The sequence below is a fragment of the Zhongshania aliphaticivorans genome, from assembly GCF_001586255.1.
GTDB lineage: Bacteria > Pseudomonadota > Gammaproteobacteria > Pseudomonadales > Spongiibacteraceae > Spongiibacter > Spongiibacter aliphaticivorans.
The window spans coordinates 1,298,874-1,356,544 of record NZ_CP014544.1 but is presented as its reverse complement, the minus strand read 5'-3'; the positions used below and the strand labels follow the sequence as shown (position 1 = coordinate 1,356,544).

General features: G+C 51.2%; 57 protein-coding genes (2 of these 57 cut by a window edge). 17 read left to right on the top strand and 40 right to left on the bottom strand.

All coding sequences use genetic code 11. The annotated features are described in order from the left end of the window. Positions 1-260, bottom strand: the 5' portion of a protein-coding gene (locus AZF00_RS05970) for a Rieske (2Fe-2S) protein (RefSeq protein WP_008246949.1). It extends 106 nt beyond the left edge of the window; the window shows 260 of its 366 coding nt (coding positions 1-260); the start codon lies at positions 258-260; its stop codon lies beyond the left edge, outside the window. A 105-nt stretch (positions 261-365) separates the two neighbouring features. Continuing rightward, positions 366-830, bottom strand: a complete 465-nt coding sequence (locus AZF00_RS05965; protein ID WP_008246939.1) for an Lrp/AsnC family transcriptional regulator — start codon at positions 828-830, stop codon at positions 366-368. Between the two features lie 317 nt (positions 831-1,147). Between AZF00_RS05965 and leuA the strand changes: the two genes are divergently transcribed. Next, entirely contained in the window at positions 1,148-2,824 is a 1,677-nt protein-coding gene (gene leuA, locus AZF00_RS05960) for a 2-isopropylmalate synthase (RefSeq protein ID WP_008246937.1), read from the top strand. Between the two features lie 117 nt (positions 2,825-2,941). Here leuA and AZF00_RS05955 read toward each other — a convergent pair whose 3' ends face one another. The 16 genes from AZF00_RS05955 to flgB form a co-directional block, all read right to left on the bottom strand. Continuing rightward, positions 2,942-3,382: a DUF2802 domain-containing protein gene (locus AZF00_RS05955; protein ID WP_008246934.1), complete on the bottom strand. Its 441-nt coding sequence runs from the start codon at positions 3,380-3,382 to the stop codon at positions 2,942-2,944. A gap of 18 nt (positions 3,383-3,400) precedes the next feature. After that, positions 3,401-4,132 (bottom strand): RNA polymerase sigma factor FliA, encoded by a 732-nt coding sequence (locus AZF00_RS05950; RefSeq protein WP_008246931.1) that lies wholly within the window; start codon positions 4,130-4,132, stop codon positions 3,401-3,403. Continuing rightward, a complete protein-coding gene (locus AZF00_RS05945) occupies positions 4,129-4,968 on the bottom strand; it encodes a MinD/ParA family protein (protein ID WP_008246929.1) in 840 nt (279 codons plus the stop codon). Before AZF00_RS05945 ends, AZF00_RS05950 begins: the two co-directional genes overlap by 4 nt. A gap of 118 nt (positions 4,969-5,086) precedes the next feature. After that, positions 5,087-6,484, bottom strand: coding sequence for a flagellar biosynthesis GTPase FlhF (gene flhF, locus AZF00_RS05940; protein ID WP_008246920.1), 1,398 nt, complete (start codon positions 6,482-6,484; stop codon positions 5,087-5,089). Positions 6,485-6,508: 24 nt separating this feature from the next. Next, positions 6,509-8,545, bottom strand: coding sequence for a flagellar biosynthesis protein FlhA (flhA, locus tag AZF00_RS05935; protein ID WP_418112973.1), 2,037 nt, complete (start codon positions 8,543-8,545; stop codon positions 6,509-6,511). A 596-nt stretch (positions 8,546-9,141) separates the two neighbouring features. Further along, positions 9,142-10,335, bottom strand: coding sequence for a flagellar hook-associated protein FlgL (gene flgL / locus AZF00_RS05930; protein WP_008246917.1), 1,194 nt, complete (start codon positions 10,333-10,335; stop codon positions 9,142-9,144). Between the two features lie 69 nt (positions 10,336-10,404). Beyond that, entirely contained in the window at positions 10,405-12,294 is a 1,890-nt protein-coding gene (gene flgK, locus AZF00_RS05925; protein WP_008246914.1) for a flagellar hook-associated protein FlgK, read from the bottom strand. A gap of 19 nt (positions 12,295-12,313) precedes the next feature. After that, entirely contained in the window at positions 12,314-12,757 is a 444-nt protein-coding gene (locus AZF00_RS05920) for a rod-binding protein (RefSeq protein ID WP_008246912.1), read from the bottom strand. Positions 12,758-12,770: 13 nt separating this feature from the next. Continuing rightward, positions 12,771-13,901, bottom strand: coding sequence for a flagellar basal body P-ring protein FlgI (locus AZF00_RS05915; protein ID WP_062383340.1), 1,131 nt, complete (start codon positions 13,899-13,901; stop codon positions 12,771-12,773). Between the two features lie 11 nt (positions 13,902-13,912). After that, positions 13,913-14,617 (bottom strand): flagellar basal body L-ring protein FlgH, encoded by a 705-nt coding sequence (flgH, locus tag AZF00_RS05910; RefSeq protein WP_008246908.1) that lies wholly within the window; start codon positions 14,615-14,617, stop codon positions 13,913-13,915. A gap of 27 nt (positions 14,618-14,644) precedes the next feature. Further along, complete coding sequence (gene flgG / locus AZF00_RS05905) at positions 14,645-15,430, bottom strand: flagellar basal-body rod protein FlgG (protein ID WP_008246907.1); 786 nt, start codon at positions 15,428-15,430, stop codon at positions 14,645-14,647. A 14-nt stretch (positions 15,431-15,444) separates the two neighbouring features. Continuing rightward, complete coding sequence (locus AZF00_RS05900) at positions 15,445-16,188, bottom strand: flagellar basal-body rod protein FlgF (RefSeq protein ID WP_008246906.1); 744 nt, start codon at positions 16,186-16,188, stop codon at positions 15,445-15,447. A gap of 38 nt (positions 16,189-16,226) precedes the next feature. Continuing rightward, a complete protein-coding gene (flgE, locus tag AZF00_RS05895) occupies positions 16,227-17,444 on the bottom strand; it encodes a flagellar hook protein FlgE (protein WP_008246903.1) in 1,218 nt (405 codons plus the stop codon). A 57-nt stretch (positions 17,445-17,501) separates the two neighbouring features. Beyond that, positions 17,502-18,167 (bottom strand): flagellar hook assembly protein FlgD, encoded by a 666-nt coding sequence (locus AZF00_RS05890; RefSeq protein ID WP_008246901.1) that lies wholly within the window; start codon positions 18,165-18,167, stop codon positions 17,502-17,504. 11 nt (positions 18,168-18,178) lie between these two features. Beyond that, complete coding sequence (gene flgC / locus AZF00_RS05885; protein ID WP_008246899.1) at positions 18,179-18,580, bottom strand: flagellar basal body rod protein FlgC; 402 nt, start codon at positions 18,578-18,580, stop codon at positions 18,179-18,181. Between the two features lie 3 nt (positions 18,581-18,583). After that, a complete protein-coding gene (gene flgB, locus AZF00_RS05880; RefSeq protein WP_008246897.1) occupies positions 18,584-19,000 on the bottom strand; it encodes a flagellar basal body rod protein FlgB in 417 nt (138 codons plus the stop codon). Positions 19,001-19,328: 328 nt separating this feature from the next. Between flgB and flgA the strand changes: the two genes are divergently transcribed. The 3 genes from flgA to AZF00_RS05865 all read left to right on the top strand — a co-directional run bounded on the left by flgA (position 19,329) and on the right by AZF00_RS05865 (position 20,879). Next, on the top strand, positions 19,329-20,042 hold the full coding sequence (flgA, locus tag AZF00_RS05875; RefSeq protein WP_197465716.1) for a flagellar basal body P-ring formation chaperone FlgA: 714 nt from the start codon (positions 19,329-19,331) through the stop codon (positions 20,040-20,042). Between the two features lie 118 nt (positions 20,043-20,160). Beyond that, on the top strand, positions 20,161-20,460 hold the full coding sequence (gene flgM, locus AZF00_RS05870; protein WP_008246893.1) for a flagellar biosynthesis anti-sigma factor FlgM: 300 nt from the start codon (positions 20,161-20,163) through the stop codon (positions 20,458-20,460). Positions 20,461-20,462: 2 nt separating this feature from the next. Further along, complete coding sequence (locus AZF00_RS05865) at positions 20,463-20,879, top strand: flagellar protein FlgN (RefSeq protein ID WP_008246892.1); 417 nt, start codon at positions 20,463-20,465, stop codon at positions 20,877-20,879. A gap of 45 nt (positions 20,880-20,924) precedes the next feature. Here AZF00_RS05865 and AZF00_RS05860 read toward each other — a convergent pair whose 3' ends face one another. Then, complete coding sequence (locus AZF00_RS05860; RefSeq protein ID WP_008246891.1) at positions 20,925-21,518, bottom strand: GNAT family N-acetyltransferase; 594 nt, start codon at positions 21,516-21,518, stop codon at positions 20,925-20,927. 273 nt (positions 21,519-21,791) lie between these two features. Here AZF00_RS05860 and zwf point away from each other — a divergent pair, with 273 nt between their 5' ends. Together zwf and pgl are read left to right on the top strand one after the other, a co-directional pair. Next, positions 21,792-23,252, top strand: coding sequence for a glucose-6-phosphate dehydrogenase (gene zwf / locus AZF00_RS05855; RefSeq protein ID WP_008246890.1), 1,461 nt, complete (start codon positions 21,792-21,794; stop codon positions 23,250-23,252). Continuing rightward, positions 23,245-23,940 carry a 6-phosphogluconolactonase gene (gene pgl, locus AZF00_RS05850; protein WP_008246889.1) on the top strand — a complete coding sequence of 232 codons (696 nt, stop codon included), beginning with the start codon at positions 23,245-23,247 and terminating at the stop codon, positions 23,938-23,940. Before zwf ends, pgl begins: the two co-directional genes overlap by 8 nt. A 45-nt stretch (positions 23,941-23,985) precedes the next feature. On the opposite strand, the gene eda is transcribed toward pgl, so the two are convergent. After that, a complete protein-coding gene (gene eda / locus AZF00_RS05845) occupies positions 23,986-24,603 on the bottom strand; it encodes a bifunctional 4-hydroxy-2-oxoglutarate aldolase/2-dehydro-3-deoxy-phosphogluconate aldolase (protein WP_008246887.1) in 618 nt (205 codons plus the stop codon). 272 nt (positions 24,604-24,875) lie between these two features. On the opposite strand from eda, the gene AZF00_RS05840 reads away from it, so the two are divergent. The 3 genes from AZF00_RS05840 (at position 24,876) to AZF00_RS05830 (ending at position 26,827) form a co-directional block, all read left to right on the top strand. Next, the gene (locus tag AZF00_RS05840; protein ID WP_008246880.1) at positions 24,876-25,349 is read left to right on the top strand and encodes an acyl-CoA thioesterase; all 474 of its coding nucleotides are present in this window, start codon (positions 24,876-24,878) and stop codon (positions 25,347-25,349) included. A gap of 6 nt (positions 25,350-25,355) precedes the next feature. Further along, complete coding sequence (locus AZF00_RS05835) at positions 25,356-25,952, top strand: tRNA-uridine aminocarboxypropyltransferase (RefSeq protein WP_081482588.1); 597 nt, start codon at positions 25,356-25,358, stop codon at positions 25,950-25,952. Between the two features lie 137 nt (positions 25,953-26,089). Further along, positions 26,090-26,827, top strand: coding sequence for an endonuclease (locus tag AZF00_RS05830; protein WP_008246878.1), 738 nt, complete (start codon positions 26,090-26,092; stop codon positions 26,825-26,827). Positions 26,828-26,829: 2 nt separating this feature from the next. On the opposite strand, the gene AZF00_RS05825 is transcribed toward AZF00_RS05830, so the two are convergent. Together AZF00_RS05825 and AZF00_RS05820 are read right to left on the bottom strand one after the other, a co-directional pair. After that, positions 26,830-28,767 carry an alpha/beta hydrolase family protein gene (locus AZF00_RS05825; RefSeq protein WP_008246877.1) on the bottom strand — a complete coding sequence of 646 codons (1,938 nt, stop codon included), beginning with the start codon at positions 28,765-28,767 and terminating at the stop codon, positions 26,830-26,832. A 76-nt stretch (positions 28,768-28,843) separates the two neighbouring features. After that, the gene (locus AZF00_RS05820; RefSeq protein ID WP_008246876.1) at positions 28,844-29,857 is read right to left on the bottom strand and encodes a GlxA family transcriptional regulator; all 1,014 of its coding nucleotides are present in this window, start codon (positions 29,855-29,857) and stop codon (positions 28,844-28,846) included. A 130-nt stretch (positions 29,858-29,987) separates the two neighbouring features. Between AZF00_RS05820 and AZF00_RS05815 the strand changes: the two genes are divergently transcribed. Then, positions 29,988-30,965 (top strand): NAD(P)H-dependent flavin oxidoreductase, encoded by a 978-nt coding sequence (locus AZF00_RS05815; RefSeq protein ID WP_008246875.1) that lies wholly within the window; start codon positions 29,988-29,990, stop codon positions 30,963-30,965. Positions 30,966-30,999: 34 nt separating this feature from the next. Here AZF00_RS05815 and AZF00_RS05810 read toward each other — a convergent pair whose 3' ends face one another. From AZF00_RS05810 to nadA, 6 genes are all read right to left on the bottom strand, one after another. Continuing rightward, positions 31,000-32,055, bottom strand: coding sequence for a Glu/Leu/Phe/Val family dehydrogenase (locus tag AZF00_RS05810; RefSeq protein WP_008246874.1), 1,056 nt, complete (start codon positions 32,053-32,055; stop codon positions 31,000-31,002). 27 nt (positions 32,056-32,082) lie between these two features. Beyond that, positions 32,083-35,565, bottom strand: coding sequence for an indolepyruvate ferredoxin oxidoreductase family protein (locus AZF00_RS05805; protein ID WP_008246873.1), 3,483 nt, complete (start codon positions 35,563-35,565; stop codon positions 32,083-32,085). 321 nt (positions 35,566-35,886) lie between these two features. After that, positions 35,887-36,696: an enoyl-CoA hydratase-related protein gene (locus AZF00_RS05800; RefSeq protein ID WP_040802643.1), complete on the bottom strand. Its 810-nt coding sequence runs from the start codon at positions 36,694-36,696 to the stop codon at positions 35,887-35,889. A gap of 176 nt (positions 36,697-36,872) precedes the next feature. After that, on the bottom strand, positions 36,873-37,076 hold the full coding sequence (locus tag AZF00_RS05795; RefSeq protein ID WP_008246871.1) for a hypothetical protein: 204 nt from the start codon (positions 37,074-37,076) through the stop codon (positions 36,873-36,875). A gap of 682 nt (positions 37,077-37,758) precedes the next feature. Then, on the bottom strand, positions 37,759-38,511 hold the full coding sequence (locus AZF00_RS05790) for a class I SAM-dependent methyltransferase (protein ID WP_008246870.1): 753 nt from the start codon (positions 38,509-38,511) through the stop codon (positions 37,759-37,761). Beyond that, positions 38,508-39,557, bottom strand: a complete 1,050-nt coding sequence (gene nadA / locus AZF00_RS05785; RefSeq protein ID WP_008246868.1) for a quinolinate synthase NadA — start codon at positions 39,555-39,557, stop codon at positions 38,508-38,510. Before nadA ends, AZF00_RS05790 begins: the two co-directional genes overlap by 4 nt. A 343-nt stretch (positions 39,558-39,900) precedes the next feature. Between nadA and AZF00_RS05775 the strand changes: the two genes are divergently transcribed. The 4 genes from AZF00_RS05775 to AZF00_RS05760 all read left to right on the top strand — a co-directional run bounded on the left by AZF00_RS05775 (position 39,901) and on the right by AZF00_RS05760 (position 43,201). Next, the gene (locus AZF00_RS05775; RefSeq protein ID WP_008246862.1) at positions 39,901-41,028 is read left to right on the top strand and encodes a ferredoxin reductase; all 1,128 of its coding nucleotides are present in this window, start codon (positions 39,901-39,903) and stop codon (positions 41,026-41,028) included. A gap of 28 nt (positions 41,029-41,056) precedes the next feature. Further along, positions 41,057-42,205, top strand: a complete 1,149-nt coding sequence (locus AZF00_RS05770) for a fatty acid desaturase family protein (RefSeq protein ID WP_008246859.1) — start codon at positions 41,057-41,059, stop codon at positions 42,203-42,205. Between the two features lie 91 nt (positions 42,206-42,296). Further along, entirely contained in the window at positions 42,297-42,980 is a 684-nt protein-coding gene (locus AZF00_RS05765; RefSeq protein WP_008246858.1) for a TetR family transcriptional regulator, read from the top strand. Then, positions 42,980-43,201, top strand: coding sequence for a DUF3820 family protein (locus AZF00_RS05760; protein WP_008246857.1), 222 nt, complete (start codon positions 42,980-42,982; stop codon positions 43,199-43,201). The genes AZF00_RS05765 and AZF00_RS05760 overlap by 1 nt, the downstream gene beginning before the upstream one ends. A gap of 2 nt (positions 43,202-43,203) precedes the next feature. Here AZF00_RS05760 and AZF00_RS05755 read toward each other — a convergent pair whose 3' ends face one another. The 7 genes from AZF00_RS05755 to AZF00_RS05725 form a co-directional block, all read right to left on the bottom strand. Then, positions 43,204-43,626, bottom strand: coding sequence for a hypothetical protein (locus AZF00_RS05755; RefSeq protein ID WP_008246856.1), 423 nt, complete (start codon positions 43,624-43,626; stop codon positions 43,204-43,206). Between the two features lie 89 nt (positions 43,627-43,715). Continuing rightward, a complete protein-coding gene (locus tag AZF00_RS05750) occupies positions 43,716-46,061 on the bottom strand; it encodes a TonB-dependent receptor (protein ID WP_008246855.1) in 2,346 nt (781 codons plus the stop codon). An 82-nt stretch (positions 46,062-46,143) separates the two neighbouring features. After that, positions 46,144-46,521 carry a hypothetical protein gene (locus tag AZF00_RS05745; protein WP_062383337.1) on the bottom strand — a complete coding sequence of 126 codons (378 nt, stop codon included), beginning with the start codon at positions 46,519-46,521 and terminating at the stop codon, positions 46,144-46,146. Continuing rightward, positions 46,511-46,942: a nuclear transport factor 2 family protein gene (locus AZF00_RS05740; RefSeq protein ID WP_008246853.1), complete on the bottom strand. Its 432-nt coding sequence runs from the start codon at positions 46,940-46,942 to the stop codon at positions 46,511-46,513. Before AZF00_RS05740 ends, AZF00_RS05745 begins: the two co-directional genes overlap by 11 nt. Before the next feature lie 12 nt (positions 46,943-46,954). Continuing rightward, complete coding sequence (locus tag AZF00_RS05735; protein WP_008246852.1) at positions 46,955-47,263, bottom strand: 2Fe-2S iron-sulfur cluster-binding protein; 309 nt, start codon at positions 47,261-47,263, stop codon at positions 46,955-46,957. Positions 47,264-47,306: 43 nt separating this feature from the next. Then, positions 47,307-48,569 carry a cytochrome P450 gene (locus AZF00_RS05730; protein ID WP_008246849.1) on the bottom strand — a complete coding sequence of 421 codons (1,263 nt, stop codon included), beginning with the start codon at positions 48,567-48,569 and terminating at the stop codon, positions 47,307-47,309. Further along, positions 48,566-49,972 (bottom strand): aldehyde dehydrogenase family protein, encoded by a 1,407-nt coding sequence (locus AZF00_RS05725; RefSeq protein WP_008246848.1) that lies wholly within the window; start codon positions 49,970-49,972, stop codon positions 48,566-48,568. Before AZF00_RS05725 ends, AZF00_RS05730 begins: the two co-directional genes overlap by 4 nt. Before the next feature lie 161 nt (positions 49,973-50,133). Here AZF00_RS05725 and AZF00_RS05720 point away from each other — a divergent pair, with 161 nt between their 5' ends. Beyond that, positions 50,134-50,649, top strand: a complete 516-nt coding sequence (locus AZF00_RS05720) for a winged helix DNA-binding protein (protein WP_050985158.1) — start codon at positions 50,134-50,136, stop codon at positions 50,647-50,649. A gap of 31 nt (positions 50,650-50,680) precedes the next feature. Here AZF00_RS05720 and AZF00_RS05715 read toward each other — a convergent pair whose 3' ends face one another. After that, positions 50,681-51,409, bottom strand: coding sequence for an SDR family oxidoreductase (locus tag AZF00_RS05715; protein ID WP_008246843.1), 729 nt, complete (start codon positions 51,407-51,409; stop codon positions 50,681-50,683). 165 nt (positions 51,410-51,574) lie between these two features. On the opposite strand from AZF00_RS05715, the gene AZF00_RS05710 reads away from it, so the two are divergent. Continuing rightward, a complete protein-coding gene (locus AZF00_RS05710) occupies positions 51,575-52,390 on the top strand; it encodes a queuosine precursor transporter (protein WP_008246842.1) in 816 nt (271 codons plus the stop codon). 16 nt (positions 52,391-52,406) lie between these two features. On the opposite strand, the gene AZF00_RS05705 is transcribed toward AZF00_RS05710, so the two are convergent. The 3 genes from AZF00_RS05705 to AZF00_RS05695 all read right to left on the bottom strand — a co-directional run bounded on the left by AZF00_RS05705 (position 52,407) and on the right by AZF00_RS05695 (position 55,650). Next, positions 52,407-53,555: an acyl-CoA dehydrogenase family protein gene (locus AZF00_RS05705; protein WP_008246839.1), complete on the bottom strand. Its 1,149-nt coding sequence runs from the start codon at positions 53,553-53,555 to the stop codon at positions 52,407-52,409. Positions 53,556-53,573: 18 nt separating this feature from the next. Then, entirely contained in the window at positions 53,574-54,806 is a 1,233-nt protein-coding gene (locus AZF00_RS05700; protein ID WP_008246838.1) for an acetyl-CoA C-acetyltransferase, read from the bottom strand. A 73-nt stretch (positions 54,807-54,879) separates the two neighbouring features. Next, complete coding sequence (locus tag AZF00_RS05695) at positions 54,880-55,650, bottom strand: SDR family NAD(P)-dependent oxidoreductase (RefSeq protein WP_008246837.1); 771 nt, start codon at positions 55,648-55,650, stop codon at positions 54,880-54,882. Between the two features lie 201 nt (positions 55,651-55,851). Here AZF00_RS05695 and AZF00_RS05690 point away from each other — a divergent pair, with 201 nt between their 5' ends. Beyond that, complete coding sequence (locus AZF00_RS05690) at positions 55,852-56,853, top strand: AraC family transcriptional regulator (RefSeq protein ID WP_008246836.1); 1,002 nt, start codon at positions 55,852-55,854, stop codon at positions 56,851-56,853. A gap of 41 nt (positions 56,854-56,894) precedes the next feature. Here the strand turns inward: AZF00_RS05690 and AZF00_RS05685 are convergent, their stop codons facing one another. Next, positions 56,895-57,671, bottom strand: partial view of a TonB-dependent receptor plug domain-containing protein gene (locus tag AZF00_RS05685; protein ID WP_197465715.1) — the final stretch only. The gene runs 1,203 nt beyond the window's last position; 777 of the gene's 1,980 nt are visible here — the last part of the coding sequence; its start codon lies off the right edge, out of view; its stop codon occupies positions 56,895-56,897.

Genomic DNA, 57,671 nt, shown 5'->3' with positions numbered 1-57,671 from the left:
GGCATGCCGATGAAGGCATTTGTCCAGTCGATATTTTCGCCTGTTAGTAAATTAAAGCTAGAACCATGAAACGGACAGGTCACCGCGCCATCGCAAATTTTACCTTTGCCCAAGGGCAAGCCAAGGTGTGGACAGCGGTTTTCTACCGCGCAGATCTGGCCATTCACTTTGGTTAACAATACTTTGGCGCCGCCCAAGGTTTTGTTTAAGAAGGCGCCCTCTTCGATCTCATCAAGATTTGCTGCAAAAATTCGTTCCATTTCTGTGCTCCTTAGAATTAATCAAACAGTATGTTCAACCCCAGCGCCGCCTTCAGCCTTATCTTATATAGCCAGCAAACAGGCCCCAGGCGGAGTTAATCGTCATTACAGCAAGGGTAAGGCAGTCTTACTCACTGGCGACTTCATAACAAAACTGGAGTGTACGCCGGTGACACCATCAATTCGAGTAATCTTATTTAATAGCAAGGCCTGAAAGCCATCCATATCCGCCACAATGACTTTGAGCAGGTAATCGGCCGCCTGGCCAGTGATTAAATGGCACTCTAAAACCTCGGCACACGCGGCCACATGGCGCTCAAAATTTTCAAACCGTTCAGGGGTGTGCCTGTCCATACTGATATGAATAAACGCCATGAGATTCAGACCGAGCGCTCGCGCATTGAGCAGGGCCCGATAACCGGCCAGCACCCCGCTCTCCTCTAGCCTACGCACCCGTCGCAAACAGGGTGACGGCGACAAACCAATGCGATCTGCTAGCTCTTGGTTGCTGAGTCGGCCATCGGCCTGTAGGGCTTCTAAAATCCGCTTATCATAGGCGTCTAACTTCACAATAAAATCACCACATCCGTATTTATGAGCATAATATGCCAATAAAAATTAAAACTCAGCAATTATTAGCACATTAAACGTCTTTTTAACACTAAGTTCGCAATCACCTGCTGCGCCGCTATCTCTATACTGGGAACCGTGAAGTTACCCCTTCACAGTTATCGCCAGCCAGCTTGCAACACCCCGCAAACTGAACACGCGACCAAGCTCTTACACCACAAGAGTGAATGAAAACGCCCGGCCTCGCCGGGCTTCAATACCAAAACATTCGCAGCCAAATCTTCGCACGCGCTTACTTAAAGGAATAGAGATCCATCATGGCCGACTTTAACCACCGCAAATACCGCGCGACACCGGCAATTGTCATGACTGACCGCCAGTGGCCCAACAACACCATCAGCCAAGCGCCCCAGTGGTGCTCTGTGGACCTTCGTGACGGTAACCAGGCCTTGGTTGAACCCATGACGGTACAGCAAAAATTGCGGATGTGGGATTTGCTGGTCAAACTCGGCTTCACCCAAATTGAAGTGGGTTTTCCCGCCGCCTCTCAGCCCGATTTTGACTTTGTTCGCGCCCTAATTGACGGTGATCGCATTCCGGATAATGTCACGGTTCAAGTCTTAACCCAGGCAAGGGAAGAATTAATCGCCCGCAGCTACGAGGCTCTTAAAGGCGCAAAGCAAGCCATTATTCACGTTTACAATTCCACCAGCCCGGTGCAGCGCGAGCGGGTATTTGGCTTGGAACGCGACGGGATAACGGCGATTGCCGTACAAGGCGCGCGCTGGGTAAAAGAATATGCAGCGCGCAATCCCGAAACAAAGTGGTCGTTTCAATACTCGCCAGAAAGCTTCAGCAGCACCGAAGTCGATTTTGCGGTTGAAATCAGTGACGCGGTTATCGCCGAGTGGCGTGACACCGGCGCGCCAATCATTATTAATCTGCCCGCCACCGTCGAGTGCGCCAGCCCCAACGTATTTGCCGACCAAGTGGAATGGTTTTGCCGCCACACGCAGTATCGCAAAGACATTACCGTGTCGGTTCACACCCACAATGATCGCGGCTGTGGCGTTGCTGCCGGCGAGCTTGCGGTCATGGCCGGTGCCGACCGAGTTGAAGGCACCCTACTGGGTAATGGCGAGCGCACCGGCAATATGGATATTGTCACCATGGCCATGAACCTTTACAGCCAAGGCGTAGACCCAAAACTGAACTTAGCCGACATGGACGAGATCATTGCCGTTGTTGAGCACTGTACAACGATACCCCTGCACCCTCGCCACCCCTATGCCGGTGAGCTGGTATTTACTGCGTTTTCAGGTAGCCATCAAGATGCCATTCGCAAGTGCCTAGGCAAGCAGAGCGAAAACGAACCCTGGCAAGTCGCGTATTTACCAATAGACCCCGCTGACCTTGGGCGCAGCTACGAAGCCGTGATTCGCATTAACAGTCAATCAGGTAAAGGCGGCGTGAGCTGGGTACTGGAAAACGACTATGGACTGCAACTACCGCGCTGGCTGCAAATCGACGCCAGTCGGGCAGTACAGGCTAAGGCCGAGGAAATTGCCGGTGAAGTTAGCGCCAAGCAAATATGGGAACTGTTCGACGAACACTATCTGCAAACAGCGCGCGACACCGAATTAAGTCATTTCGCCATTAGCCAAAACAATGCCGAAAACCACGGCCAAGATCAATTGAGCCTGAGCTTTAAATACCAAGGCAAAGAAATCGCATTACAAGGCCACGGCGATGGCGCGATCAGCGCGCTGGTCAACGCCTGGCAGCAGGAATTTGGCGACAAAGTAGAAGTGCTCGACTACCGCGAACACGCACTAGACACCGGCACCGCCTCTCAGGCTGTAGCCTATGTACATCTGTCGATCAATAATCAGCGCTACATTGGCGTCGCCATGCACCGCGATGTGGTTACCGCGTCATTGCAGGCAGTGCTAAGTGCAGCGAGTCAGGCAGTGGAGCAAGCAAAAGCCGCTTAAAAGCGGGTCGGATGTCCGGCGTCTGACGTCGGACGAAAGTCAAAAAATTGAAGTATGATGGAAGTGAATTGCCTTTTTAGCGTCAGACTTCCGACGCCAGACGTCCGACTCACAAACTCAATGCGCCTTCTGATACAGCATCGTAATCAAATCCGCTTCTGACGCAGAAATACCGCAGCGCTGAGCAAGTTCTTGGGCGCTAAGGCCTGTATCCGCAAGGCCAATGGCCTGCTGGTAAAAGCGTACATCTTTTTTGTCAGCATCTTGACGCTGTTGACGAGAGCCGATCATTTCCAGGTATTCCTCTAGCGCGGTAACGCGCTCACCCAATAGGCTCATCGCAGAGTTTTGAAACTCAATTTTTTTCTCAAGCTGGGCAATTTTATCATCCGCCGTCGGCGCTTGCGGGCCGTCTTCGGTGCTGGTTCGCCGAGATTTCAGTGCAAATAATAATAAACCCACACCGACGACACTCAGCAGCAAGCCGAGCAGCGACGCCTCGCCCAAGCTACCAAACCAATTACCAATTAAAGCGGAAAACTGATGATTCGTATCCATAATATTCACTCCGCAAGGCTAGCTTGCCGTCCAGTCGGTAAGTCGACTTTTTAAGCGCACTATCGCTTGGCTATGAATCTGACATACCCGTGACTCGCTAACGTCCATAACCTCACCGACTTCTTTGAGGTTTAAACCACTGTCGTAATACAGCGCCATGACCAGCTTTTCGCGCTCGGGCAGGCTATTAATATGGGTCGCGAGGGCCTTCTGAAAATCATCTTCTAATACATTTTCTAGTGGGGCGTAGCGATCGTCACCGCCGCCGATGTCAGCGGGTTCCTGCTCGCCTTCGCCAACTTGCTCCAAACTAAATAAGCGTACTGAGCTGGTATCGCGTAACAGTTCATGGTATTCATTGAGGGAAACCCCCATTTCTGCAGCAATATCTGCGCTTCCCGCTTCGCGCCCTAGACGAGCCTCGGTGCGGCGCACCGCCTCGGTCATTTCGCGCAACTGGCGAGTTACTGAGCGCGGCGCCCAGCCGCTCTGGCGCATTTGGTCAATCATGGCACCGCGAATACGAATACTGGCGTAGGTTTCGAAACTCGCGCCTTTATCGGCCTGATAGTGGCTACCCGCCTCGAGTAAACCGATCATCCCGGCCTGAATCAAATCGTCTACCTCAACACTGGCGGGCAGACGGCTAACCAAATGATAGGCAATCCGCTTTACCAAAGGCGCATGTCGGCTAACGAGGTCTTCGCGACTGCCGTTTTGAACATCGAGGTAAGCGGCGTGACCGTTCACATTGGCACTCCCGCCGTAGACTCTGCAGTACTTGCATTACCAAACATTCGGTCAACAAAAAATTCAATATTGCCACTCGGTCCGGCGGGCCCCTCCCACTTATCGACGGTCTCCGCCAACTTGCGAAAGGCGAGTGAAGATTCAGCACCAGGATACAAGTCACTCACGGCCTGTTGCCGTGAGTCGGCCTTTATTAAATAGGGGTCGCGAGGAATAAACCCGGCAAACTCTAGACTAACGTCTAAAAAACGCCGTGCCACTTCGTTAAGTCGCTCAAAGCCATCGCGGGCTTGATCATGACTGTCCACCATATTGCGCAATACTTTAAACCGCCGAATACCCGCGTCACGATTCATAACTTTAATCAGCGCGTAGGCGTCGGCCATGGACGTTAGCTCATCAGTAACAACCACCATGACATATTGGCTGGCGCGACAAAAAGTCACTACGCTATCGGAAATACCAGCGGCAGTATCGACGATTAATACGTCGTAATCGTCCTTTAATTCACTGAGCGAACGAACAATGGCGGCGTGTTGGTCGGTACCCAAATCTGCCATTTTCTTGACTCCCGACGCAGCCGGAATAATCGTAATACCCACTGGTCCTGGAACGAGAATATCTTGAATTGCACATTGGCCATCCAACACATGAGACAAATTCCATTTCGGACGCAAACCCAGCATGATATCGACGTTTGCCAAACCTAGGTCTGCGTCCATCAACAGTACACGGCGGCCACGACGCGCTAATTGACAGGCTAGATTAACCGAAACATTGGTTTTACCCACCCCACCCTTACCACTGCTTACCGCTATTACTTTTACTGCGCTCATCTAATTATCATTCTCCCGTAAACAACATCGCAGCTTATTTTAGGCCCGTACCGGCAAAAATACTCTACGCATAAGCCCGCACTAAACCTGAATTTCCAAGCACATCTGTCGGGCGCCGTTACACCCGTAAACTCAAACCACCCCGCACAGCCATTGGCGCAATATTTGCGTTTTGCTGAGCAGCCTCAGCGAGCGCAGGTTGATGCTCAATTTCTGGCCCGCGCTTTAGCTCAAAGGCCCGCGCCATGCGCACCGCCATGTTCACAAGTTTAGCACCATCCGCCGCAGACAGATTTTGTGGAACTTTGGGGCCATTGGCACACCACGCCACCGGCAGGCGATGTTGAATCAAGTTTGAAATCACCCCCCCCAAGCGCATAGCCTCATCGATGCGCGTCACAATTGCGCCCAGTGGTGCCAGTGGCGCATAGGCATCAATTATCTCGCTTTGCACATAGGCCTCTGCGTCGGCTGGCACGGTGACAAACACTTGCACATCTTGCATAGCCCCAGTCAATTGCTGCAATTCATTTATACCTCGGCTGTCGCGAAAGGACATGCCGGCGGTATCGATCAAAACCAATTTTTTCTTGCGCAAAATGCGATAGGTTTTAACCGCCTCTTCGAGGTCGACTGCCGTATGCACTGGAATTTGCAAAATACGACCATAGGCTCGAAGCTGCTCCTGGGCGCCCACTCTAGCGACATCCGTCGTCAATATCGCAATGCCGTCGCGACCATGAGTTAAGACGTGCTGGGCGGCTATTTTAGCGATGGTTGTGGTTTTACCTGCGCCTTGGGGGCCTACCAGGCACACTGCACCGGCGCTGGCTGGCGTCATGGTTGGCAGCTGTTTGATTAGCAGCATTTTGAGAATTTCACGCTGTAGCGCATCGCTCTCGTCCCCCGGTATCTCTGCGCATAAGCGACGCCCTAAGCTGGGGTCTAAATCCAAACTGGCCAAATAAGTGTTCAACTCACGCTGCTCTGGCGCCTTATAACTGGCTTGCTGCCAATTGTGACCCTTGAGCTGATCCATCAGCATGGATTTCATCGACGACAATTCTTGTTTAAGGGTAAGTAATTCATCTTTTTGCGACCACGCCAGCTGGGGACTCTGACTCGCTTGCGGCGCAGTGGTCTCACTTTGGTGATGCTGGGGTGCACTCACGCCAAGATTTTGGCGTTCAGCCATCGGCAGCTCGGCCGATGCTGTCGCCTTCTTTTGGCGATCAAATAAGGCATCGAGCGCCGTGCGCTCTCGGCGTGGCGCTGGGGCCTGCGCCGGTGCAAACTGTTGGGTAATTTGTCTGGCCATCTGCTGCGCGGCAGTTTCAGTCGGCATATTTTGCGACGGCGCCATCATAGAATCGCTGCTGTCATCAAGGCTTACAACCACCTCGACCCCGCCATCTATAGTATGAAAATCCAGAATAACCGCATCTGGGCCGTGGGCAGCTCGCACTAAGCGCATGGCTTGCTGGCTGTCGGCAGCACGATATTTCTTTACTTGCATACTCATTCTCCTACAAGCCGCGTTTTACGCTAAGCGCGCCTGTTGCCCAATGGTAGACAGCAAACGCACCTGCTTGCTATCTGGTACCTCGTTATACGACAACACCGATAAGCCAGGAACACTACGCCGGGTAAAGCGCGATAACCAAGCCCGTATCGACGGTGACACCAGCACTACCGCAGGCTGACCTGATAACTCCTGACGATGGCTGAAATCGGCCAATTCATTTTGTAATCGCTCCGCAATACCGGGCTCCAAACCAACCGCACCAGAACTGCCTCTGAGCATATCTTGCAACAACTGTTCCAGATCAGCATCCAGCGCAGAAACCGGCAATTCATCATCTAAGCCATTGATTTCTTGAACAATCATTCGCCCCAAAGCCACTCGAACACCCTCCAATAATTCGTCAGGGTTCTTGCTACGCGGTGCCTGCTCCGCCAAACTTTCGGCGATCATTCGTATACTGCGGATCGAAACCCCCTCTTTTAGCAAGTTCTGCAGAACCCTAACCACAATACTGAGCGGCAATTGTTTGGGCACTACATTCTCTACCAAGCGAGGATCCGTTTTGGCTAATCTATCTAAGAGCTGTTGCACCTCTTCATGCCCCAATAATTCGTGCGCGTGCTGTTTAATCACTTGACTGAGATGAGTAGCGATAACCGTACAGGGATCAACCACCGTATAACCCATGGTTTGCGCCTGATCGCGCTGACTAGAGTCAATCCAAATTGCCTCCATACCAAAGGCCGGGTCTTTCGTGGTCGCGCCCCGTAAGCCGGGCTGAGCGCCGCCGGGATTAATTGCCAAGTCTTTGCCAACCTGAATATCGCCCTGGGCAATGGTGTCGCCCAATAGCTGAATGCGGTAACTTCCTGGTGACAGCTCCAAATTATCGCGGATGTGAACCGGTTGAATCAGAAAGCCCAAATCCTTAGAGAGTTTTTTACGTACCCCAGTAATCCGGCCGATTAATTCCCCGCCTTGATTGCGGTCTACCAAGGGAATTAGGCGATAGCCCACTTCCAGGCTCACCACGTCCATATGCGTCACTTCATCCCAGCTCAATTCGCTGGGTTCGCGGGGCGCCGCTGCCACGTCTTCACCCGACTCCTCGTCGGCTACAAATTCCTGGGCATTTTTCTTCTTATTTTGCAGCCACCAGCCGCTGCCACCACAAGCTGCAGCGAGCATTAAAAACACCAAATTAGGCATACCGGGAATAACGCCAATTAAGGCCATTAAGGTCGCCGACAAATACAAGACATTGGGATTGGCAAACATCTGGCTAGCCATCTGCTCGCCCATATTCTGGGGACGCGAAATACGAGTAACAATAATCGCCACGGCGGTCGACAGCAGCAAGGACGGTAGCTGCGCCACCAAACCGTCACCAATCGTCAACAAGGTATAATTATGCATGGCCTGATCAAAGCTCAGACCATGCTGGCTCATGCCCACACCCAGGCCACCGATAACATTGATGAACAGAATCATAATGCCAGCAACGGCGTCGCCGCGCACAAACTTGCTGGCACCGTCCATAGAGCCGTAGAAATCCGCTTCAGTGCGCACTTCTTCCCGACGCCGACTAGCCTCTTCCTGATTTAATAGCCCCGCATTTAAATCCGAGTCGATAGCCATTTGCTTACCGGGCATCGCGTCTAGGGTAAATCTGGCGGTGACTTCTGACACACGGCCCGCGCCCTTGGTGACCACCACAAAATTAATAACAACCAAGATAATGAAAACGACAATACCGACAACATAATTGCCGCCAATAACAAATTCACCAAAGGACTCAATTACTTTACCCGCCGCGCCGGGACCAGTGTGGCCTTCGAGCAATACCACTCGAGTTGAGGCGACATTCAGTGACAAGCGCAACAAGGTCGCGAGCAGCAATACCGTCGGGAATACCGAAAAATCAATGGGCCGTTCGACGTAAATCACCGCCAGAATAATGACGAGCGACAGGGCAATATTGAAGGTAAACAGTAAATCGAGCAGAAATGGCGGCATTGGGATAACCAGCATCCCGAGGCACGCAATAAGCATGACGAGCACGCCAACGCCACTACTGGCAACTTTCTCCAGCCAGCCATTCCTTGCAATAGTTTGTGTCGCTGCTGCCATACCCACTCTCTTTAAGATGGATTTCTCAGCGCGCAAAAGCGCCAAAATTTCGTCGTTACCGGGAGTAATTGCAACAACAGGGCCAACTTGCGATATAGGAGGAAAAGCGCTACTAAGCAGTATATTCAAACAACAGCGTGAAAGCCGCTCCCAGACAGCCACGACTAAACCGGTCACCCCTGCAAAAGCTGGAGCCCAGTCAAGTAACAGAGTGAAGGTCGCGCCCATTGCGACGAATTCTCGCCTAGGCAGCCACAACAAAACCGGTCACCCTGCGAAAGCTGGGGTCCAGTCAAGTAACAGAGTGAAGGTCACGCCCATTGCGACGAATTCTCGCCTAGGCAGCCACAACGAAACCGGTCACCCCTGCGAAGGCAAGGGTCCATCTCAGCAGGGGCAGACCTGTCACTTACGTATTAATGCTAGCGAACGCAGATATAATTCCAAAAGCAGTATTGGCCAGACCCTACTTAGCGTCGTCCTTCAAACATCTCGACCGGGATGCTGACCGTTAGCCTCTACAAGTAATTAAACAAGGACAAGCCCTGTACCTTACTAAACGCTTGCTGGGCGGCCTGCAATGCCGCTTGCTGCTGGCTGAAGCGTGAAATAGCTTCCGCATAGTCTAGGTCATTCACTAAGCTTAGATTCTCGGCGATTTGCAGGCTGGCGCCAGCATTAATATCGGTTTGCCGCTCGAGTGACTGCAGGCGCGAGCCTATGCCGGTTTGCTTGTTAATCAAGTGATCCATCGCCTGATCGATATTGCTAATCGCGGTATTAATTTCACTGTTTTGCAAGGCGCGACCACTATTGCTATTGCGCGGTGTTTCTAGAGAGACTGCCAGCGCCTCGACCATGGAAAACAAATCTTGGCGCTGGGCGGGCGCGATGGTGAATTCGTCACCGGCAGCCGCAGGTCCTTTAATTTTAACCGACATCCCGCCTACGCTAATATCACCACCATCTTGGTAGGCCGCACTGCTGACCACGGCGCCGCCAGCATTAAGCACCTCGTATTGACTTGAGCTGGTAAAACGAACGGTAAAGGTTTCGCGATTAAACTGCCCCAGGTCGGTGACGCTACCAGCGTCAATCACTGCGCTCCCTGTATTGGCAGGGTTACTTCCGGTTTGAAATTTGCCATTGCCATTAAGGATATTCATAAACACTTCTGAGCCGGGGTCGCCATCTGGCAGACTGCGCGCGGGGCCAACTTGCAATTGACGCTGACCATCGTCGCCGTTATACACATAACCTCCCGCCGTTTTGGAAAAGGGTGAACTACCCTCTTGGTAGCCGGCGAAGATAAAATGACCGCTGCTGTCTTTAGTGTTGGCATAGCTGAGTAAATTATCGAGCTGTTGACGCAGTTCAAAGGCAATGGACTGACGCGACTCATTGCTCTGAGTGGCGTTATTGGCTTGCACCGACAACTCCCGCACCCGCTGCAAAACGTCGACACTATTACTCACAATACTCTCTTCTAAACGCAGCCTACTGTCGAGGAGGTTGCCATTGCGCTCGTATTGTTCGGTTTTTTCTTTGGCCCGGGTCAACTCAAGACTGCGCACGCTACCAACGGGGTCGTCGGAGGGGGTGAGAATTTTTTGGCCGGTGGCAACCTGCAACTGGGTTTTAGACAGTTTGGCCTGCTGGCTCAACATGCTATTAACCCCATTGGCATATAGCTGACTGGTGGAGATTCTCATACGTCTACTCTCTGTGTCATATCCGCTACACTGCGTCTGGCCTCATTTAGTGAGGCATTAGCGCCTTATTTAACGAAACGCACTCATCAGGTTCTGAAATAAATCATTGGCAATGCTGGTGGCCTGAGCAGCGGCTTGATAGGCCTGCTGAAATTTAAGGAGGTTGGCGGCCTCTTCGTCTAAATTCACCCCTGACACACTCTCGTAGCGCGCTCGGGTTTGACTCAGCAAGTTTTCTTGGGATTGCTTATTAATCTGCGCACTACGCGTAGCCACTGCGATATCGCCAACCAAACCATTAACTGCGTCTTGTACACTAACCGTGCCGCCATTAAGAAGCTTGAGGTTTTCAGCACCCGCCAGTTTTAGAATATTGCGGTTGTCGCCCACGGCATTGGTATTGGCACCGATAAAAAATTGGTCGCCCGCAACGGGGCTGCCATTAAGCACAAATTGATTGCCGTTAATATTCAGCTCAGCGCCCGGCGTATAACTAAAGCTACCGCTGCCATTAATTTGATACGTGGTGGCCGTCAAAAATTCAATATCAACATTATCCAACAAATTGGGATTGCCACTGTCAACGATATTGGTCTGACTAATACTGCCTGAACCAATATTATTGCTACCGCTTAAACTGCGGGTGGCAGCCGCCGCCGCGATGGCAGCAGGGTCGGTTAGCGCAAGTTTTAATCCGGCGGCAGCGCCCTCAGTGGGCCGCAATACAAATTGGTCACCCGCCGCCGCGGGACCATTTAAGCTAAATTGCACGCCTTTATATTCAAATGGGTCAGCGACACTGCCAGTGCCCGTTACACTGCTAAGCTGCGCGCCATTGGCCTCATCAAAAAACGACCAGTTTGTGCCGTTAAAACGCATTAATACATTATTGCCAGTCACCTGGGACAGGTCGGAGATTTGCGCCGTCATTTGCGTGGCGCTGGTATTGTTTAGGCTGCGATGTACGACCGGATCCGGCACCGAGAACAGATCGCCGCCCTGGTTACCCCGTAAATCAATACCCGCGCGGTTTTGCTCGTTCATGGAGCTGGCTACTGCCAAGCTAATACGACCCAGTTCATTGCGAGTTTCATTCAGCAGGCCGTCACGGAAGTTCAAACTGCCGCCCAAACTGCCGCCACTGAGACTGCTGCTAATCACCGCCTGACCACCACCCATGTCCATGGCGACTTCAATTCGGCCGGGTTCAAAGACATTCGACACCGCATTCATTTTTATGGTGCGCTCACCTAGTACCAGTGCTTCGCCATTGCCAACAAACACACTTACCGTGCCGTCGTTTTGCTCAACCGATTTAATGCCAATTAATTCATTGAGTGACAACAGCGCCTGATCCCGCTGGTCTAACAAATCATTTGGGGTAGTGCCGAACTTGCCTCTGGATTCGCTGATGAGCAAATTAATATCGGCAATTTGAGTGGCCAAATCATTGATATCGCTTACTGAGGTACTAATACGCACATTCACTTCGCGACCAAGGCTGTCGAGCTGGGCCGACAAATCAGCGAAGCGGTCGCCGAGGCCCTGGGCCTCGGCCAACATCAGTTGCCGAGATGAGATAGAGGATGGGTCGTCGGCCACGCCTTGAATACTGTTGTAATAGCGCGACAAGGACGCGCCCAAACCCAAATTGGGATCGGCCAAAGCGTTATCTAATTGCGAAGCCAGCTGATAGCTATTATTCACCGCCGAGAACGCCGCCTGCGCACTGCGTAACTGGCCTGCGGTGAAATTATCGTATACCCGGCTTACCGAGGACACTTTTACCCCGGAACCAATCGTGGTGTTACCCAGCTGTTGCGGTACTCGCGTGGCAAAATCAACCCGCTGACGGCTATAACCCTCAGTGTCAGCATTGGCAATATTGTGACTGGTGGTGGCCAGCGCGCGCTGATACGACACCAGTGCCGACAGGGCATTACCTAGCATGTCACCCATGTGTTACCCCTTAATTCATTTACAGTTTATCGGCAGACAAACTGAAATCTTGAATACTGCTATTGTGGCTTTGCTTGCTAAGCTGTTGCAGCTTGCTGCGCAAGGCTGCGCCCTCGCCACTCATACCCGACCCGCCACTATCTGCGCTCTTTGCGTTAGTAGCGGCAGTCGGCCCCCGTAACTGCGCCGAAATTGAGTCGGCCATGCCAATCCCGCCCTGCTCAGCAAGGGTGACCGACAACTGGCTGTCGAGCATTTCTTCATACATTTTGGTGCTTTCATCAGAGAACAAGCCGCCCTCAGGCACACCAGCGCGCATGCTTTTTAACATCATTTGCAAAAACAGCGCTTCAAATTGCTTGGCAACAGGGGCAATCGCCTCTTCGGCATTTTCGGTGGCGTCTTTACGCAAGGAGGCCAAACCTGAAAAGTCGTGGTAATTGCTACTGGCTTTAACGTCCATTGCCGTGCTTCCTTTAAATCACTAACAGCTCGGCGCGCAAGGCACCGGCTTGGTCTAGGGCTTCAAGAATGGCCACCAAGTCGCTGGGCGCCGCACCCACTTTATTAATGGCTTTAACAATTTCTTCTAGGGTCACCCCGGCATCCAGTAAAAACATTCTCGAGCCAGTTTCCTGCACGTCGATACTCGACTCTTGCGCCGCCACGGTTTGACCGCCACTAAAGGCGCCGGGCTGGCTAATATCAACCCGCTCGGTAATCGATACTGTTAACGATCCGTGAGTCACCGCCGCAGGCATAACCCGCACATTGCCACCAATAACAATGGTGCCCGTGCGGGAGTTAACCACCACCCTCGCAATCGTCTCGGCGGGCGTAATTTCCAAGGTCTCCAACATCGAAATAAAGGTAACACTGCGGTCGGCATTGCTAGGGCCGAGTACTTTAACAGTGGCGGAATCCATGGCACTGGCGGTGCCGGCACCAAATTTAGCGTTAATTTCTTCTACCAAGCGGTGAGCGGTGGTGAAATCAGCTTTCTTTAAATTCAGCATAATTTCACCGTTAGATGACATCGCGCTCGGCGCCGCCCGCTCGATAATCGCGCCGTTTGGTATGCGGCCTGCACTGGGAATATTCACCGTGACTCTAGAGCCATCGCTGCCCGATACGCCCAAACCGCCAACCAGTAAACTGCCTTGTGCCACTGCGTACACTTGACCGTCTGCGCCCATCATCGGCGCCATCAACAAACTACCACCGCGCAGACTGGCGGAATTACCAATGGACGATACGGTGACATCCAAGGTTTGGCCCGGTTTGGCAAACGCCGGCAAACTGGCGTGCACGGTAACCGCCGCCACGTTCTTAAGTTGGGGATTCACATTGTCGGGAATACGCACACCAAAGCCGGTGAGCATATTGCGAATACTTTGAATGGTGAATTGCGCCTGGCTGGTTTGATCACCCGTGCCACTTAGGCCAACCACCAAGCCATAGCCGACCAATTGGTTGTCACGTACACCAGCGACGTTAACAAGGTCTTTTACGCGCTCAGCTTGGGCCAGCGGCGCGATAGCGAACAGCGCAATGCTGCAAACAGCGGCGATTTTGCGCAAGCATGAATTTGATTTAAATACTGACATTGCAGCCGTCCTCAAAAGGGTGACAACACAGACTGGAACAAACGTCCCAGCCAACCCATGGAATTTGCGTCGGCCAACGCACCTTTGCCGCTATAGGTAATGCGCGCATCGGCGACCTTGTAAGACGGTATGGCATTATCTGCGCCGATGTCTTCGGGACGGATAATGCCTTTTATGCGAATAAACTCTTCACCTTGATTGATGGTGACCCACTTCTCGCCCCGCACCCGCAAACTGCCGTTGCGCAGTACTTCTGACACGGTGACGGTAATACTGCCGGTTAAGCTATTGCTCTGAGTACTACTGCCCTTGCCTGAAAAGTCCTGATCCGACGACACCCCAGTGGTTAATATCGGCACGCCATCACTCGTTACGCCGCGACCAAACAAGGTCACGGTTGGCACTGAGATATTGCTCTCTTTGCCGGTGGCAGTGCTGGATGACTTACTGGCGTCGGTTTTCTCTTCTAAGGTGACGGTAATAATATCGCCAACCTGACGGGCTCGACGGTCAACAAATAAGGTCATGCCGTAACCTGAGCGGTAAATAGAACCCAAATTTTGGTCATCGTCTGGCGCCACCGAGGGCGCTGCCGATTCGTAATCAGCAGAGCTGTCTTTGGCAGGCGCCGATGAACACGCCGACAGCAATGCCACCATCAATACCGCAATGGCAGTACCCAAACGATGACGACCTTGTGTCTGTTGAATATTCATAAGCACTATCCTGCTCTAAATCGTGAATTAAAGATTATTATTCACGTACTGCATCATCTGGTCGCTGGTGGCGATGGCCTTGGAGTTCATCTCGTAGGCGCGCTGGGTTTCGATCATATTCACCAGTTCTTCCACTACGTTGACGTTAGAACCTTCAAGGGCGCCTTGCTGAATACTGCCCAGCCCGCTCAAACCCGGCGTGCCGGTTTGTGGCGAGCCGCTAGAAGCCGACTCCATATACAAGTTTTCGCCGCGGGCTTGCAGGCCCGATGGATTCACAAAGTCGGCGAGCTGAAAGCTACCCACCTGCACTGGCGCAGCGCCACCAGCCAATACCGCGCTGACTACGCCATCGGAACCAATGGTGATGCTTAAAGTGCCCTGGGGTACGGTCATACCCGGATCAACCACGTTACCGGTATTGGTCACAATCTGGCCCTGGTCGTCGAGCTGAAAAGAACCGTCGCGGGTGTAGGCAATACTGCCGTCAGGCATTTGTACTTGGAAAAAACCCTTACCTTCAATAGCAACATCCAATGAGTTATTGGTCTGATTCAAGGTGCCCTGCTGGTGAATTTTTTCGGTAGACACAACGCGCACCCCAGTACCAATATGCATACCGCTTGGTGAGCGAGTTTGCTGAGAAGTCTGGCCGCCCACTTGACGCATATTTTGGTAGAGCAAGTCTTCAAAAGACGCTCGATCCCGCTTAAAGCCGGTAGTATTGGCGTTCGCCAAGTTGTTACTGGTTACTTGCATCCGGGTTTGTTGGGCATCGAGACCCGTTTTAGCGACCCATAATGATGAATTCATAAATAACCCCTTGTTTATTCCATACGCATTAAGCGGCTGCCGGTTTCAGCAACCGTTTCTGCGGTGCTCATGGCCTTGACCTGCATTTCAAATTGCCGCGCCAGTGAAATCATATTCACCATGGCGTCGACGCTATTTACATTTGATGCTTCTAAATTGCCCGAACTGATGCGGATATCGGCTGAGGTTGGCGCAGTGCCACCATCGCGCATGCGCATCAAACCGTCCTCGCCTTTCTGCAACTGATTTGGCGCAGCATCGACGAGGCGAATTCGATCTACCGTCGACAGTGATTCCGAACCCTGCCCCAGCGGCACAATTGATACCGTGCCGTCTTCGCCAATCATCAAGCTCTCGTGTTCAGGAATCGCCACCGGACCGCCGTCACCCATCACTGGTTGACCGGCGCCGTTGAGCAGCATGCCGTCGCTGGTAATATGAAAATCACCACGGCGGCTATAGGCTTCGCTGCCGTCAGGGGCCGTAACCACAAACCAGCCCTTGTCGCCGCGAATAGCAACATCCAACTGACGGCCAGTGGCCATAATAGAGCCCACTGAAAAATCTGAGGTTTCGCCCTGATACACCGAGTTAAACCGGGTGGCCATACCCGGGCCTTCAACTTGCTTAGACAGAACATTCTGAAAATCGCCACGAAAACCCGCCGTGCTCACGTTCGCCAAATTATTGGCATTCGTGGTTTGGGCCAGCTGCGTATTCTTTGCCGCTGTCATGCCGATATACAGTAATCTGTCCATATAAACTCCCGATTAATGGCGGTCTAAACCGCCCTCAATTAACGGATATTGATGATCGCTTGGGTTACCGCATCGGCGGTAGAGATCATCTGGGTGTTGGCTTGGAAGTTGCGCTGAGCCGTAATCATCTCAACCAACTGCTCGGTTAAATCTACGTTAGAGCTCTCTAGGGCGCCGGATTGCAGCAAACCAAAATTAGAGGTACCCGCTTCGCCAACCCGTGGACTACCTGACGAAAAGGTCTCCGCCCAAGAGGTGTCACCCTGCTGCTGTAAGCCGTTGGGATTAGTGAAACTGGCCATGGCTATTTTGCCCAGCTGAGTAGACTGGCCATTGGTGTAACGTGCAGACACAACACCAGTAGAAGCCACCTCAATTCCGGTTAAGCGACCAGTGGTGAAACCGTCTTGCTGAAGATTGTTAACGCCAAACTCTTGGCCGTACTGAGTACTGGCATTAAAGTTAAACGACAAGTTCATGTCGGCCGAGCCCGTGCCGGGATCGTATGCTGGGTAAGTCACTAAACCATTGGCGGGCACCTGTAAAACGCCAGCATTACTAAACGTTAGGGTATTAGCGCCACCTACCGGGTTATTGTCGACATAGAGTTGCTGATTCCAGGAATTAGCCGCCGCATCGCGCACAAAATACAGGGTCGCGGTGTGCTGTGTACCGAGTGAGTCATACACGGTCATGGATGTTGCGTGGTTGTAGCTGCCGGGCAGGGTGGGGTCAAAAGGCGCAACCGACGGCACTGGCGCGTTAGCGGGCAGGTTTACACCAATGTCTCCGCGGGCGGTTTGCTTGGGCGCATTTTCATTTACCTCTAATTGCAAATCGCTCAGAGAACCCGTTGAGAAACCACCGTTGCCCGTGGGTGGAAACACCTGCAAGCGCTCAAGATTATTGTTCACCACAAAGCCGTCGCGATCAACGCTAAACGCGCCCGCGCGGGTGTAAGTCACCCCGCCAGAACCCTTCATGGTAAAGAAGCCCTCGCCACTCACCGCAAGGTCTAAGTTATTGTCGGTAAAATCGACGTTACCCTGGGAGAACTGCTGGGTAATGGTGGCCAAACGTGCACCGGCGCCGGGCGTGGTTTTGGTCACATCATTATTGGCCGTGGCATACACGTCGGCAAAGGCCGCGCGCGAACCCTTAAAGCCGGTTGTATTCACGTTGGCAATATTGTGCGCGGTCACATCCAAATGCGATTGCGCTGCGTTTAAACCACTAAGTGCGATACGAAAGCTCATTTTGTAACTCCTGCGAAGGATGTAGTGTTGTCATTGTCTGAATAGCGCAATCGCAACTCAGCTAATCTCTTTTATTTGTGACAGGCTGACCGTACCCAGTCCTTGGATTTGTACCTGGGGACTGCCACCGCCTGCGGGCACACTGACGCTAATGACCGCACTGCGCATTTCGGTAGTCAGTGCCTCAACTTTGTTGCCGTTTAAATAATTGGCCCGAATTTGGTAATTTCCCGGCGGCATACGCTCGCCAGTCAAACCAATGCCGTTCCATTCAAAGCGGCTGGTGCCAGCCGCTTGCGGGCCCATTGGCACCTTGCCAATAACCTCGCCACTGGGCGCCAAAATTTCGATATCTAAGGCCGTGGTGCTGGTGGGTAATTCAACTTGACCACGCACACTGCCGCCGCTGGGTAACGCGGCAACGCCCGACTCAACCAATACGTCTTTACCAATCAATGACGAGGAATCGAGGAGCTGAGCGGAATAAAGCGAGCCGGTCAGCGCGCTGAGATTTTCGTTCATTTCGCTGATGCCACTCACCGAGGTCAGTTGGGCCATTTGGCTAATAAATTCGGTATTGTCGGTGGGTTTAAAGGGGTCCTGACTTTTTAACTGCTGCAGCATTAATTTCATAAAATCGTTCTGATCTAAGGACGACGCGTCTTTCTTCGCCTTACTGGTCGCGTTCTGCATTTGCAGCTGTTCTAGGGTGCGCACTTCCATTACTCAGACTCCTACTGCTGGCCAAGCTGCAAGGTGCGCAGCATCAGGGTTTTGGTGGTAGAAAAAACTTCGGCGTTATTCTGAAACGAGCGCGACGCCGACATCATATTAGCCATCTCTTCCATGGTATTAACGTTGGAGGCGTACACATAACCGTCTACATCTGCCTCTGGATGACCTGGCTCATAACGTTTCATTACTGGCGCACTACTTTCAACGACGCCAGTCACGGCTACCCCCGCTACTTCGCGCTGTTGATCCAGCACCGTGGCAAATACCGTTTGCCGCGAACGATAGGCATCGGCCTCGCTGCCCGCCACTGAATCGGCATTGGCCATATTGCTAGCCACGGTATTGAGACGCATCATTTGCGCATTCATTGCTGACGCGGCGATATCAAGTGGATTAGCCATGGTTTATCGGCCTCCCTGGAGTATGGATTTAAGCCCGCTAAAACGGTTGCCGAGAAACTGTAAGGTGGCCTGATAACGCATAGCGTTATCAGCAAATTCGGCTTGTTCGATATGGGTCTCGACGGTATTACCATCGAGCGACGGCTGATAAGGCTGTCGATACTTTAACGACGCCGCCAAGGCATCTGCACTGCCATCGGCGCGGCGCTGGTGAGCTGCATTAGTCACCTTAAGCGACAGCATTGGCTGATCCCCAGCAGCGGCGGAATTCGATAAGGCCGTGCGGAAATCAATATCTTGAGCCTTGTAGCCAGGAGTATCGGCATTGGCAATATTCGCGGCCAAGACTTCATTGCGCTTATTCCGCAATAACAGGGCTTGTTCGTGAATGCCTAGGGCTTTGTCAAAATTAATCGCCATTTTCTTACCATTTCGCTAAAGTTATGCGGCTTGTTGCCGTTAATCGGTTAACGCCATAATTTTTGCTGTGTACCGTGTTTGCAATGGATCAAGGCAAAGGCCGTGCCATATAATTTAGCCTTTATTTTTCAATAGCTTAAAAACCCTCCCCCGCACAATCGCCAAAATAACGGCAAAGCTTTGCCGCTAATCGGCAAAAATCCGGCACGGGCTATCCGCCTTTATCCTGGCCTTGCGTCCTGAGACATTTTAGAAATTCACCCTTACAGACTGGCACAAGCATTGCAGTCACTACCTTACCGACAAATCTTTGACGTGAGTGATGGCTATGCGCGGATCGACAGCCTTAAGTAAAATTCTGCTACTGAGCACGGCACTTTGTCTGTTCAGCGGCGCCAGCACTGCCGCGTCTACCGAAAGCCACAACCGCATTGCGGCTACCGCCAAAGCCTATATCGCCGCCCGCCACCCATGGCAGCAACTCAGTACGACGATCACTGTTCAAAAACTCGACCCCCGCACTAAACTCAGTAGTTGCCCGGGTAAGCTCGAGGCCTTTTTATCTAACGGTGCCAAAATAAAACGCCGAACAACGGTCGGCGTTCGTTGTACCGCAGGCGCCAAACCCTGGAAGATTTATCTGCCCGTCACCGTAGAGGCCTATGCCAAGGTGATGGTGGCCCGTCATCCAATTGCGCCGGGCAGTCGCATTAGCGCTGGCGATGTAAGCTGGGGGAAGCGCGATATCACTAGCCTCGGCTACGGCTATTTACAGTCTTTAGGCGATAACGGCGGCTATCAAAGCCGCCAGAGTATTGCCCAGGGCGCGGTGCTCACGCCTAATATGGTCACTGCGAGCAGTATTATTAGTAAGGGCCAGCGCGTTCAGCTTAATAGCAATGATGGCCCGGTTAGCGTGAGTATGATGGGCGTCGCCTTGCAAAATGGCGCCTTGGGCAAGCGAATTCTGGTTAAAAACCTCAATTCCGGCAAACAGCTAGAGGGAGTCGTCGCGTCCGAAAACAGTGTTGTGCTCAATTGAGCGCTGGCGCTGCCAAGCACGGGACAAGCCCATATGCTCAGCACAGTGAAATTCGTGCTAAAGTTTTGGTTAATAGTGTCGATATATCAGGCGAAAGCTATTTAAAGAGGATTTAACAATGGTTGACCGTATCGATGGCTCATCGCTGAGTCAGGCCCGCAAGCTCGACAGCGGCCGTACCGGTGCCAGCAAATCAGACAGCACGGTCACGAGCCCAGCTGCGACCGACACGGCAAAAGCAGCACAGGTGGAAACCCCGCTATTGGAGCGCACCCGTTCTCAGGTAAATAGTAGCGATGGCATTGACCGGCAAAAGGTTGAAGCAATCAAAACCGCTATTCGCAATGGCGAGTTTACTATCGACGCCAATAAAGTGGCGGCTGCATTGGTTAATATGGAAGCCCTAAGCGGCAGCTAAATATGAGCGATGAACTGAGCGATGTACTGCACACGATCCACCTCGAAGCTCAACGCTTAGAAGCGCTGCTGGGCGAAGAGGCGCTGATTTTAAAATCAGCGCGAGATGCTGATCAATTGGAGGCGGTGGTTCAACAGAAAATGGACTTGGTTCAGCATCTCGAGCTCCTCGAAATACGCCGTCGCCAATTGGCCAGCGCGACGAATAAGGACGACGACGTGCTGTGGCAGGCAAGCCTCACTATTCTCAGTCGCTGCCAAGCCCTGAATGCCCAAGCGGGCGCCGACATCAGCACCCAGGCGCGCTACGGCAAACGCGCATTAGAAATTCTTGGTGCAAGTAATAATGACACACCGATTTACAGCGCCGGTGGCGAAACCCTAGGCCCGCTTGGTGGTCAGCAGTTAGGCAAAGCTTAAGCCCGACATCCTTGCCCCCTTCTTAGCCTATTGCTGCATAGCCGCTTACAACGCCATTTCCATATAAAGGTGGTTATCTAAAACACCGTTATAGCTTTTATTGCGTTTGATGACCTTAAAACCCAGCTGCTGATACAAGCGCAGGGCGCCAATATTTAACTCTGCTACGTCTAAACTCAAGGTTGAATAGCCGAGTTCATGGGCCCGAGCTGCCATAAAATTAATGAGCTGCGCCGCAATACCCTTACCTCGCCACTGTGGGTCAACCGCAATATGACAAAGGTAATAGCAGCCTTTGCGTGGCGGTTTAACTAGCCGCAATTCAAACAGCAGGCCTTTTACGATTCCCCGCCATCCGTACTGGGTAAAAATGGCCTTGGCATTGTCCATAAAGGTCGCGTCGTGGCTGGCTTTGTCAAAACCGCCTATGGTGGCAATCAGCCGACCATCTTGTTCGTAAACAAAATGATGGCGGTGGCTAAACATGGTCCCCGATTTAGCAAACTCAAGCGCTAAAAAGTCACGTATATCGGGCCCGTGAGCGGAATTAAAAATGTGCTCAAAGGCCACCGGCCCCGATGAAAACACCAACTCTGCCGCTGCCGCACTGTCTTGCTCTTGCGCTGCCCTTATCGCCATTTGCCACCTCGATTTTAGTCAACATAGCATAGCGAACTCGCTTTTTTCTACCATACTACAAGTGTGTGATACGGCTTTATGACGCGCCAGTGGTATGCATGACCACTCAAACACTCTATGCTAAAACTCAAGATACACCGCGCTCCGACACGTTTTCCGACAATACTGCCACCATTTATAATGGCCAGTCAGGAAAATGCGCTGAGCCGCATCAAGCAGTCGTTTCATTAAAGCCGTCACTAATGCACGTGAACCTAATTGAAGAGTGTAGCGATGACCCAAAACAAAGCGACACAACTTGTTATTTTCGGCGGTACCGGTGACCTCGCCTTGCGCAAGTTGCAACCGGCATTGTACAAATTGCAACGCGAGGGCTTTTTAGAGGATGTATGCGCCATCATCGCATTGGGTCGCGCCCAGACAAGCGATGACACATACCGAGACTTAGTAAAGACCAAGATGCAGGAATTCCTCCCCGCGCACTTCTGGGATGAACAACACTGGCAAAATTTTGCCGCCAAACTCAGCTTTGTGAGCTTAGACGTAAACTCACTCAAAGATTACCACCGCCTCAGCGACGCCGTTCAGCATCACAGTGCCGCCACCACTGTTTTTTACCTGGCCACGCACTCCACCTTGTACACCAGCATTTGCCGAAACTTAAACAGTATTGGCGTCGTCAATGCCCAGTCCCGGGTAGTCCTTGAGAAACCCCTTGGCCATGATTTGGCTAGCTGCACCGAGATCAACCACGAAGTGTTACAGGTGTTTCCGGAAAAAAACATCTTTCGCATTGACCACTATCTTGGCAAAGAAACCGTTCAGAATTTATTGGTATTACGTTTTGGCAACGCCCTGTTCGGCCCACTGTGGAATAGTCAGTATATTGATAATATTCAGATCACCGTGGCCGAAGATATTGGCGTCGAAGGTCGCGGTGACTTCTACGCCAAAACCGGCGCCCTGCGCGACATGGTGCAAAACCATCTGTTACAGCTTTTATGCTTGGTCGCAATGGAGCCCCCCGCCAACCTCCGCGCCGATACTATTCGCGACGAAAAGGTAAAGGTACTGCAAGCGCTGCGGCCAATTACCGCCACCAATGTCAAAGCCAAAACGGTGCGCGGCCAATATATTGCAGGCGCGGTCAAATCGGCACCAGTCGCCGCATTTCTTGACGAAACCGGCTTTGAAGACAGCGAAAATACTGAAACCTTTGTCGCCTTACAGGCCGATGTACACAATTGGCGCTGGGAGGGCACGCCCTTTTACTTGCGGACCGGAAAACGCCTGAGCAGACGGTTTTCCGAAATTATTGTTGAACTAAAAAAGCACCCCTTCAGCTTATTTGAAGGCGACCCCAATGATCTGCCCAACAAACTGGTGATTCGCCTACAGCCCGAGGAAAATATCACCCTGTATAAGGTTAATAAAAAACCAGGCCTCAGCCGACAACTAAAATTAGAGCAAGTCGAATTGAACCTCGACGCCGATTTACACGACGAATTACAGGCCCATGAAGCCTATGAGCGACTATTATTAGATGTACTAGAAGGTGATCAAACGCTGTTTATGCGCCGAGACGAAGTCGAGGCCTGCTGGGCGTGGGTAGACAGCATTATCAGCGCGTGGCAAGAAGCGGGCATTCAACCTAAAAGCTATGCGGCGGGCAGCATGGGGCCAAACGCCGCACTGGCACTGCCTGAAAAGACTGGGAGAAGCTGGCATGAATAACAAACCAACGCTTATATTATTACCCAACCGCGACGAGCTAAACGCGGTACTAAGCGAGGATATTGCCAAATATTTAAATACGGCACTAACTAAGTACAACGCAGCGAGTCTCGCCGTGTCTGGCGGCACAACCCCAGCCGATATGCTAACCCTATTGGGCAATAAGCCATTGGACTGGCCCAGCATTCAAACCCTTTTAGTTGATGATCGCTGGGTGGCGGCAGATCATCAAGACAGCAACCAAGCCATGCTCAATAAAACCCTATTCAGTGGCCTTGCTAGCAACAGCCGCTACCTGCCTTTAAAAAATGACGCAGGCGACGTCAATGATGGCCAATACGCCTGTGAAGAACAGTTGGCGGAGTTAACTTGGCCTCTTAGTGTTGTTCATCTCGGCATGGGAAACGACGGCCACACCGCGTCGTGGTTTCACGACGCGCCGGAATACCCCATGCTAATGGCGGCTCATGAACAACACTGCACTGCCGTCCATCCTGGCGCTGCGCCCTACTCTCGCATATCACTCACCCCAGCCGCGGTGTTAAATAGCGAGCGAATTGTGATTCAGGTGTTTGGCAAGGCCAAGCGCGATGTACTGGAGCGCGCGCTAGCCAAAGACGCCGATTATCCGATTTCGCTGGTACTGCACCAACAGCGTGTAGCCGTCGATATTTATTGGGCGCCGTAGGTAGATAGAGCTGGAGTAGCGCGGTTAAAAACTGATCCAAGCTGCTCACTGGTACAGGCTTTTTAACATCGTTAAATAGCCTTCCCGATCTTTCGCCAAAGCTTCTTCACTGGGCACAATCCAGCTACCGCCAACGCAATGCACATTGGGCAGCGCCAAATATTCGTGGTAATTCGCTTGGCTTATGCCGCCCGTCGGACAAAACACCGCATCAGGAAAGGGCCCCGACATTGCTTTTAACAGCGCAACACCACCGATAGCGGTGGCTGGGTACAATTTAAATACGCTGTGCTCTTCTGCCATTGCCGCCATTATTTCAGTGGCCGTTGCCACGCCGGGAATATAGGTGGAGAGGGTTTTGTGCGCCAACATCGAGAGTTCTCGTGAAAAGCCCGGACTAACTGCAAAGTCCGCCTCGTCAACAGCCCGCAACATTTGACGGCGATTGATGACAGTACCAACACCAATTAAGGCATTGGGCACGAGGTCTTTAAACATTTTAACCATTTGCCACGCATCGGCGTGACGCAGAGTAATTTCCACCGCGGGTACGCCAGCTTCAGCAAATAATTCAGCACAGGCTCGGGCATGATCTAAGGATTTGAACTGGGCGACCGGCATCACCGGCGCAGTTTTCTTGACTAGCGTTAGTGCGTCATTCATTTTTCGCATCCTCTTTTAACTGCGTAACGCCTACTCTACACGCCAGCAACACGAGGGTCGATACGCCAAGATCGCCGTTAAAACCACTCACGGTCAATAATATGCCACCGCTACGCCTAAACAGAATGCGAGGATACGTAGCTTTAATCTGCGCTAATCGGGCTGAAGCAAACAATAGCAAGGAGGCAGTTCATATTAAATTCAGCGTGGCTATATGTGCCAGTCAGCGTAAAATTACGGTATTCAGCATGAGCTAAGAGACATCGGAAACAATGGCGCAAAAACCAGAACCAAGACTACTTCAGGCAGAAACCTATCCCTTTACCCTGAATATTGACACTCAATTTGGCGATATGGACGCCTATGCGCATCTCAACAATTTAGCCATCGCTGGCTTTTACGAGAGTGCCCGCTCCAGAATGCAACTCCACATTAGCGGGCGCAATGACTTTTTTAAAGCCGACTCCCCAGACAAAATACTCTTAATAGAGGTCCGCATCCAGTATCTCGCCGAGGGTCGCTACCCTGAACCAGTGGAAGTCCGCACCGGCATCGGCCATATCGGCAATAGCTCCTACCGACTGCATCAAGCACTGTTTCAGCAAAATCGCTGTATTGGTCTATGCGAGGCAGTGATGATTTACACCTTACATGGCAAGCCCACCACCATTCCGCACGATATACGCCAACAGCTGGAAAGCCAGCGTATTGTCTGTTTTGAAAGCAATCCCATGGTCAGCGGTTAATCCACAATGACTAAACGACAATATTGCCCACACTGCGATCGCCCTCAACGCACCTGCCTCTGCGATGAGATGGTACTGCGCGACTGCGCGTACCGCCTGATTATTTTGCAAGACCCCAAAGAAGCAAAACATGCGCTGTCTTCTGCCCCGCTACTCGCCAAGTCGATTCGCGGTAGTCAGCTCATTATTGGCGAGACGTTTTCGCCCGAAGAAATTCTTGGCGACAACTGGCAACGCGACAGCGTGTTAATTTTTCCCGGCGACAACAGCATCAGTGCGGCCGACATACAACACCGCGCCATTAAAAATCTTATATTACTCGATGGCACCTGGCGCAAAGTCACCCGGATAATGCATTTAAATCCGTGGCTAAGCACGCTAGCGAATTTCACTATTGCCGCCAACAATAATAGCCAATACCGAATTAGGCGCTCGCCCCGCGCAGATGGCTTATCAACGATAGAAGCAGGAGTCTGTGCACTTAACGAACTTCATGCGCCACAAGATTACTCAAATGTCTTATTGGCCTTTAATAAAATGATTGATATGCAAATTGCGGCAATGGGCCCAGAAACCTTCGACAAAAACTATATAAAACGCTAACAAGCCAAGCCAACACAACTAACAAAAACACACTAAAAAATAATCTAACTACTATATTAATTCGCAACAATCTCACTTATATTTCCCGCCCCAGCGCGCCACAAAATGTCAGCGCACGGTTTATATAAGGGATTTTTGTGCTTAGGCTTACTCTTGTTGTACTACTATTAGCTTGTCACCTCACTAGTTTCGCCTCTACTAACACCCCGCCTAAGAGTTTTTCTGCGGCCAAAAAGCGCTTAATTCAGCTCTACCATAACGAGTACGCGGAACAGAGCTTTTACTGCAATTGCAGCTATGCTGAACAGAAATTAAACGGTAAGAAAAAGCTGCTCGTCAACCACCAAAGCTGTGCGTATACACCCAGAAAAAACCCCACTCGCGCCGCAAGAATTGAGTGGGAGCATGTGGTTTCGGCGTGGGAATTCGGCCATCAGCTGAAGTGTTGGCAAACTGGCGGACGCAAGTCTTGCAGAAAGGACCCAGCTTTTAAGGCAATGGAGGCCGATGTCTTTAACTTGGTGCCCGCTATTGGTGAAGTGAACGGTGACCGCTCCAATTTTCGCTTCGGGATGATTAGCGGCGAAGCTCGCGCCTATGGCGCCTGCGATATCGAAATCGCCTTTAAAGAACGCCGCGCTGAACCCCGCCCAGATATCCGCGGCGACATTGCCCGCAGCTATTTTTATATGGAAAGACAATACGGCTTAAAAATAAGCAAAAAGAATCGTCAACTTTATAACGCCGGGGCAAAACAAGATCCGGTTTCCGAACAAGAATTACGCATAGCCCGGGCCAAGGCAAAGCTCATGGGCTGGGATAATTCGTTTATTGAGCTGCCCACCGTCGCGGCCAAGGTTAAGACAGCCCAATAAATTTACTTAGCCTGTGGCGGGCTATGCTCCATGACAAATCCCACGGCAGCTTCAATGGTTTTTTGCCGGGTATCTGACTTAGAGAGGAAGTGATCTTCGCCCTTTAGCTTCACAAAAGTCACCGGCTTTTTCTTTTTCTTAAGACGGCTGTACATTTTTTCGCTGTGCACAATGGGTACTCTGGTATCGTCTTCGCCATGAATTAGCAAAATCGGCGCATCGGCGCGGGCGGCGTGATGCGCTGGTGAGATGTCTTTCAGTTCATCGGCGCGTGGGCTGCCAACACCAAGATACTGCTCCACATAGCGTTCATCGTCACGTTGACGGGTGTGCACAATTGACCGCAGCCATATTGGCAGATCACTTAAGCCCGCAATAGACACCGCGCAGCGATACAGACCTTGCTGCAAAGTAACCCCCGCCAATGCAGCATAACCCCCGTAGCTCGCGCCCACGATGCAGACGCGTTTAGAGTCGATCAGCCCGGTGTCGGCAAGCGCGGCGACGCCATCGGAGAGATCGGTTTGCATTTTGCGGCCCCACTCGCCAAACCCGGCATCGCGAAATGCCACGCTGTAGTTACCCGAACCGCGAAAATTAGGCTGCAACACCACGTAACCCCGACTGGCAAAGGCCTGGGCCAACCAATCAAAACCGAGGTAGTCGCGACTCTGAGGGCCGCCATGGGGAAGTACGATCAGCGGCAAATTCTTTTTATTCGTCAAAACCGGCGTGGTCACAATGGCGGGAATAGTGAGGCCGTCGCTAGCCTTATATTGCCACATACTCGGCGTAGCTACATGGCGCGAGCGGATCTCCGGGCGGTTATAGCCAATAGGCTTGGCGTCACCCGTGGGTATATTCACATACCACCAGGTGCCAGAGTCGCCTGCGCCGTCGGTGTACACTATAAGCTTCTGCCAGTCCGCACTCATTGAAATAAAATGCACATTGCTGTTGGGAAAGGCCTTTCTCGTGCCAACAACAATCGCCTGTTGATATGCGTCTAACATTTCTAATTCAGGTACATCTGCTTCTTTCACGACGCCGGTGAGCAGCCCTTCAGCATCGTAATACAGGCTGACAATATTAATGTCGGCGAATAGTTCGACGGGGGCAGATTCGCCATCGACGGCTATTTCAAAAAGATGACCCGCACCGCGAGCGTCGTGCTGGTAGTACGCCACCGTGCCGGGACTTCTACCCGGCCCAGCAAGACTGTTTGTGCCGAATTTGTCTTTAGCACTAACTAGGACGTCTTTGCTCTTATAAGCCCGCAACTCCCATTTTGCACTGATATCATTGTAGGTTTCATATGCGAGCACATTTAGCCCCGCGCCTACGGCCCAGCCTTGGCCGTCGCGGCGCCCTCTAGCAATAATTCGACGCCTGCCACGCTCAAGTTCAATACAACTAAGATCGAAAGCATCAGCTGAGACGCTGGCGAGGGTGTCCACACATTGATACCAGCGACCGTCCGCCTTAAGTGGAGGGTGGATATGAAAGCTCGCGTTGAATACTTTTCGTGAATTTTGTAGGGGCCACTCGGCTTCGCCGGTTTTAACATTGACGATCATTAGGTTGCTAAGCTCATGCTTACCACCAAAGAAAAAACCAAGATTCTGGGTTGAACTCGCTCTGACAATAAGATGGTCTTCGCCAGCCCAATGCAAACCTCGCACTTTCATATCATCAAGGCCATAGTTTCGCAACACGCCACTATGGATGCTAACAATGACCAGACGGCGCTGCTCACCAAGTGTTGTCACGGTGGCAAGCAGATCGCCCGATGGCGACAAGGCCATGTCTTCCACCCCCGGCAGCCTTCCGTAGGCCGAGAGCGGCGGCAGTGAGCTAGCCTCATCAGCGGCCTGCACCGGCAACGCCACTATCGCCATTATCACGACTAACAAGCAGCCTAATACTCGCAATTTTATCATCCTTGAACTCGCGTCAAACACCGTAATTCGGGCGAAAGTTTAGCGCTAAAAATAGTCGCGCGTATATACCGCTCAGCTAGATTGAGTGAGCAATTTCCCGGCGCTGAGCAAAGCCAAATTTCAAACGGTATGCTCGGGGGCTTAAGCCCGTTTTACGCTGAAATAGTCGGTTAAAGGAGCTGGTATCGGCGTAGCCAATTCGCAACATTACCTCTTCGGTAGACAGGCTGGTAGCTTCAAATAGCTTCTTAGCGGCCTCAATACGCAGGTTTTGCAGGTAACTATTTGGGGTATCGCCCACGGCCTCTTTAAAGCGACGCATGAGGGTTCGCGAACTGATATGAAAACTTGCCGCCAAACGCGCCAAGGAAAACGCGTCGTTCAAGTTTTTTTCCAAGTAATCTTGAATTTCTAGCATAAGTGAATCGCTATGCTGCTTTTGCCGAGGCAGTATGAGATACGGTGCCTGCTGCGTTAAATTAGTATCTACCAATAGGGTGCGTTCACACTGCGACGCAACTACCCTACCCATATAGCGCTCGACCATAATAAGCGCAGCCAACATCTCTGCGCCATTAGCGCCGCCGGTCAGCAGTCGACCGCCATCAACCACCAGCTGATCTGCCTTTAAGTTTATATCGGGATAACGCTGACGAAACTGCTCAGCAAGCCACCAACTGGTGGTCGCACTGTGACCATTTAGCAAACCGGTTTCAGCAAGAATAAAACTGCCGGTACAGTGGCTACAAATAATGCAATTGTTCTCATACTGTTTGACCAGCCAGTGGATAAGTTCACGTAGCGATTCCAGCTTTTTATTAAACTCTCTGCCGCCGGGGTAAGCCATTGCTGGCACCACGATAATGCTACCGGCCTCAAGGTCAATAAACGGGCTGTCGACAGCAATCCGCAGACGAGATGCCGTGGTAACCGGCGCCCCATCTTGCGACAGCGTTTGCCATTCAAACTCGCCCTCCCGCCCCTGATACTGATCCCGCCAGTGAGCATTGGCGACCATATACAAGTCCTGAGGGTTAGAAAGGCTACCGGCATAGCAGCCCTCGTAGGCAATAACGTAAACCTTGACCACCGCAAACTCCTCATTACTAAAGCTGCCAGTGTCACTATCAACACTTTTAATGTCAATAATGACACTACCCCTAGCCGTAAATTAACCCTACAGTAGACGCTCGATTTCGCTGATAAGAGTGTTTAGCACTATGAGTCTTCCCAAACTATTGGAAAACCGCCTTCGCCTACCCGCCGTGGTAGCACCCATGTTTTTGGCCTCGGGGCCGGAGCTAGTCATAGAAACCTGTAAGGCTGGCATGGTTGGCTCGTTTCCCGCACTGAACCAGCGCAGCACCGAAGGCTTTGAAGAGTGGTTAGTCAGCATTAATACTGCGCTGCAAGCCCATGAGCAAGAGACTGGGGAAAAACCGGCTCCCTTTGCAGTGAATCTGATTGTGCACAAAACCAACCCTCGTCTCAGCGCCGATTTAGCGCTGTGCGTTAAACATCAGGTCCCCATTGTTATCACCTCGCTAGGCGCGGCTAAAGAAGTCATTGAATCCATTCACAGCTACGGCGGACTAGTGTTCCACGACGTAATCAATGCCCGTCACGCCCGCAAAGCAGCTGGTGCTGGTGTCGATGGTTTAATCGCCGTTAGCGCCGGTGCCGGTGGCCATGCAGGCAGCACCAACCCCTTCGCCTTAGTCGCAGAAATTCGGGAATTTTTTGATAAGACTCTATTACTGGCCGGTGCCATTTCGCGGGGTAATGATATCGCCGCCGCCAAAGCCATGGGCGCCGACCTTGCCTATATGGGCACTCGTTTTATTAATACCAAAGAGAGCTTGGTACAGCCTGAATACAAGCAGATGATTGTCGACAGCGGCTCTAGCGACATTGTTTACACACCCAATATATCGGGTGTTTTCGCCAATTTTTTGATGCCCAGTATCGTCAAGGCAGGACTCGATCCCAATAAGCTAGAAGCGCCAAGCCACATCGATTTTGGTGAAGAGTTAACCACTGATGCCGACAATAAAAGCGGTGAAAAAACCGGTGGCGCGTGGAAAGACATCTGGTCTGCGGGCCAGGGCGTGGGTGCCATTCACGACATTCCATCAACCAAAGACCTAATTCAAAAACTGGAAGAGGAATACCGCGCCGCTACCGCGCAGTTCCGCTAAGCAAGCAAAAGCTAAGAATCGCCGCCGCGCTAAATCAGGCGGCGGCGATTTTTACTGGCGCAAGAAATCGCTCTTCGGCAAGTAATTCTGCCACCCGCGCAGTCGTCTCGCCAGTGTGTTCGGCACGGCGAAAAATTCGCTGTAAGGTGTCGGCAATCGTTTCAACGTGTGCCGCCGACTTTTCAGACGAGCCTTCTGCCCGCTGGTAGTAAACATCAATAATGCCACCCGCGTTAATCACAAAGTCTGGCGCATACAAAATACCCCGCTGACGCAACTGTTCGCCCTGTATTACTTGAGCCAACTGGTTATTGGCAGCACCAGCAACAATACCCGCCTTAATCACGCCCACGGTTTGCTCGTCGATCACTGCTCCCATTGCACAAGGTGCCAACACATCGACATCCATACTCAGCACATCAGGAACGGCAACTGTTTTTGCACCTAATGCCTGTGCCAATTTTAAATTTGCGGCGTTAAAATCCGCAATAAACACCTCAGCGCCCGCCGCGACTATCAGCGCGGTTAAGTGACGACCCACCGAGCCCGCACCTTGAATAGCCACTCGTACCCCCTTTAAGGAATTGGCTTTATGGCGAAACGCCAAGGCCGCCTTAATACCACAAAACACACCCTGCGCAGTATAGGGTGAGGGGTCACCGCCAAAGCGGCCGCCATCCATTACGCCCGAGACATAAGTCGTGCGCTCGCTAATGACTTTCATATCCGCTACGCCGGTGCCGGAATCTTCCGCAGTGATATATTGACCGCTCAGGCCCTCAATAAACTCGCCCATCGCCAATAATAGCTGCCGACTCTTTTGGCTGGCGGGGTCACCAATGATTACCGCCTTGCCACCGCCCAAGGGCAGACCCGCCAAGGCCGATTTATAGCTCATGCCCCGCGACAGGCGCAGCACGTCTTCTAGCGCCTGTTCATCACTGCCGTAGGGATAAAACCGACAACCACCTAAGGCTGGCCCCAAAGCGGTATTGTGCACCGCAATAATGGCGCGCAAGCCGCTGTGTGCATCCTCTTTAAACGCCACCAGTTCGTGACTGTCAAAGGACGGCGAATTAAACACTGTCATTGCATTCTCCTTGTACTACTAAAGTCATTAGGCAGCGTTGCTCACATCGACTAATTGCACCACATCCCCCCGCAGCCGCCCTAGCAATTGCTGGCGGCGCACACGATATTGCGCCATGGCTTGATCTTTGACGTGACCGAAGCCGCGAACCTCGTCAACTAAGCTGATAATTTCAGTAATGAGCGCCAGATTATCGGCATCGAGCTGGCTAGTAAGTTCGCCCAGGTCTTGCTGAAACTCAGCGAGCAAAGCCCTCTCAGCTTTGCGCTCAGCGCTGTAGCCAAAAATATCCCAAGCACTGCCGCGCAAGCCTTTCAGCTTTGCCAAGTAGCTAAACGCCGTGAACATCCACGCTGAAAAAACCCGTTTTTTGGGCAGGCCATCGCTGCCTCGCTTAGAAAAAATGGGCGGCGCCAAATGAAACTGCAGCTTAAAATCGCCACCGAAACTGGCTTTGAGCTTTTTCATAAACTCGCCGTCGCTGTACAGCCTCGCGACTTCGTATTCGTCTTTATAGCTCATCAGTTTATGCAGCGAGCGCGCTACCGTCGCTGTTAAGTCGCCGACTGCGCCGCTCACCTCAAGTTCTTTGGAGCGCACTTGCTCGACCCTACGACGAAAGCCTTCGGCATAGGCGAGATCTTGGTATTTTATTAAATGCTGATAGCGAAATTCGATAATGTCATCGAGAGTTTCGAGGGGCTGCCATTGCTCTACCGCGACACCCGCGGCGGCCATTACTGCGGCCATATTGTCGACCGCGCGACGCCCCCACAAAAAGGCTTGCTGATTAAACTCTACCGCGACGCCATTGAGCTTTATGGCGTGTTCAATCGCTTCGGAGCTGATGGGCACATAGCCTTTCTGAAAGGCATAACCCAGCATAAAGAAGTTAGTCGCCAAACTGTCGCCCAATAAATGGCTGGCGATTTCTGAGGCCTGAATAAAATCGACCTTGCCCTCACCCACTTCGGTGACGATGAGCTGCTTCATGGTATCGGCGGGGAATTGCGCGTCGCGGTGATAAACAAAATCGGCAGTGGTCATCTCGGTATCGTTAATCACAGCAAAACTGCGCTCGATATTGACCTTGGCGATAGCCTCATCGGAACTCGACACCACCAAATCGCAGCCTAGTAACAAATCGGCATCACCCGCCGGTATGCGCACTGCATTGATGTCTTCCTGATAATTGGCAACCCGCAAATGGCTCACCACTGGGCCGAATTTTTGCGCGAGGCCGGTTTGATTCATGGTCGCGCAGCCCTTGCCTTCAACATGGGCGGCCATGGCTAACACCGCGGTAATGGTGAGCACACCCGTGCCGCCAATACCCGTTACCACTAAATTCCACGGAGTATTTAAGCTGGGCAGGGGCGGCTCTTGTAATGCCCCAAAGCCATCGCCACTGGCGGCATTCACGCTTTGCTTTTTAAGCCCGCCGCCTATCACCGACACAAAACTCGGGCAAAAGCCATTAACGCAGGAATAGTCTTTATTACAGGCGCTTTGATCGATTTGGCGCTTGCGACCCAGCTCGGTTTCTTTTGGCAATACCGACAGGCAGTTGGATTGTTTACCGCAGTCGCCACAGCCTTCACACACCGCCTCGTTAATAAAAATACGGCGATCGGGATCGATCATAGTGCCCTTTTTACGACGCCGACGTTTTTCTGCCGCGCAGGTTTGCTCGTAAATCAGCACCGACACGCCTTCGATTTCGCGCAGCTCTTCTTCAATACTGAGTAAGTCGTCGCGGTGATTAACGCTTAATCCCGCTTCGCTGGGCGTGTCGTATTGTTCTGGATGATCAGACACCAGTGCAATACGCTTTATGCCCTCGCCGCGCAATTGCAAAATGAGCTGCGCTACCGACAAGCTGCCATCAATAGGCTGACCGCCGGTCATGGCAACGGCGTCGTTATACAAAATTTTGTAGGTGATATTGACCCCAGCGGCAACGGACTGGCGAATCGCCAAGCTGCCGGAGTGGAAATAAGTGCCGTCGCCGAGGTTCTGAAAAACGTGCTTATTCTCGGTAAAGGCCGCCTGCCCCACCCAGGTCACCCCTTCGCCACCCATTTGGGTAAAGGTCGTTGCGGGCCGCGAGGGCATCCACGTACTCATATAATGGCAGCCAATGCCGCCAAGGGCGATGCTGCCCTCGGGCACTTGGGTAGAGGTATTGTGAGGACAACCAGAACAGTAATGGGGCGTGCGATTGATAACCCCCTGTTTATTGGCAATCGACTGCTCTTTTTGATTGTAAAAATTAAGGCGCTTTTCGATCTCTTCGCTTTTGTAAAAACGGCGAATTCGCGAGGCAATGGCGCGCGCCACCATCGCCGGGGTTAGCTCGCTGAGGTTGGGCAGCAAGTCGGCGCCGTGCTCGTCAAACTCGCCAATCACACGGGGGCGATCTTCCACTGGCCAGTTATACAGCTGGCCGGTAATTTGGTCTTCAATAATCGAGCGCTTTTCCTCAACCACCAGAATCTCTTCCAGCCCCCGCGCAAACTCGTGGGTGGTTTCTGGCTCCAGCGGCCAGGGCATGGCCACTTTATACACCCGCAGACCGATGGCGGCGGCCTGTTGCTGGTCGATGCCCAAATCTTCAAGCGCCTGTAAAACATCGAGGTAGGCCTTGCCGCTAGTCACGATCCCGAGGCGCGCTTTGGGGCTGTCGATCACAATGCGATTGAGATTATTGGCCCGCGCAAACGCCCGCGCTGCATAGATCTTGTATTTATTAAGGCGCTTTTCCTGCGCCAGTGGCGAGTCTGGCCAGCGGGCGTGAACGCCGTCTTCTGGCATTTCAAAATCTTCTGGTAAAACAATATTTACCCTGTGCGCATCTATCACCGCTGATATCGCCGAATCCATATTCTCGGTAATGGCCTTAAAGCCCACCCAACAGCCCGCATAGCGCGACAGCTCCCAGCCGAAAATACCGAGGTCTAACACCTCCTGCACATTGGCGGGCGCCAAGACTGGAATAGAAGCACCCATAAACATATGTTCTGACTGGTGCGGTAATGTCGATGACTTAGCGGCGTGGTCGTCCCCCGCCACCGCCAATACCCCACCATAGCGCGAGGTGCCCACCGCGTTGGCGTGTTTGATCACATCCATGCTGCGGTCTACCCCTGGGCCCTTGCCGTACCACATGCCAAATACACCATCGTATTTGGCGCCGGGGAATAAGCCCACCTCCTGACTTCCGCGCACTGCCGTCGCCGCCATGTCTTCATTGACGCCGGGCACAAACTGAATATGGTGTTTATCGAGATAGGGCTTGGCCTGCCACAGCGCCTGATCGAGATTGCCCAGTGGCGAGCCGCGATAGCCAGAGATAAAGCCCGCCGTATTTAAACCGCGCTCTAAGTCCCGCTGATGCTGCAGCATGGGCAGCCTAACCAAGGCCTCGATACCCGTCATATAGGCGCGGATGCTATCGAGGCGGTATTTATCTTCTAAAGAAATACGTAATGCAGATTTAGACAGGGCCATGGTCGATGCATCCTATTATTGACAGCGTAATGTCTTTAATAAGAGTCTAGACGCAAGATAAGGAAGAATTTATCTTAAACACAGCTCACGACAAAATATATGGACTAAATAATTCGAAAAATTAGAAGTATTGGTCTAAATAATGACTATCGAGACCAGTAAAACCCCAACTTAGACACTTAGCGGTATGACACCGCGTTTATTAGCCAGAAAACACAGAAGGGATTTAGTGAGCGCAAATCAAAACACCCGCAACGAGCTAATCGACGCGGGTGTGGTTTACACAATGATGTCTAACGTCGCGGAAGGCCAGCCTTACGGCTAGCCCCGAACCTGCTGACGAGGAAAATTAGGCTCGCGCTTTTCAATAAAGGCCTTAAGCGCTTCACGGTGTTCGTCACTATTACGGCAGCGCTGGAAATTCTTAATTTCTTCCGCAATATAGTTTTCACAGCTCATTTCTTGCGCATTCTTAAGATTAGCCTTAATACAGGCCAAGGCATTGGTAGGACCTTCTGCTAAGCGCGTTGCCAACCTTTCCACGTCAGCCTCTAATTCTGAGTCCTCGCACACCTTACTGAGCAAACCGCTGGCGAAGGCTTCTTGCGCACCATAAACAGGGTTTAATAGGCAAAACTCGCGAGCTTTACCGGCTCCCATCCATTTACTTAAGAAATAGGCCGCCGCAAAATCCCCTGAAAGGGCAATTTTGGTATGCGCATAGCTTAAGCTGGCGGTGCTATCGGCAACGCGAAAATCGCAGGCTAGCGCCAGCGACAAGCCACCGCCCATTGCCGGACCGCGAATCATCGCTATGGTTGGTTTGGGCATTTCATGCAGCAACATCGCCGCTTCGGCGCCAACACGCAATAACACCTCAGTGGAGTATTTACGGGTATGTTCCGCCCCCAAGGCTAAATTTTTAATATCAGCGCCCGCACAAAAGGCGTCGCCAGAACCTTCTAGCACAACCGCTCCAACACTATCATCTTGGGCGGCTTCGCGAAGATTACGATAAAGTGTCGTAACCATGTCCTCATTTATCGCATTTTTTAGCGCAGGCCGACTCAGGGTTATGTATAAAACCCGTCCGAGCCTACGAACACCGACAGGAGCACTTTCCTTACTCATTATTTTTATCCCGTAATTTGGCGATTAAACGAACTATAACGCGGAAGTAATACTACCACTATCAGCCTTTTAACGTCCCTCTTCAACACCCCGCAGCAGAAAGCGTTAATAAGCCTAAGCGCTTAACCGCATTAGGTAAACCCAGCATCATAAACGGCTGCCATTCCGAGTGGCGATTACCGCAGCGGTACCACGAAATAGCATAAGCCAGCACTACGCCCACGTGCAGCAGTATTAATACGCATGGGCGCTGACAAACACCGAGGCTCAATCACCGTATAGCTACCGGCCAAACTCAACACCCAATGTTCAGACGCCACCCATTTTATATCTGTGTCTGCGCCCTCAACAATCGCAAGCTCCCCGGTGTGAAACTGCACTACCCCGCGGGAGAGCAGTGATACGAATTGTGATTACATGTCCTCGCTTTCGGTTCCAAATATTGCGGCGTTCACTTGCACCCGACGGTCCAGCACCGATATTTTAATGCCGCGTTCAGCTGATGCGACGATTTCCGGGCGTATAAATGCAGGCGATTGACAATATTGTAACTGCGCTGTTAAACGCCTTTTGCCAAGACGCGTAGATCATGATGTCATCGCCCCATGGTCGTAGGGCAATATTTAACCTGAATGAAAAATTGTCCTATTTAAATCCTTCACTGGGGTAAGAGAACAATGTGCTATTTATCGACTGCCCAGGCATGACGAAATTCTCGGGCGTGATGGGATACGACTAAATCGTCACCCCTGCGAAGGCAGGGGTCCATCGGAGCAACGGAGTGACCGTCTGAAGCAATTATTGATAAACGACAGTTTGGCGTCAGCTCTCATGGATAACTACCTACGCAGGTATGACGAGTTTGCGAATACTACCAGCACAGATATGACGACTTTATGGATATAGGCCTGCGTAGTGATGGCAAATTTAAAGCGTGGGCAATACACATTACATGTTTGGGTATCACACGCTTATGTGTAGCCAGCACAAATTGAATGTGCGGGCATCTAAAAAAATAAAACGCCGCAACGAGATGATCACACGCAAAAAAATAAACCGTAATTATTTGGCAAACGCCTTGAGCGGATAAATATCGAAACGCACCGCTTTGCCCGTCACCGAGAGCTGGGGTTTGCGCTCAGCTAAATACGGCGCCTTGGGTGGGCGCTTAACAACGACTCTGTGCCGCGCTCTTTGCAGTGCAATATCCAGCAAGGCAGCACTGTCTTCATCTAAACCTACCAGCGAGTGGAAGAGACGCATTTCTTTTTTAACCAATGCTGATTTGCCGGACACTGGGAACATGGGATCGAGGTAGACCACGTCCGGGCAATCTATCGCACTAAGCTGTTCCAAATAGTCTGCGGCGCCTGACTTCACTAAGCTCATTCTGGCCGCGATATCCATAGTGTCGATGCTGATATTGGCGCGCATTAAGCCGTCTTCTAGTAGTGCGGCAACCACTGGCATGCGCTCGCACATGGTCACAGTGCAGCCGTTAGTGGCCATCACAAAGCTGTCGCGACCGAGACCGGCAGTCGCGTCAACTACCGTTGGCCGCTTGCCACCTAACGCTTTGATTAATAATTCTTTGCCGGGGTGGCGGTGCTGCAGAGCGTGAACAAAATCCACGGCGACGGGATTCTCGCGCTGCGTAGGCGCTAAGCCAATGCCGAGACGGCCTTGTTCAAAAAAAACATAAAGTTGTTCTGAGTTTGGCAGCCATTTTTTTACAAGGTCCAAACCCAAGCGCGCCGCCATGGCATCGCAGGCGGCGCTGGTTTTATAAAATACCGGTGCTGGTGAGCTACTCAAGACTTGGGCTTGGCCGCGGCAAAGTCCAGCATCCGGGTGAGCGGCTTCATGGCTTGCACCCCGAGAGCGGGGTCGACGTGTACTTCGTTGCCGCCGTGTTCTAACACATAGGCGAGATTATCCAAGGCGTTCATGGCCATCCACGGGCAATTTGCACAGCTACGGCACGTCGCGCCACTACCAGCGGTCGGCGCTATGATGAACTCTTTATCTGGCACCAACTGCTGCAGCTTGTAGAAAATACCTTGATCAGTGGCGATGATCATTTGCTTATTCGGTAGGTCACGCGCCGCGTTAATGATTTGGGTGGTTGAACCGACCATGTCCGCAATTGCCACGACGCTCGCTGGCGATTCTGGATGCACCAGTACCGCGGCGTCTGGGTAGACCTTTTTAAGATCGAGAATGCCTTGGGCTTTAAACTCTTCGTGAACAATACAGGCGCCATCCCACAGCAATACATCGGCACCGGTTTCGCGGCGGACATAATCGCCGAGGTGTTTGTCTGGCGCCCACAGAATTTTTTGGCCTTCGCTGTCGAGATGGTCAACAACGTCTAGCGCAATACTTGAGGTCACTACCCAGTCGGCTCGCGCCTTTACAGCAGCAGACGTATTCGCATACACCACCACGGTGCGATCAGGATGCTGGTCGCAAAATGCCGAAAACTCTTCAATCGGGCAGCCGATGTCTAAAGAGCAGGTTGCCTCCAAGGTCGGCATAAACACCTGCTTCTCTGGCGACAAAATTTTTGCGGTTTCGCCCATAAACTTCACCCCGGCCACGACCAAGGTCGACGCGGGGTGGTCACGGCCAAAACGGGCCATTTCCAGCGAGTCAGAAACGCAGCCGCCAGTTTCTTCGGCCAAGGCCTGAATTTCTGGGTCGGTGTAGTAATGGGCAACCAGCACCGCATTGCGCTCTTTCAGCAAGCGTTTGATTTTATCTCGCAGTTCAACGCGTTCGGCGGCGGGCACCTGAGGCTGCTCGTGAATCTTGGCCAAATGATCGCGAACCACCTGCTGGGCAGAAGCTTGTTCCGTCATATTCAATCTCGTTCTAGGCGGATACTGGGGGGCGAAGTTTAACAGAATAGTTATTGCCAATCCCAGCCGCACGCGTTGATGGCCGGCAAAGCGTCGCGATTGTGGCTGCAAAGCTATTGGTAAAAATCAGCAAAATTAAAAACTTTACAGGTGTAAATATCAATAAAATCAGATGACAACTTAATAATTTCAATGACTTAGAACAAAAATACTCCAGAAAGGCAAATGGAAATACATGTAAATTATTTGTAAACACCCGTTGACTTAAGGCTTTTGCGCGCATAAAGTGCACACATGTTCACAAACACATTTAATTATCACTATCCACTACACGGAGAAAGCAATGAAGCTCAGCACGAATCCATCGCGTAGTACCTGGCGTCGAATTGCCGACTCTCGGCTGATTAATGCCCTCGCGGCCCCAAACGGAATGGGCCGCTATTTAGAAGTGCTGAATCCGATGTGGTCGCTGGATCAGAATCGAATTCCGGCCTATATCACGGCAATTCACCGGGAAACCGACGAGTCGGTGACCTTGGTGTTAGCGCCAAATGGCGAGTGGCCCGGCTTTCGCCCCGGTCAGTTTTGCCAGGTGTATATCGAAATTGATGGTCGCCTACACAGCCGCAGTTACTCCTTAAACCGTCGCGCCGGACGCATTGCAATTACCGTAAAGGCGCAGGCAGACGGCCTTGTTTCCACGCAAATTAATCGTCAGTTAAAGGTTGGCGATTTAATTCGCCTTTCACCGCCAATGGGCGAATTTGTGCTGCCGCCACAATTGCCCGGCGCATTGTTGATGGTCGCAGCAGGTAGCGGCATCACACCGATCATGGCCATGCTGGAATCCGTCTTAAAGCAAGGCTACAAGGGTGGTATTACCCTGTTGTATTACAACCGCGATGAAGCGAATACCCTTTTCCATTCGCGCTTGCAGGCACTTGCTAGTACCCACGCCAACTTCTCGCTATTACCGGTGTTCAGCGATGGAACTGGTGAATTGAGCGGGCATTTTAGCCAACGGCATTTACTCGCCGCCCTGAGCTTTAAAAATACGCTTAGCGGCCACACCGGTGCGCTGAGCTTGCCCGAGTGCTTTGTTTGCGGCCCCGAAGCCTTAATTCAGGCCGTTAGCGAGGAGTACCAGCTGCTCGGACACGGCGAGAAATTTCACGCTGAGCGTTTCAAAGCGGTCAGCAGTGTCTCCGGCAATACCGAGGTCGTTGGCACACTGGCCTTTAAACATAGCCACTGTGAAGTCAGCAGCGACAGCCGAAATCTGCTGGAGCAAGCTGAAGCCGCCGGCCTGCAGCCTCAAGCAGGTTGCCGCATGGGGATATGCCATAGCTGTAGCTGCCTTAAAACCGAAGGCAGCGTGCGCAATATGAACAGCGGTGAAATCAGTCACGGTGAAGAATATATTCGCCTGTGTATTTCCCAGCCACTTGGCGATGTCAGCCTCGCCCTATAGCGATCGACATTACTGGAGAAGAAATAAAATGAATACCAACACCACCGCGATGAACCCAGCGCTACTCAACGCTTTCGGCGCTGAAATCGAAGCAGTAAAGCAGCGCGCCCTCGCCGATCGCGGCGAGCGGGACGCCCGCTACATCAAAAAATTGGTTAAGATTCACCATCTGCTCACCATTGGCGCGCGTCTGAGTATTTTTGCATCGCTGTTGTTTTTACCAGCCTCACTCTTCGGTTTCAGCATAGCCTTAAGCATTGCCAGCTGGCCGCTGTTTTGGCTGCTATTCAGTGCTGGCAGTATTGGCCTGGGTATCGCCAAAATTCTCGATAATATGGAGATTGGCCACAATATTATTCACGGCCAATACGACTGGATGGGCGACCCGCGCTTTCACTCCCGTCATTACGATTGGGACACCAACTGCCCCGGCGACCAATGGGCTTACTCCCACAATTACGAGCACCACACCTACACCAATATTCTCGATAAAGACCGCGACATCGGCTATGGCATATTGCGTATGGACCCCGCGCAAAAATGGCACCCTGCCTATCTCGCTAACCCGATATTTGCCACCCTGCTCATGCTGTTTTTCGATATGGGCGTCGCCCTGCACGGTGTAGAGATCGACAGTCTTCGTTCCGGTCGAAAAACCTTTAAAGACGTTTGGCCAGAGCTCAAATTGTCACTGCGTAAAACCGCACAAATCTGGGGTAAGGACTTCATCCTTTATCCACTACTCGCTGGCCCCTTATTTCCGGTCGTTCTCGCCGCCAATGTCAGCGCCAGCGTCATTCGCAATATATGGAGTTTTTCGATTATATTTTGCGGACATTTCCCCGATGGCGTACACAGCTTTACCGAAGCGTCCTGCGAAAACGAAAGCCGTGGCCGCTGGTATTACCGCCAACTGCTTGGCTCTGCCAACCTTACTGGCGGCAAGCTCTTCCATGTAATGAGTGGCAACCTCTCTCACCAAATTGAGCACCACTTGTTTCCCGATGTGCCCGCCCACCGCTACGCTGAAATGTCGGTTGAGGTTCGCCAAATCTGTGAGAAATACGGTCTGCCTTACAATACTGGACCGCTGTACAGCCAGTACGCCACGGTGTGGGTAAAAATATTCAGGCTAGCACTACCACCCCGCAACCCCACCGCTCCACAGGCCGCTTAATCGACTGGGCGCAGTACAAGTCGTAGCCTCGACCGGCTGGGGCTTGTACACTTAACGGTATTGCCCTAGCAAAAATGAGTAGCCAGCCCCAATGAGTCGCCCGCAAAAACGCCACCGCAGCCATAGTGACACTGTAATCAATACCCGACAGGCCTTGCTGGAAGCGGTACTGGAACTCATTAGTCGCGATAAAAGTTTCGACGCCATTAGCCTTCGCGAAGTTACCCGCGAAGTTGGTATTACTCCGGGCGCCTTTTACCGGCATTTTCCCGACATGAACACCCTCGGCCTTGAGCTGGTAACCACCTCCTTCAGCACCCTGCGCGCCATGCTAATCACAGTGCGCGCTAACCCGATACCCGAAGAACTGATTATTCGCCGCTCGGTCGAGACGTTTATTACTTATGTTCGCGCCCATCGTCGTCAGTTTCAGTTTATTGCCCGAGAGAGCTTTGGTGGCGTTGCCTGCATCCGCGAGGCAATCAACGATGAATTCAAGCAGTTAGAAATTGAGCTGGCCCGCGATTTAAGTCGCTTGGTCACCCACGACAATTGGAGTGAGTCGGACTTGCGGATGCTCGCCAACCTAATGATCCGTTCCATGATACAAATCGTGAACCAACAATTGATGGCCAGACCCCGAGGCGAAGACGATGACGAACTCATCGCCCTGGCAGAAAAGCAGCTTCGCCTCATCGCACTTGGCGCAAACTCATGGCAGAGCAATCAAAATAAAGCACTGAGCGACAAGACCAGTAAGACTGGAAAGCGATAATGGATCTCGAGCAAAACCCGCAACAGCTGATCGATGCAGTCAATCAAGTCATGCCCTTTGGTAAATACAAAGGCAGAAAATTACTAGAACTGCCGGAACCCTATTTAGTGTGGTTCCACAAACAGGGTTTTCCGGCAGGGAAACTTGGCGAGCAATTGGGCTTGATGTATGAAATCAAACTCAATGGTTTAGAAGGCATGCTCAGGCCCTTGTTACGTTAGCCCTATAGGCCAGTCAATGGCGCATTCACAATAGGAATCGGCGGCAAAGCCAGCTCCTGGGAAATAATTGTTCCGCCGCCCATAAAGTAATCTCCAAGGCTAAGTGGATTTTCTACCAAGATATCCAGCACAGGGACTAGCTGGCCTTTTAAGGGTCCGCCCAGACCAAGCACAGTCGCGGCAGGCCCCTGATCACTCAGCAAAATATCCTGACCAGCCTGCATGAACACGCCGCCATTCTCTAAGCTGCGCGGTAGCACACCCAACTCAAGTATTGGCGTAAATACATCAGCACTAGGGCCAGAACTAAGGCTAAATAAATTAATCAAATCAACTTGCGCAATGCTCTCCGCACTCATTAATAGCGACGATGCAAGCACAACGGCTGAGAGTGTTGAGCGTGTATCATTTTTTTTGCTTTTCATATCACGAACTCCATTTTCTTCATTATTAAAAAAGCCGGAGCGCTGCGCACTGTCAATGAGAACCTACAGGCTCCGGCAAGGCATCAAACTTATCCGCCAAACTCCCATTTCAAGCGCAGGCCGTAAGTGCGCGGCGGCGCCAAGGTGACCGTACGACCAAAGTCTTGCTGTACCATAGCCTGGGTATACTCTTCATCTTTAGCGTTATTCACAAACCCAGTTAGTTGCAAGCCAAGCGGGTCGTAGAAGTAAGAAATACGCGCGGCCCATGTTTCAAACTGGCTTTGCTCGTAAAAAGGCGAGTTTTGTGGCGTGGTGTTATAGCCACTGTTGTAGTAGTAATCCACCCCGAACTCAAGGTCGCCGAAATCGCCCATACTGACGAATTGGTTAGCCGAAACGCTCGAGCTAAAACGCGGAGTACGAACAATCTTATTACCGCTAAAATCGCGAGAAGTATCACCAACTAAGCTGTCTGAACCGAAATACAAGCCAGTGTCATCATCAAAACCAGCGCCATCTTTATACTCAGAATAAATCGCATCTAAGTAGGTTGCGCCACCGGTAAACACTAGACCAGGATTCCAGCTCGGCATTGGCTGCCACTGAAAGTCAATTTCCGCACCTTCAATCTCACCGGTACCCGCGTTTTTAAAGGTCACGACACCACCAGAGGGAATAGCAACCAAGGCGGTGAGTAAACCGTCAATTTCGGTTTTAAACAGTGCACCGTTCAAACGCAGTGTGCCGTCTAGCAAGTCAGTTTTAATACCGAGTTCAAAGGCAGTTGCCTCTTCTCGCTCAACCGGATCTGGGTTGGTAAAGAAGTTAACTATATTGTAGGTCGGGCTTTTATAACCACGCTGGGCCGACGCGAATAACTGGATATTCTCTGTCGGGAAAATTTGCACAGCGATACGCGGCGAAACCGTGTTTTCTTCCAGGTCTGGCGCGGTAAAGTCAGAGATACGCGTATTTTGCGAGCGATCACCCGATTTGTAATATTCATTTGGTGGATCGCCAGCAAGCGGACTAACCACATCCAAATAGCTATTGGTAATCCCGCGCACTTCTTCTTGATAACGCACACCTGCGGTGACATTCAGCCAATTCGTAGTAAACCACGTTGCCTGAGCGTAAGCTGAATTCGACTCTGTAGTCAGAATACCGCCATTCCCGAGTACGATGTCTGGCGTAGAATTTAGAATGGGCCCCAAAATCGGCGCCAAAAAGTCTGGCAGCCCCAGTAGGGCCGACGAAACACCCGCAGCATTAAGCGTGAGATATAAGCTACCAAAGCCGCCCTCACCTTCCAAACGGTACAAACCTGCAACCCACTCAATATCGTCTGATAACCAAGTGTCTTCGTTCGACAAAATCTGCAGCTCATAGGTTTTTTGATCGTTAAACTGATCGGCACTGTAGAAATACGCCTCGGCCTTCTCGGTGGAATCAAGGTCGTAATGCGCCTCATCGACAATGGCGTAGTTCTCAGAGTAAATAAACTTAAGATCAACAGGACCCGGATGCCACTCAAAAATACCACCGTAAAGCTCATTCATGGTTGAGTTGCCGCCAAGGTCATTGTTGTGCCAAACCCGATCCAACTCATCGGGTTCAACACCACCACCTAATAGCGGCGATGGGCGAGTATTCTCTTGTGATAATGAGTTACTGGAAAACTGATTTCCGTATGCAGCAATTAAAGTCATGGCAAAACTGTCAGCGGGGTCCCAACGCAGTTTTACCCGCGCCCCTTCAGCGAACTCGTCACGCATTGGTCCTGGCTCACCATAGACCTCATTACGGCCGTAGAGGTCTTGGTAACTTTCAAACAAAGACACCGTTGCGCCTAAACTGTCACCAATTGGCAGACCTAAGTACAGTTGATTTTGGCGGGCGTTATAGTTGCCAAACTCGGTCTTAAAGTAACCGCCAAACTCCTCTGGTGGATCTTCAGTGATAATGCTAATTGCACCACCGGTAGCATTGCGACCGAACAAAGTACCCTGAGGCCCCTTAAGTACTTCGACACGCTTAACCGCGCCAAGGGTATCTTGCTTGCCTTGGCTAGGACCAATATTGATGCCATCGATGTAGGTGGCGATGCTTGGATCAGCATTTGGCAAAAACGCGTCACTTCCAACACCACGCAAATAAATTACGGTGTAGCCATACGCATAGGTGAACGTGAGACCAGGTGTTACCTTCTGTAAATCAGCAGTCGACTCAACGCCCATGGCATCTAATTTTTCGCTGCTAAAAGCACTGATCATAATAGGAATATCTTGCGAATCTTCCTCCCGCTTTTGGGCGGTAACCATCACCTCTTCTATTAGACGACTGCCCTGATTAGCAGCCAAACTGTAGATCGGGAAGACTAAGCCAATTCCCGCCACAATAGCTAAACTCGATTTTATGTAACTGTTATTCATCAGTTTTACACCATTTTATTAATATATTATTTGCTATGAGTAGCTCGTCATTTCATAACATAATTTCAAATTTATCTAATCATTATGTTTTAAAGATCATTGCCTTCAGAAGCACTAATGCTGACAAAAAATCTGCCGCGGCCAATACTAGAAACACAGGTGATAGGCCGTATAAATAAGCGCTCAATAACCAGGAGGCTGCAGCTGCCTTAACAAAGAAGCTAATACTTGCCACCAGCCTCGAATCCGCTATTTTCAAGCGAAGTAGCGAAAACCCAAGACCCAAGACCCCAGCAATACCCACAAAGGCATTTACTGCTGACTTTGCCCCACCTTGGTAAAAGTCACTGTTTCCAAAACTCAGAATGAATTCTATAACAATTTCATTAAGAAGCGGCGTGGCCAGCAAAACAAACAAGCCGACGTCCGACGTATAAACACTGCGATGATTAAGCGCCATTGGTAGCAAACGCCTTTTGAGCCACAGCCGTATTCATGAAATCACGAAACCAAGACCAGCGTCCGTCTTTGCAGGTAATCACGTGTACAAATGGCGACTTAATTTCATTGCCATTGCTTTTGGTGGTTAACCTCAGCTTTCCAACAACAATAACGCGGTCGTTTTCACAAATAAATTCATCTGCATCAAAGACGTGGATATTTACTGAGGCCAAAACCGTGCTAAAGAATTCTCTACACTGTTCTTTACCGTGGTATTCACCCGCGTAGGGAATGACTTCTGGGCCATAAAACTCGATTACAGCTTCATCGTGCAAAAGCTCAACGATACCGTCGACATCGCCGTTACCGAAGCGCACAAATATTTCTTTTGTAAGCGCCAGATTGGTCGCTTCGAGACTTGCTGCAGTATTCTCTGTCATTTTTATTTCCTCTTATTCAGCGGGTGCAATGGTTATTTCAAGGTGCTCTATTTCCGTCTGCAATGTCATTTGACACAACAAGCGGCTGTTCTCTGCCGTGTGCATTAGGCCGTCCAAGATTTCTTGTTCGTCGTGGGCAACTTCATTCATAGCATGCTCATATTCATCACCGAGATACACGTGGCAAGTTGCACAGGAGCAACAGCCACCACACAGTGCATCTATTTTCATCTCGTCGCTGAGCGCACTAAACAACTCGTGGACATCATTCACCTCATAGGTGCTCTGCTGTTGCTCTCTGTCTACAATAACTACCTTCACGATCTACCTCATAAAGCCAAATTTTAAACATTTGCTTCAATAGCTAGGGATTAGTCGATACCAACTTCAACGGCAAAGTGCTAAAACCGTAAGCAAGTAAACCTCCAGATTGACGACTAGAATTGGCAAGCGTACCTTCAATTGCGGCGCACTTATCAAACATTGTGTTCAACATTATCTCTGCTTCGATCCGCGCCAAAGGCGCACCTAAGCAATGGTGTATTCCGCGCCCAAAGGTAACGTGCTTAGAAACATTTTTACGCCCGAGAATGAACTGCTCAGGGCTTTCGAATACCGATTCATCGTGATTCGCCGCGGCCATAAAGAACGCCACCCAGTCACCTGCCTTTATCGCTTGCCCACCGACTTCGCAGTCTTTGAGAACACAGCGGAACAAGCGCTGCGGCGGACCGTCGCGACGCAAACACTCCTCCATAAAGGGGCGGATTAAACTGCGATCTTGCTTGAGGCGCTCAAACCAGCTGCTGTCTTCCAGCATGACGCCCATCAAGTTCCCTAGGAAATAGGTTGTTGTTTCCGCTCCGGCAACAACCAAGGTGATGCAGAACAGCACAACTTCTTCTTTACTCAGGCCGTTGCCTTCGTATTCCGCGGTAATAAACGCGGTCATCAGGTCATCGGTTACTTTTTTACCTGCTTCAATATCGCTATAGCGCTCGCCTACTTTTGCCACAAAGTAGTGAAATAATTCTTCATTACAGCTTTGGCGCTCCTGCGGGGTAAAATCAGATGACACCATAAAGGCGTTAGCCCAACGCACTAGTTTCTTGTAGTCTTCCTTCGGCAAGCCCATCAAATAGGTCATTACCAACGCGGGAATAACCCCCGCAACCTCTTCCATGAAATCAATTGATTGGCCAACATTGCCATCAACAATTGCGCTAACGTCGCTGCGTAGACGCTCAACGATATTGTCGTGAATCCGCTTGGGCGTGAAGGCCATTTTGGCTAGGTTGCGCAGATCGGTGTGACGCGGCTTATCGTGGTTTACCAGCATTAAGCTCGGCGCACTTGAATTCGCCTGCATTGGATCTTCAGAAGAAAAAACATCTGGATTGCTAAGCACGTAATCCACATCGGCGTAGCGGGTAATTACCCACGCAGGAAATGGCGTGTCCACACCGGGTACAGTGCCTGGCGGATAATCCAGCAAACCGTGTACTGGCGACTGAGTCCGCAGTTTTTTATACACAGGATACGGGTTTTGAATACACTCAGGTGACAGCATATTCGCAACAACTTCGTTCAAATTGGTGTCAGCACCATCTACTACGTTACTACTCATATCTTCCTCATTATTTTGTTAAGCATTCTGAATTGTGGGTTGTAGGGCGGGGTCACCCAGCCAGAAATATCCAACCACCCAGATTTAAATATTGCGCGGGTATGAGAAAACTCATTAAAGCCATCGAGGCCACGATACTTACCCATGCCGCTACGACCCACGCCACCAAAGGGCAGGTCATCATTAGCGTATTGAAAAATAACTTCGTTTTTGACCAAGGCGCCGGACGAGGTTTGCTCGGCAACGGTGTTAAATTCGCTTTCGTTATTACCAAAGTAATAAATAACCAAGGGGTGCCCGCCCTTGCGGATTTCAGCTATCTGGGCCTCTAAACTGCCAATGGTTTTGATTAACAGCAACGGGCCAAATATTTCGTCGCAGCTGATTTTTGTCGATTCAGGCGCGTCGATGACGATATTTAGTTTGTAGGGTTGCTCACCGCTTTCTTCACCAAAACTCACAACTCGCGCGCCCTGCTCTGTTGCCTCAATGACCAATTCGGCAAGACGCTGGCGATGGCGGTCGTTGATCACGGTCACGCTGTCGACTGAATCCGCATTGGCATTCATGGAGGCAACAGCGTCTTTTAAGCAAGCGAGAAACTCATCAAGACGCTCAGGAGCGATCATTAAATAATCTGGTGCAATGCAAATTTGACCAGCATTAAAGTACTTACCAAACGCGATACGCTGCGCGGCCTTTTTCAAGTTGGCTGACTGACTAACGATGACTGGCGATTTGCCACCAAGCTCGAGGGTGAGTGGCACTAAATTCACTGCCGCGGCGGCCATAATGTGTCTCGCCACCGTTTCACCGCCGGTATAAATCAGGTGATCAAAGGGCAAGGTGACAAATTGCTGAGCAAGCTCGGCTTCGCCGCACACCACAGCCACTTCTGTTTTTTCGAAGTATTTCCCTATTAGCTCTGCCAATAATGCTGAACTTGTTGGAGTGAATTCAGAGGGTTTAATCAAGGCGCGATTTCCCGCTGCAAGCACTGACACCAGTGGTGATAGCGCAAGATTGATCGGGAAATTCCAAGGACTAACAATACCCACTACACCCTTAGGAAAAGCTTGAGTGGCGGTCTTTGCACCGCTCATCCGCAAGCTTAAATCCGGCGTGCGGCGCGAGGCCTGCATCCAAAACTTCACATTCTTAAGTGCGTAATTAACAGACTTAATCGTGGTGGTAATTTCGGCAAACGAGCTTTGATCTACCGAGCGATAACCAAAATCCGTAGATAAGGCGGCACAAAGCGCCTCTTCATTTTCGACCAGCAGAGCCTTTAAACGACTTAAACGACTGACTCGCTGCCTCAAGGACGGGAAGCGCTCTTCACCGTAACCGTGGCGAAGTGCATCGAACGCACTTTGTAATTGGATATCGATTTGACTGCTCATTACTCACTCGCATTATCATTTCTCGACAAATATAATGCGGCAAGGAAATAGTGTCAATAGGAAACTATTTCCAATATAGCATAGTGTCGTTTGTGATATATCTTGACATAGCCCAACTAGGAACCTAAATTCACCTACAAATCAGTATATTGAGGCCCGCCTTGAACAAGCATTGGAAAACCGCAGACGACGTACCTGTAAATCCAGATAACGCTCCCAATATGTTTCTGGATTATTTTTACCCGATACACTTTTCAATTGGGATGAAGATAGAAGCAGGGTTGATGGAGTGTGGCCGACTCGATCGCCACCAAACCGTTATTATGTGGATTCTGCGATCAGAGTCTCAACGCCGAGACGTAACGACGATTAGCCGCAAAGACATCGTCAAAATGATGACCAACTGGTATGACATTACCAGCAGCAGTGTTTCCAAAGCTTTGCGTGCCCTAGCAAAAGAACCATTGAGCTATATCACTATATTGGAAGACCCAAATTCAGGTCGTGAAAAACTCATTGAAATGACCCCAGCAGGCAAACAACACTGCGACGAAATGATCGCCAGCGCCTGTGATGTCATAAAGCGGATTACCGCGAATTTCTCTGATGACGAGAACAAAATGGGGATCTATATGTTCATGCGAATGGACGAAGAGTTTTCGAAAATACGCAGTTAAATAGATTATTACCGAGCGGGTAAATTAGGCCCTAATTACTTCGTATATGCCCAGCCTGCGGCCGCAGCACAATATCTTCTACCACCACATTGCGGTCGAGTTTATATATCGCTAGGAATGCGCGCGCCACATCTTCAGCGGGCATTAACTGCTCTTTGGCCACACCACTGTCCTGCCAAGAAGGGGAATGAGTCGGCCCTGGTGACACGCAACACACCCGCACGCCTGTGCCCCGCATTTCTTCGCGCAGCGCCTTAGTAAACCCACTAACTCCGTGCTTGGCAGCGCAATAGGCCGAGACCCCTGCATAGCCTTCGAAACCCGCCGTTGAAGACATATTAAAAATATCCCCGGCCCCCTTTGCGATCATGGCCGGTAATACCATTTTCGAGAGCAAAAACGTGCTGCGCAAATTGGCCGCGATAATACGGTCAAAATCGGCTACCGCCATATCGACAATACTGCTGCCCAACCAACTTCCAGCGTTATTAATGAGGACGTCGACCTCACCCATCTCTGACTTGAGTGTCTGGGCGAAAGCAGCCACCTGCTCCGCGTTGCTCACATCAACGGTGTATATCTTTACCGAGTTCGCCTTGGCGCAGTCCGCCGCAACGTCCATCAGCCCGCTGCGAGTGCGTGCAAGCAGTGCCAGACGCACCGGAAAATCGGCGTTAGCAAAGCACTTTGCGATCGCCGCGCCAATGCCTTGTGAGGCCCCAGTAATAAGCACCAGCGGTGCGTAATGTTGAACTGACATAGAAACTCGCTTCACTCTAATCATCTAGTGTGCATAAATCGCTGATCGCTTTACCGCACAAAACTGTCGACCAAGGTCGATTAATGTAAAATGCCTTAATCCGCCATATTACCGCATTTCGGCGCCAGTATTCCCGCTCCGCAATTTCGCCATTAGGATACGCCCATGATGAGCAATACCCTTAATAATAAAGCCACCCGCCTATTTATTTTTCTGGGCGGCTTTTTTGTGGCCAATGCCCTGATCGCGGAATTGATCGGCGTAAAAATATTTTCCCTCGAGCATACCCTCGGCATGCCGCCGCTTGACCTCAGTATTTTTGGCATTGAACACCTTTCCTTCAATCTTACGGTCGGGGTTTTACTTTGGCCCTTTGTTTTTGTGCTTACCGACATTATTAATGAATACTACGGCAAGCGCGGTGTGCAGCTATTGTCTTACCTCACCGCGGGCTTAATTGTGTACGCCTTTGCCATGTTTTTTATTGGCATTCATTTAGTGCCAGCGGATTTTTGGCCGCAATCCCATATTAGCCCAGCACTCCCACAGAGCGAGCAAGATAATTTACGGGCGCTGGTCAGCGATTACGATGCAGCATTTAAATTGGTGTTTGGCCAGGGTTTGTGGATTATTCTTGGCTCCCTAGTCGCCTTTTTACTTGGTCAGATTATTGATGTAAAAGTGTTTCACCGAGTGAAAGAAATCACTGGGGAACGCTGGATATGGCTGCGGGCCACCGGCTCCACCTTGGTCAGCCAGTTTATCGACAGTTTTGTGGTGCTGTTCATCGCCTTTTATATTGGCGCCGACTGGAGTTTACAATTGGTTTTTGCGATTGGCGTAGTGAACTATATTTACAAGTTTATGATGGCCGTGGTCATGACGCCGGTGTTATATGGCGTGCACTATATAATTGAAAAATACTTGGGCGATGAACTGGCCAGCACCTTAAAACAACAGGCACTGACCAGTTCGCACTAGCACTAAAGCGGACTAATCAACTAAATACACTGCGTGAAATAATCATGCGCTGAATTTCGCTGGTGCCTTCATATATACTGGTAATCCGCACATCTCTGGCCAAGCGCTCCAGGGGGTACTCGCGGTTATAGCCATTGCCGCCCAGAATTTGCAGGCCGGTATAACACGCTCGGTTGGCGGCTTCCGAGGCAAACAATTTAGCCATAGAGGCCTGCTTGCCAAAATCGCCGCCACTCTCTTTGGTGAACGCCGCCTGCATCAATAGCAAACGGGCCGCTTCCATTTCGGTGTAAGCGTCAGCCAACATCCATTGCAAACCCTGAAAATTAGCGATGGGCTGACCAAATTGCTGGCGCTCTTTGGCGTAGTCTCTGGCGTAGTCGAGTGCAGCTTCACCCAAACCCAAGGCTAAAGATCCAATGCCAATACGGCCACCGGCCAACTCACCCAAAGCCACTTGATAACCACGATTTAAGGTGCCCATAAGCGCGCTGGCAGGAATACGACAATCATCAAAATACACCGGATTGGTTGCCGAACCTTTCTGGCCCATTTTCTCTTCAGCCGGCCCCACGGTAAGACCAGCCGTTTCACGCTCAACCAAAAAGCAGGAAATGCCCTTACCGCGCGGCGCGTCTTTGTCGGTTACCGCCCACACGACAAACACCCCAGCGTACTCGGCACTGGTGATATAGGCTTTGGAGCCATTTAAAACCCAGCCGTCGCCATCGCGCACTGCAGTGGTTTTCATCCCCGAGGGGTCTGAGCCGGCACCCGACTCGGTTAGGCAGAAGCCCGCCGCCAAATATTCACCGGAGCAAATTTTGGGCAGGTAATTTTGTTTCTGCTCAACGCTCGCCACCGACTGAATCACTTCGGCCACCATATTGGTAACCGACACGGTCACTGCGGTAGAGGCGCAACCTCGGGCAATACTGCTAATTGCCAAACTAAACGCCACGGTCCCCGCTTCGGTGCCGCCGTATTCGGCATCGACATTCAGCCCCATAAAACCTAAATCAGCGAGCTTTTTAAGATTCGCTAAAAATTCGTCTTGGCCCTGACCTGCATCCAGCTTGGCAGCGTTGCCGACAAGTTCCTTCTCGGCAAAATCCCGTGCAGTTTGCTGAATAAATTGCTGCTCTTCTGAGAGGTTTAAATTCATGCTTGCTATCCGCCTGTATTACATACGCTCAATTATAATCGCCGGCGCCATGCCGCCCGCCGTACACATGGTAATGAGCCCGCGCTTAAGGTTGCGGCGCTCTAACTCATCTAGCACCGTGCCAATAAGAATCGAACCGGTCGCGCCAATCGGATGCCCCAGCGCCATAGAGCCGCCGTTAACATTGATCTTGTCGCGGTCTATATTGAGTTTACGGATAAAGCGCTCCAAAACCACGGCAAATGCTTCATTCACTTCGAACAGATCAATATCGTCGATGGTGAGTCCCGCTTTTTTCAATACTTTTTCAGCGGCAGCAACGGGTGCATTTAGCATTAATGTTGGGCAGTCGCCCATATTTGCCATCGCCAGCACTTTGGCTCTTGGCTTCCAACCCTGCTTAGTTGCATAAGCCGGAGAAGCCAACAAAATTGCCGCTGCACCATCAACCACACCGGATGAATTACCCGCATGATGAACGTGATTAATTTCAATATCGGGGTATTTCGCCTGCATTAATGAGCGGTAAGTCGTACCCTCTTCGTCTAGCGGCTGATCGGCCAAGGCCGGGAAAGACGGCTTTAATTGCGACAAGGATTCCAAGCTTGTGCTCGGCCTTGGAAACTCTTCGCGATCCAGCGCCAGGCGACCATCTTCGTGGTATACCGGCACCAAAGACTTGTCGAAATAGCCATTTTCAATTGCGTGAGCAGCGCGCTGCTGGCTTACCACCGCAAGCTTGTCCAGTGCCTCGCGATCTATACCTTCCAGGGTCGCAATCGTATCAGCACACACCCCTTGATTAGTTTGGGGGTGGCGGGCGCGCAGACGCATATTGCCGCTGTCCATCACTACTGGCAGACCATTGTCGTGACCATAGCTCGACATCATCTCAGCGCCGCCCGCGATGACGACATCTTCCATGCCAGACATAATAGAGGCCGCCGCAATATTCACACTGGTAATACCCGAGCCGCAGAAGCGATCTAAAGTTACACCGCTAGAGCGGATATCAAAGCCAGCATCGAGCGCCGACATACGGCCCATATCGCCACCGTGACGGCCTTTTTGGCAGCTCGTGCCCCACACTACGTCGTCGACATCGGCGGTATTTAAGGTATTTCGGTCTACCAGTGCTTTTAGCACGCAAGCCCCCAATTGTTGGGGATGAATATCGGCCAAAGCCCCTTTACCCAATTTACCAATGCCACGGGGGGTGCGGCAGGCGTCAATAATCCACGCTTCAGTCATCATTAGCTCCACTCAATTTTCAAGGAGGCCCGGAAGCCTTCCTTTGCGGTATTTATCAGAATTTATCGTGTAATTATTTGGGCTGCATGCGCAAACCGGCGTCCATACGAATACATTCACCGTTGATATAGTCATTCTCAATAACACTGGTCACCATGTGCGCTATTTCGGCGGCGCGGCCAAGACGTTTGGGGAACAGCGGCGTGCTACTCAATGCTTCATACACCGGCGCGGGCAGCGATTCAAACATGGGGGTATTGATCAAGCCGGGGGCGATGCAGTTAACACGAATACCAATCGTTGACAGGTCGCGGGCAATTGGCAGGGTCATACCGACAATACCGCCTTTACTGGCGCTGTACGCCGCCTGACCAACCTGACCTTCAAAGGCCGCCACCGACGCAGTATTAATAATTGCGCCGCGAACACCGTCGGCGTTCTCAGGGGTGTTTTTTGCCATTTGCTCAGCACACAAACGCAGTACATTGAAGGTGCCAGTCAAGTTTACAGCCAAGGTTTTGTTCCACAAATCTAGTGGGAACGGACCGTTTTTACCAAGGGTTTTGCTACCAGTGGCAATACCTGCGCAGTTAACGCAAATATGGATCGCGCCGAAGGCCGCCATGGTCTGCTCAATACCGGCCTTAATAGAATCTTCGCTGGTAACGTTAACCTCGGCAAAAACCACCGACTCACCCAGCTCTGCGACGGCCGCCGCGCCAGCTGTAGCATTTAAATCAAATATTGCCGCCTTGCCGCCGAGACTAACCAAGCGCCGCACAATTTCTAAGCCCATGCCTGATGCGCCACCACTAACTACCGCTACCTTGCCTTGAATGTTCATATCGACTCCCAGCACTCGAGTGCATGATTAATATAAAGGGGCAGAAACTACCCCAATAAGCTCATTTTTGTGCGGCCACCGCACCACAAATTAATTAGGGCGCATTTTGCGCCTGTGACAAGCGCCAAAACAATGACATTGAGCTAGTTAAAAATAGACATTTTGTTATAATTTGAGGCCAGTCAAATTGGGCTACCCGATATGCGATCACCCACTATCGCCATTTATTTCGTGCAGAAATGCCTGCAGAACTTGCAACAGCAACCCGACTTACAACTTAAGCTACTGAATCAAAACCACATTAGCCCCAGCTTGCTCAAGCAAGCCAATGCCCGAATCCCAGCCGAAAATTACGCCAATCTCTGCCGCGACACGATGCAAGCCATGGGCGACGAATTGATGGGATTTGGCGCCCAAGCGCAAAAGCTCGGCTGCTGGACGACCATGACCGAACTCGCGGCCAATGCCCCCAGCCTAGGCGAGGCCTTAAAACGCCTCACGCGCTTTTACCGCCTAATCCCCTGGGGCTTAAATACGAATTTAGAAATACACAATGACATCGCGAGTATCTCGCTCACGCCTAATACCGCGAATTCAGAGTTTGACCCCTATTTGTATGAGTCATTCCTCTTTTACATACACCGCACCGCCAACTGGCTGATTGGCAGACAAATTCCCCTGCACCGAGTTGATTTCAGTTTTAGCAAGCAGCCCCATGCGGCGGAATACTGGAACCTCTTTCTCACTAAAAATATTCACTATCAGCAAGACCACGCGCAAATTCAATTTTCCGCCTCTTTGCTTGAGCAAAATGTAAATATTTCAGCCCAGGCTTTAGAGAAGTTTTTAAACCACGTAAATTTGGCAATGATTACCCAGCGCTATACCTCGAAAAGCTGGCATTACAAAGTAAGTTCACTGGTTGAAGCAACGCTGCAGAATAAGCCCAGTTTTGCCGATCTTGCTAAGGTCCTGAATATACACCCCCACACCCTCCGCAATTACTTACGCCAGGAGGGTTTCCAATATCAAGAAATTAAAGATCGGGTACGCTGCGACACAGCCATTTTTCACTTGAGCAGCATGGGCTGTAGTGTAGAAGAAACCGCATTTTTAATTGGCTTTTCAGAACCGAGCGCCTTTATTCGTTCCTTCAAAAAATGGACGGGGACAAAACCGATGGCGTACAAAAGGCGCGGATAAACAGATCGTACTAAAGCCGATTTGCCATCGAGCCTTAACGCTTAAAAATTCAGTTTAAACTTTAGGTAGCCGCCCCGCTCAACCTCAACCCGAGGCGTGCCCACCACCTTATCGACATATTCCTCATGGCTACTGTCGAGCAAATTTTGGCCGACGAAGGAAATCGTCACTGCCTCGCCAATTCGCTTGCTGACATGAACATCGAGCTCGGTGTATTCATCGATACGCTGACCATCGAGGTCATCGACATAGCGCAGTGTTGTATCGACTCCCCAGCCCCCACTCAAATCCCAGCTAGAACGAAATGTCAGACGATGTTGCGGGCTTTCACCTTCCGCATTTGTTGCCGTTGGGTCGCCGCTGGTATCGGCGTCAACATCGATTTGCACATTGCTGTATTGCACTTCTGTGCGCCAGTTAGGGCTCAGCACTGCGCTCAATACCAGTTCACCTCCCCATGAGCGCGCATCGGCGCCATTGCTAGCGATGATCGGTATTATGGCCGCTGGTGGGGGCGCAGAATTTGCTTCGAGAGCGCCAGGTTCCAAGGTGCGCAAGCCCTCGTATTCATTAAAAAATAGTGCGATATCCACACTCACCGCAGGGCTAAATTGCTGCCGCCAACCCAGCTCGTACGCTCGCAGCGATTCCGAGCGAAAAGATTCTCTACCCTGGATCTGCAATTGAACTTGCGGCGCAACGTAATCAAAATCGACACGACCGTCATGTTCCGTGCGACTGGGCGTGCGCTTCGCCTGAGAGATCGCTAACCACGCCGAACCATGCGCGTTATAACGCCAAATGGCGCGGGCAGTCGG

Excerpts from the sequence above, each read along its gene's own strand:
- leuA (WP_008246937.1), top strand. The coding sequence starts at position 1,148 with ATGGCCGACTTTAACCACCGCAAATACCGCGCGACACCGGCAATTGTC.
- AZF00_RS05955 (WP_008246934.1), bottom strand. The coding sequence starts at position 3,382 with ATGGATACGAATCATCAGTTTTCCGCTTTAATTGGTAATTGGTTTGGT.
- AZF00_RS05945 (WP_008246929.1), bottom strand. The coding sequence starts at position 4,968 with ATGAGCGCAGTAAAAGTAATAGCGGTAAGCAGTGGTAAGGGTGGGGTG.
- flhF (WP_008246920.1), bottom strand. The coding sequence starts at position 6,484 with ATGCAAGTAAAGAAATATCGTGCTGCCGACAGCCAGCAAGCCATGCGC.
- flhA (WP_418112973.1), bottom strand. The coding sequence starts at position 8,545 with ATGCTTATTGCGTGCCTCGGGATGCTGGTTATCCCAATGCCGCCATTT.
- flgL (WP_008246917.1), bottom strand. The coding sequence starts at position 10,335 with ATGAGAATCTCCACCAGTCAGCTATATGCCAATGGGGTTAATAGCATG.
- flgK (WP_008246914.1), bottom strand. The coding sequence starts at position 12,294 with ATGGGTGACATGCTAGGTAATGCCCTGTCGGCACTGGTGTCGTATCAG.
- AZF00_RS05920 (WP_008246912.1), bottom strand. The coding sequence starts at position 12,757 with ATGGACGTTAAAGCCAGTAGCAATTACCACGACTTTTCAGGTTTGGCC.
- AZF00_RS05915 (WP_062383340.1), bottom strand. The coding sequence starts at position 13,901 with ATGTCAGTATTTAAATCAAATTCATGCTTGCGCAAAATCGCCGCTGTT.
- flgH (WP_008246908.1), bottom strand. The coding sequence starts at position 14,617 with ATGAATATTCAACAGACACAAGGTCGTCATCGTTTGGGTACTGCCATT.
- flgG (WP_008246907.1), bottom strand. The coding sequence starts at position 15,430 with ATGAATTCATCATTATGGGTCGCTAAAACGGGTCTCGATGCCCAACAA.
- AZF00_RS05900 (WP_008246906.1), bottom strand. The coding sequence starts at position 16,188 with ATGGACAGATTACTGTATATCGGCATGACAGCGGCAAAGAATACGCAG.
- flgE (WP_008246903.1), bottom strand. The coding sequence starts at position 17,444 with ATGAGCTTTCGTATCGCACTTAGTGGTTTAAACGCAGCGCAATCGCAT.
- AZF00_RS05890 (WP_008246901.1), bottom strand. The coding sequence starts at position 18,167 with ATGGAAGTGCGCACCCTAGAACAGCTGCAAATGCAGAACGCGACCAGT.
- flgC (WP_008246899.1), bottom strand. The coding sequence starts at position 18,580 with ATGGCTAATCCACTTGATATCGCCGCGTCAGCAATGAATGCGCAAATG.
- flgB (WP_008246897.1), bottom strand. The coding sequence starts at position 19,000 with ATGGCGATTAATTTTGACAAAGCCCTAGGCATTCACGAACAAGCCCTG.
- flgA (WP_197465716.1), top strand. The coding sequence starts at position 19,329 with ATGCGCGGATCGACAGCCTTAAGTAAAATTCTGCTACTGAGCACGGCA.
- flgM (WP_008246893.1), top strand. The coding sequence starts at position 20,161 with ATGGTTGACCGTATCGATGGCTCATCGCTGAGTCAGGCCCGCAAGCTC.
- AZF00_RS05865 (WP_008246892.1), top strand. The coding sequence starts at position 20,463 with ATGAGCGATGAACTGAGCGATGTACTGCACACGATCCACCTCGAAGCT.
- AZF00_RS05860 (WP_008246891.1), bottom strand. The coding sequence starts at position 21,518 with ATGGCGATAAGGGCAGCGCAAGAGCAAGACAGTGCGGCAGCGGCAGAG.
- zwf (WP_008246890.1), top strand. The coding sequence starts at position 21,792 with ATGACCCAAAACAAAGCGACACAACTTGTTATTTTCGGCGGTACCGGT.
- pgl (WP_008246889.1), top strand. The coding sequence starts at position 23,245 with ATGAATAACAAACCAACGCTTATATTATTACCCAACCGCGACGAGCTA.
- eda (WP_008246887.1), bottom strand. The coding sequence starts at position 24,603 with ATGAATGACGCACTAACGCTAGTCAAGAAAACTGCGCCGGTGATGCCG.
- AZF00_RS05840 (WP_008246880.1), top strand. The coding sequence starts at position 24,876 with ATGGCGCAAAAACCAGAACCAAGACTACTTCAGGCAGAAACCTATCCC.
- AZF00_RS05835 (WP_081482588.1), top strand. The coding sequence starts at position 25,356 with ATGACTAAACGACAATATTGCCCACACTGCGATCGCCCTCAACGCACC.
- AZF00_RS05825 (WP_008246877.1), bottom strand. The coding sequence starts at position 28,767 with ATGATAAAATTGCGAGTATTAGGCTGCTTGTTAGTCGTGATAATGGCG.
- AZF00_RS05815 (WP_008246875.1), top strand. The coding sequence starts at position 29,988 with ATGAGTCTTCCCAAACTATTGGAAAACCGCCTTCGCCTACCCGCCGTG.
- AZF00_RS05810 (WP_008246874.1), bottom strand. The coding sequence starts at position 32,055 with ATGACAGTGTTTAATTCGCCGTCCTTTGACAGTCACGAACTGGTGGCG.
- AZF00_RS05805 (WP_008246873.1), bottom strand. The coding sequence starts at position 35,565 with ATGGCCCTGTCTAAATCTGCATTACGTATTTCTTTAGAAGATAAATAC.
- AZF00_RS05800 (WP_040802643.1), bottom strand. The coding sequence starts at position 36,696 with ATGAGTAAGGAAAGTGCTCCTGTCGGTGTTCGTAGGCTCGGACGGGTT.
- nadA (WP_008246868.1), bottom strand. The coding sequence starts at position 39,557 with ATGACGGAACAAGCTTCTGCCCAGCAGGTGGTTCGCGATCATTTGGCC.
- AZF00_RS05775 (WP_008246862.1), top strand. The coding sequence starts at position 39,901 with ATGAAGCTCAGCACGAATCCATCGCGTAGTACCTGGCGTCGAATTGCC.
- AZF00_RS05770 (WP_008246859.1), top strand. The coding sequence starts at position 41,057 with ATGAATACCAACACCACCGCGATGAACCCAGCGCTACTCAACGCTTTC.
- AZF00_RS05765 (WP_008246858.1), top strand. The coding sequence starts at position 42,297 with ATGAGTCGCCCGCAAAAACGCCACCGCAGCCATAGTGACACTGTAATC.
- AZF00_RS05760 (WP_008246857.1), top strand. The coding sequence starts at position 42,980 with ATGGATCTCGAGCAAAACCCGCAACAGCTGATCGATGCAGTCAATCAA.
- AZF00_RS05755 (WP_008246856.1), bottom strand. The coding sequence starts at position 43,626 with ATGAAAAGCAAAAAAAATGATACACGCTCAACACTCTCAGCCGTTGTG.
- AZF00_RS05750 (WP_008246855.1), bottom strand. The coding sequence starts at position 46,061 with ATGAATAACAGTTACATAAAATCGAGTTTAGCTATTGTGGCGGGAATT.
- AZF00_RS05745 (WP_062383337.1), bottom strand. The coding sequence starts at position 46,521 with ATGGCGCTTAATCATCGCAGTGTTTATACGTCGGACGTCGGCTTGTTT.
- AZF00_RS05740 (WP_008246853.1), bottom strand. The coding sequence starts at position 46,942 with ATGACAGAGAATACTGCAGCAAGTCTCGAAGCGACCAATCTGGCGCTT.
- AZF00_RS05730 (WP_008246849.1), bottom strand. The coding sequence starts at position 48,569 with ATGAGTAGTAACGTAGTAGATGGTGCTGACACCAATTTGAACGAAGTT.
- AZF00_RS05725 (WP_008246848.1), bottom strand. The coding sequence starts at position 49,972 with ATGAGCAGTCAAATCGATATCCAATTACAAAGTGCGTTCGATGCACTT.
- AZF00_RS05715 (WP_008246843.1), bottom strand. The coding sequence starts at position 51,409 with ATGTCAGTTCAACATTACGCACCGCTGGTGCTTATTACTGGGGCCTCA.
- AZF00_RS05710 (WP_008246842.1), top strand. The coding sequence starts at position 51,575 with ATGATGAGCAATACCCTTAATAATAAAGCCACCCGCCTATTTATTTTT.
- AZF00_RS05705 (WP_008246839.1), bottom strand. The coding sequence starts at position 53,555 with ATGAATTTAAACCTCTCAGAAGAGCAGCAATTTATTCAGCAAACTGCA.
- AZF00_RS05700 (WP_008246838.1), bottom strand. The coding sequence starts at position 54,806 with ATGACTGAAGCGTGGATTATTGACGCCTGCCGCACCCCCCGTGGCATT.
- AZF00_RS05695 (WP_008246837.1), bottom strand. The coding sequence starts at position 55,650 with ATGAACATTCAAGGCAAGGTAGCGGTAGTTAGTGGTGGCGCATCAGGC.
- AZF00_RS05690 (WP_008246836.1), top strand. The coding sequence starts at position 55,852 with ATGCGATCACCCACTATCGCCATTTATTTCGTGCAGAAATGCCTGCAG.